Below are 56848 nucleotides of genomic sequence, written 5' to 3'. Positions count from 1 at the left end.
GTCGGCGACGGCTGCGGCGCCGGGCGCGGCGCGCTCCCGCGCGCGCGACGGCGCACGTGGGCGAGCATCCAGACGTACCACCCGATCACGAGCGCGATGAGCACGAGTCCGAGCACCGGCCAGAGCAGCGTGTACTGGACCGGTGCGTAGTAGCCGTTATCGCCGGGCATGTCGGTGGGCCTCGAGGAGGTGGAAGAGGACGGGGACGACGTCGTCGGCCCCGGTCACGCGCTGACCGCTGATGCCGAGTTCCTCGAGCTGGTCGAGGTGTCGGGCGGTCGCGCTGGTGACGGCCTCGGTGAACTCGCGACGGAGCGCGTCGTCCGACCGGATGAAGGCCGGCAGGGACCGCTCGTCGGCGACGTCGACCATCGCCCGACCGGTGTACTCCGCGCGCATGAGGTCGGCGTCCCCGACCGAGATCCAGAGCACCTCGTGCTGGACGTGCAGGCGACGGAGGATCTCCGACCGCTTCGGCGTGATCTCCTCGTCGTCCGAGACGATCACGAGCAGACAGCGCTGCTTGACCGACCGTGCCGCATAGCCGAGCAGCTCGTCGAGATCGCTCTGGGGCGCCGCGAGCGATGCACGCCGGTCGATGTGCTGCAGCAGGCGTTCGAGTGCCGATTCGGTGCCGGCGGGTCGGACGAGTTCCGGTGCGGCGGCGTCGCCGGCGACGAGACCGACGAGGTCGCCGTGCCGGATCGCGAGGTACCCCAGGATGCCGACCGCGAGGATGGCGACCTCGCGTTTGGTGCTCCCACCCTCGGCGAGCGCCGCGAGATCACGACCCGTGTCGACGACGAACAGCACCTGGTGTTTCCGCGTGGCGATGAAGCGCTTCACGAGTGGAGCACCGTGTCTGGCCGTCGCCTTCCAGTCGATGTCCTTGATCTCGTCGCCCGGGGTGTACTCGCGGAGGTCATCGAAGTCGAGGCTCCTCCCCTGGAACACCGAACGGTACTCGCCGTCGAGCATCCCCCGCACGCGGCGGTGGGCGTGGATGAAGAGCTTGGACTTCACCCGGTGGAGCAGCGGGGCTGACACGGGCCTACGGCGCCTGGACCGCTCCGAAGACGGCGTCGATGATCGTCTCGGGCGAGACGTCGTCGGACGCGGCTTCGAAGTTCAGGATGATGCGGTGCCGCAGCACCTGGTGGCGGTAGCCCTTGACGTCCTCGGGGATGACGTGGTCACGCCCGGCGAGGATCGCGAGCGCCCGCGCGACCGTGCTGAACGCGATGCTGGCACGCGGGCTCGCCCCGTACTCGATGTAGCTCGCGAGCTTCGGCGGCAGGTAGTCGCCCGCATGGCGGGTCACGTAGACCGTCTGGACGATGTAGTTGAGGATCGATGCGTCGAGGTAGACCCGCTTGGCGAGGGACTGCAGGAACAGGACGTCCTCGAGGCTCACCCCCGGGCGGTCCTGGTCGGTCTCGTAGAGCCCGGAGTTCACCCGACGGACGATCTCGGCCTCCTCGCCGATCGTCGGGTAGTCGAGCACCTCCTTGAGGAGGAAGCGGTCGAGCTGCGCCTCGGGCAGGTGGTACGTGCCCTCCTGCTCGATGGGGTTCTGCGTGGCGAGCACGAAGAACGGCTTCGGCAACGGATAGTGCGTGCCGCCGATGGAGGTCTGGCGTTCCTGCATCGCCTCGAGCATCGCGCTCTGGGTCTTCGCGCTCGACCGGTTGACCTCGTCGAGGAGCACGAAGTTCGCGTGCACGGGACCGAGCTGGGTCTGGAACGCGCCGGTGCGGGCGTCGTAGATCTGGGTGCCGATGATGTCGCTCGGCAACAGGTCGGGGGTGCACTGGATGCGTTTGAACGAGGCGTTCACCGCTTGGGCGATCGATTCCGCCGCGGTCGTCTTCGCGAGTCCTGGGACGCTCTCGAGCAGGACGTGCCCGCCCGAGACGAGTGCCGCGAGCAGGGTGGTGCGCAGGCCCTGCTGGCCGACCACCTTCGCGTCGTAGGCACCGACGATCTCGGAGAGGATGCTGCGGGCCCGCTGCAGCTCGGCTGGCGCGATGGGGGTGCTCGGCGTCACGGTCACTGGTCTCCCTGGCGAGGCTGGCGGTCCGGACGGATGACCGTCGAACGCGGATCCGCCTGGTGGAACCCGGCGGTCCGAACAGTCTACGTGTGAAGATCCGGAGCTCGGACGCCTCGGCCACCGGATGGCCACCAGGGCGTCGGCCGCCGTTCGCCCACCGTCCCCCTCGCGTCCACCGCCGCTTCCTACCGTGGATCGATGACATCTGCAGCGCACGGGAGGCACCCGGAGACCGACGGCGCGACGGCGATCGTCCCGGTCAGGGGCGGTTCGAAGGGGATCCACCGCAAGAACCTCAGGACGGTCCGCGGGAGCACCCTCATCGCACGATCGGTCGAAGGACTGCTGCGGTCGGGTGGCGTCTCGCGCGTGGTCGTCACGACCGATCACCCGGACCTCGCCGCCGCCGCCGTCGCCGCCGGTGCCGAGGTCATCGACCGGCCGGCCGAACTCGCCGAGGACAGCACCTCCTCCGAGGCCGCGCTCCTCCACGCGCTCGGTGTCCTCGCGGAGCGCGGCGAGCTGACCCGCGTGACGGTGTTCGCGCAGGCGACGTCGCCCTTCCTCGACGTGGAAGCACTCGACGACGCCGTCGCCCTGGTCTCCTCCGGGCGGGCGGACTCCGTCTTCGCCGCGGTGCTCGACCACGGATTCCTCTGGACGGAGAAGACGAAGGGTGCCCGAGGGATCGGTCACGACCACCGCGAGCGTCCCCGACGGCAGGACCGCGCCCCGCAGTACCGCGAGACCGGCTCGTTCTACGTCTTCGACACGGACGGCTTCCTCGAGGCCGGGCACCGCTTCTTCGGCCGGATCGCGCCGGCCGTCACCAGGTCCTTCGCCGCGCTCGACATCGACGAACCGGAGGATCTGCTCGTCGCCGAGGCGATCGCCGGACTCGCCGAACGTCAGCTGGGCATCCCGTCGGGGTCGGAGCGTTCGGAGCACCACCTCGACGTCGACGCCGTCGTCACCGACTTCGACGGGGTCCACACCGACGACCGCGCCAGCATCGACGCCGACGGGGTCGAACGGGTGAGCGTCCATCGCGGTGACGGCCTCGGCGTCCGCCTGCTGCGCGAGGCCGGGCTGCCGTTCCTGATCCTGTCGACCGAGCGGGTACCGATCGTCGCCGCACGCGCGGCCAAACTCGGCGTCGACGTCGTGTACGGCTCCGCCGACAAGGCGACCGCGCTCCGCGACTGGGCCGCGGCGAAGGGCGTCTCACTCGACCGCATCGCGTACCTCGGCAACGACGTCAACGACATCCCGGCACTCGAGATCGTCGGCTGGCCGGTCGTCGTCGCCGACGCCCATCCGGAGGCGCGTGCCGTCTCCCGGCTCGTCCTGGAACGCCGAGGCGGCGACGGTGCCGTCCGCGAACTCGCCGACCTCGTCCTCGCCGCACGCGCGGCCCTCGACCCCCTGAAGCTGTCCACGCTGCAATCGAACGGAGCACGACCATGAGCATCCACCAGGACGCGAACGACACCACCGACCTCGACGGCCGGACGCAGCCGTCTCCCGTACGCATCGACGGCATCCCCGTCGGCGGCGGCGCCCCCGCGTACGTCATCGGGGAGATCGGTCTCAACCACAACGGCGACGTGGAGCTCGCGAAGCGACTCATCGACGTGGCCGCCGACGCCGGCGCACAGGCCGTCAAGTTCCAGAAGCGCACGCCGGAGATCTCGACGCCGGCGCACATGCGCGACGTCCCGCGGCAGACGCCGTGGGGTGAGATGAGCTACCTCGACTACCGCTACCGGGTCGAGTTCGACCGTGAGCAGTACATCGAGATCGGCGACCACGCCACCCTGCGCGGCCTCAGCTGGTTCGCCTCCCCGTGGGACGAACCGTCCGTCGACTTCCTCGAGGACCTGGGCGTCAGCGCGCACAAGGTCGCGTCCGCCTCCGTGACCGACTCGGGCCTCCTGACCCGTCTCGCCGCGACCGGGAAGCCGATCATCCTCTCGACCGGCATGTCGACGCTCGAGCAGATCGACCGCGCCGTCGAGATCCTCCGGGGCTCGCCGCTGGTCATCCTGCACGCGACCTCCACGTACCCCTTGCCCGCCGAAGAGGCGAACCTCCGGATGATCGACAGCCTCGCCGCCCGGTACCCCGGTGTGCCCATCGGGTACTCCGGCCACGAGACCGGTCTGCAGATCTCCCTCGCCGCGGTCGCTCTCGGAGCCACGATGGTGGAACGCCACATCACGCTCGACCGTGCCATGTGGGGCTCGGACCACGCCGCGTCGCTCGAACCGCACGGCTTCTCGAACCTCGTCCGCGATATCCGGGTCATCGAGACCGCCATGGGTGACGGCGTCAAGCGCATCTTCCCCGGCGAACTCGCCCCACTCGCGAAGCTGCGCAGGGTCGATGCCTGATCATGGGCCCCGACGTCGGGTGATCGGGGTGGTGGACTCCGACTCCTTCGTGAAGTGGGGCGCCGCCACCCTCTCCCGCGCGACCGGCTGGGACGTCGACCTCGTCCTCATCGAGAGCGACGTGTCCGCCACGGACCGGCAGGTGGACATCGCCCTGCTCCACACGGCGTTCGAGGGTCGGACCGTCCGTCGCCTGTCGCTCCGACGACTCGTCGACCTCATCCGGACCGAGCAGCCGGACGGCGTGTTCGTCTCCACGCGGGGGCCGGTCGCCGAGGTCGTCATCTCGGAACTCCTCGCGCTCGGGCGCGCCACCCGCCCAGTCCTCCTCACCGGTCTCCCGGGCATCTCCATCCCGGCGAAGTGGAAGGGGATCTTCCTCCGCGCGCAAGCGGACGTCTTCGTCCTGCACAGCCACCGCGAGGTCGCCGCCTACCGTGAACTCGCGCTGACGCACGGGGTCGAGCCGGCGTTCGCGCTCGCGACCCTGCCGTTCCTGACGGACCCGGCGACCGAGCCACCGGCCGAGCCCGCCCCGCGTACCCGGGTCGTCTTCGCCGCCCAGGCCACCGTACCGGCCGACCGCGGCGACCGGCTCCGGATCCTCTCCTGGCTGCGGACCCTCGCGATCCGGCACCGCGACCTCGACGTCGTGATCAAGGTGCGCGGCCTCGCCGGCGACCCGCAGACCCATCACGAGCACTACCCCTTCGACACCCTCCTGACCGGTCCGACACCCGACAACCTGCGGGTCGCCACCGGGTCGATGGCGGTCCACCTCGGCCACGCGGCCGGGCTCGTCACCGTGAGTTCCACCGCCGCGATCGAGGCCATCGCGGCCGGGGTCCCGGTCATCCTGCTCGACGACTTCGGTGTGGACCCGGCACTCATCAACACCGTCTTCGAGGGCAGCGGGCTGTTGGCCTCCAAGGACGACCTCATGGCCGCCCGGTTCCGGCACCCGAACCCGGACTGGCTGCAGCAGAACTACTTCCACCCCGCCCTGGAGGACGACTGGATCCAGCGGTCGGAGGAGGCGTTCGCCGCGCGCGACCTCGGGACCCTGCCGATCCGTCCTCGGGCACGACAGAGTCGCGGCGGCATGCTCCGCACCGGTTGGGAGCGCCGTCGGGCGTTCGGGCGGGCCGACACGAGCGCGCTGGGCACGGTCGCCTTCGTCATCGGGCGGCCACTGCAGATCGCTCGCCGTCTGGTCCGTCGCGCTCGTGGCGTCCAGCCGGCCGAGCGCCAACCGATCCCCTCCCGTCGGCTCGCGCCGATCGAGACGGAGACGCCGGTGCGCGCTCCGCACGGGGCTCGTCACCGCACGGCCCGCTGACGGGAGCGCCGCTCGACCGGAGACCGGTCGGGCGACGCTCCAGGCTCAGTTGGAGCCGACCGTCACCACCGGTGCGCCCGTGGAGGTGTCGTCGGCGGGCATCTCGGCGGCCAGGCGGTTGGCCTCCTGGATGAGCGTCGCGACGATCTCCGATTCCGGCACGGTCTTGATGACCTCGCCCTTGACGAAGATCTGGCCCTTGCCGTTGCCGCTCGCGACGCCGAGGTCGGCTTCGCGTGCCTCTCCGGGGCCGTTCACGACGCAGCCCATGACGGCGACGCGCAGTGGGACGCTCATCCCCTCGAGGCCGTCGGTCACGTCGTTCGCGAGCTTGTAGACGTCGACCTGCGCGCGCCCGCAGCTCGGGCAGGAGACGATCTCGAGCTTGCGCTCGCGGAGGTTCAGCGACTGCAGGATCTGCAGCCCGACCTTGATCTCCTCCGCCGGCGGCGCGGAGAGCGAGACACGGATGGTGTCGCCGATGCCCTCGGAGAGCAGGATGCCGAAGGCGGTCGCGCTCTTGATCGTGCCCTGGAAGGAGGGACCGGCCTCCGTCACGCCGAGGTGCAGCGGCCAGTCACCGCGCTCGGCGAGCAGCCGGTAGGCCTTCACCATGACGACCGGGTCGTTGTGCTTGACGGAGATCTTGAAGTCGTGGAAATCGTGCTCCTCGAAGAGGCTCGCCTCCCAGACGGCGCTTTCGACGAGCGCTTCTGGGGTCGCCTTGCCGTACTTCTGCAGCAGCCGCGGGTCGAGGGAACCGGCGTTGACACCGATGCGGAGGGAGACGCCGGCGGCCTTCGCGCGCCGGGCGATCTCGCCGACCTGGTCGTCGAACTTCCGGATGTTGCCGGGATTGACCCGGACGGCCGCGCACCCCGCGTCGATCGCGGCGTAGACGTAGGCGGGCTGGAAGTGGATGTCGGCGATCACCGGGATCTGACTCTTCTTCGCGATGATCGGCAGCACCTCGGCGTCGTCGCGGGTCGGGACGGCCACGCGGACGATGTCGCAGCCCGAGGCCGTGAGCTCGGCGATCTGCTGGAGGGTCGCGTTGATGTTGGTCGTCTGGGTCGTCGTCATCGACTGGACGCTCACCGGGGCATCGCCGCCGACGAGCACCTTGCCGACCTTGATCTGTCGCGACTTGCGCCGCGGGCTGAGCGTCTCGGGAACCGACGGAAGACCCAGATTGATAGCTACCACGAGCCTCAGCTTACGCGCGCGACGCCCCGCAGGCTCCCCGTGAGCTGAATGCCTGCTGGGACGTCGCGATCCACGGTCAACGGGCGGGCGGTGCCTCGCGATTCGCTCGCAGGACGCCGAGCCGTTCCCGGTACTCGACCTCGTCGATGTCGCCCTGGGCGAAGCGCTCGGCGAGCGTCTGCTCGGCGCTCCGGGACCCGTCCTGACGCCAGGCCCACGGCGGGCCCTGGTGGCCGTCCGGGGTCGCCCCGGACCAGGCTCGGCGACGCCACCGCCGACCGACCAGCGCGACGATGAGGACGATCACGGCGATCCAGAACGCGGGGATGAGCAGCAGCCAGAGGAGGTGGAAGCCCGGCCCGGGACCACCGGGATGCATGGCGGTCGCGGCGAGCACGATCAGGGAGGTGGACATGGAGGACTCCGTTCGTCGGGCGGACGACGACCGTCGTCCGCATCACGACCCCGAGCCTCCTCCGGATGGTGACCGAGGGCATCCGACGACGGGACGGATCACCGCACTCCCCCGGGAGTACGACCACCCGGCGCTCAGACGCCGGGACTGACGAGCCCGGTCTCGTAGGCGATGACGACGAGTCGGACCCGGTCGCGCGCCGCGAGCTTCGACATGATGCGCGACACGTGGGTCTTCGCGGTGAGCGGGCTGAGGAACAGCGCCGCTCCGATCTCCTCGTTGGTGAGTCCGCGTCCGACGAGACCCAGCACCTCGCGTTCGCGCTCGGTGAGCCCGGCGATCACGGCGTCGTCGAGCGGCGCGGCGATCGCTCCGGCGACCTGGGTGAGCAGCCGCCTCGTGACCCCGGGCGACAGCAGGGCGTCACCCGACGCAACCACGCGGACGGCTCGGATGAGCTCGGCCGGCTCGGTGTCCTTGACGAGGAAGCCGCTCGCGCCCGCCCGGATCGCCTGCGCGACGTACTCGTCGAGTTCGAAGGTGGTGACGACGATGATGCGGGTGGCCTCGAGCGTCGGATCCGCGACGATGGCTTCGGTGGCGGCCAGGCCGTCGCCTCCGGGCATCCTGATGTCCATGAGGACCACGTCCGGGCGTTCCCGACGGACGACGACGAGCGCCTCGTCCCCACCGGCCGCCTCACCGACGACCGCGATGTCGGGCTCCGCGTCGAGGAGGGCGCGGAACCCGCCGCGGATGAGTGCCTGGTCGTCGGCGACGACCACGCGGATCATGCGACGCCTCGGACCGGCACCCGGGCCGTGACACGGAAGCCGCCGAGCGGACTCCGCCCGGTCTCGAGGGTGCCGCCGAGGAGCTCGGCGCGCTCGGTCATGCCGAGGAGGCCGTTGCCGTGCTCCGCGGGTCCGGGTGGGGCACCGACTCCGTCGTCCTCCACGAGCAGGCGGTAGGTGCCGTCGACCTCGACGAGCTCGACGGAGACCCGTCCGGCCTGCGCGTGCCGGAGGACGTTCGTGACGCTCTCCTGTGCGATCCGGTACAGCGCTTGCTGCACGGCCGCGCCGGGCGTGGAGGCGAGGCGCTGCTCGAGGACCGCGTCGACACCCTGGTCCCGGAGGGACTGGACGAGGAGCGGCAGTGCTTCGAGATCCGGCCCCGGTCGCCTCGGCGCGCCTGTCGTGGGGTCCTGGGCCGCATCGGCACCACGGAGGACGTCGAGGAGGCCACGGACCTCGTCGAGCGACGCCTTACTCGACCCCTTGATGTTCGTCAGCGCCTCCCTGGCACGTTCGGGCTGGGTGTCCATGAGGTGCAGCCCCATGCCTGCCTGGACGGTGATCTGCGCGAGTGAGTGGGCGACCACGTCGTGCAGCTCACGGGCGATGCGCACGCGCTCCTCCTGGGCGGCGGACGCCCGACGTTCGCCTTGACGCCGGCGATCCGCGTCGAGCTGTTCGCGCCGGGTGCGGAGCCCCTCGGCGAGGAGGACGGCGACGATGACGAGGGCGGTCGTCGCCCCGACGCGGAAGCCCGACACCTTCCAACCGACGGCGAGCGCGACGGTCAGGGCGAGCGCCCACCCGAGTCCCAGCGACGGATAGGTCCAGCCGCGCGCCCCACGGACGATGCCGGAACCCGCGGCGAACGCCAGCGCCACGGCGGGAGGGCCCCAGGTGGGACCCGTCAGCATCGAGGCGCTCGACAGCACGGCGACCGCCGCGACCGTCGGCCCGGGCGACCGCCTGGCAGCGAGCAGGCAGAGCACGCCGGCGAGTGCCAGGAGGACGGCCGAGGAACGGGACCACCCCGAGGCACCGGCACCCGGGCCGAAGGAACCGTGGAGGGCGAGCACCGCTGTCGCGGGCACCTGGACGAGGAAGGACACCACCACCGGTGCCCAGAGGCGCCAGACGGGGCGTCCGGGTCGGCGATCGCCCGGCGTCATCCAGGGTGCCGAACCCGTCTCGACCGATGCCATCCCTGCATGCTACTCGCGGGTCGGAGCCGCCGCGTCGCCCGCACGGAGCCTGCGCCGTACTCCCCGGGGAGTACGGCCGTACCGGGATGGGACGGTCCCGCGGGCTCCGGACGCGTCGTCCTAGCCGAAGAGGTTGACCGGCTTGACGATGTCGGCGTACACGAGGAGCGCGCTCATGCCGCCGAGGACGATCACCACGCCGAACGTGAGCGGGATGAGCTTCGCCGCGTCCACCGGTCCCGGGTCGCGACGTCGGAAGACCTTCGCGAAGCGGCGACGGATCGCCTCCCAGAGCGCTGCTGCGACGTGCCCCCCGTCGAGGGGCAGCAAGGGGATGAGGTTGAAGACGAAGAGCGCGACGTTGAGCGACCCGAGGATGCCGAACACGGTCGCCGCCTTCGACGCGACGGGGATCTCGTCGAGGCTGACCACCTCGCCGACGACCCGTCCGACGCCCACGACGCTCATCGGCCCGTTGGGATCGCGCTCACCGGATCCGAATGCGGCCTGCCCGACGTCGATGAGTCGCTGGGGCAGGTTCAGGATGATGTTGGCGGTCCGGGCGATCGTGTCGCCGACGGTCGGCAGGATCGTGGTGACGGGCTGCGCCACCATCTGCTGCTGCGGCGTGATGCCGACGAAGCCGACCTCGTGGGTCTTCGCCGACCCGTCGGCGTTCGTGACGATCTTGCCGGTCTGGGCGTCGACGACGTCCCGCTCGAGCAGCAACGGCGTCAGGGTGAGATCGAGTCGCTGCTCGCCGCGGGCGACCTCGAGGGCCAACGGCTTGCCCGGCGAATCCTGCACGGCCGCGGAGATCTCGGCGAAGGTGGAGATCGGGGTGCCGTCGATCGAGAGGATCGTGTCGCCCGGCTTCAAGCCTGCGGCGGCGGCCGGACCCTGCGGATCCCCCGCTGCACAGCTCTGGCGGTCGCTCGTGGACGGCAACACGCACTCGTACACCGAGGTCAGCGTGCTGCTCTGCTGGGGGACGCCGAACCCCGACACGGCGATACCGATGAAGAGGACGGCGAGGACGAGGTTCATGAACGGGCCGCCGAGCATGACGACGATCCGCTTCCAGACGGGCAGCCGGTAGAAGGTGCGCTCCTCGTCGCCGGCGCCGATCGTGTCGGCACTCGCCTCACGCGCGTCCTGGACCAGCGTGTCAAAGAAGCCGGTGCTGGCGTTCCTGGCGGCACCGCCGGGCTGCTTGGGCGGGAACATGCCGATCATCGAGATGTAGCCGCCGAGCGGGATCATCTTGACGCCGTACTCGGTCTCGCCCTTACGGCGCGACCAGATGGTACGACCGAAGCCGATCATGTACTGGGTGACCCGCACGCCGAACAGCTTCGCGGGCACGAGGTGACCGACCTCGTGCAGCCCGATGGACACGATGAGGCCCACGAGCACGATCACGATGCCGAGGAGGTAGAGGAGGACGGATTCCACGGCGTAACCCTACTCGCGCGGTCGGGTCACCGGCTGCACGCCGGCTGTACGGCCGCTCGGAAGCCTGCGACGATGAGCGGGCACGTCAGCCGATGCGCTGCTGCGCGCGAGCCCTCGCCCAGCGCTCAGCCTCCGCGAGCGCCTCACGGGTGAGCTCGCCGTCGGGCGCCTCGTGGTCGTCGACGACCGCGCGGACGGTGTCGAGGATGCCGAGGTAGCCCAGTCGACCCGCATGGAAGGCCGCAACGGCCTCCTCGTTCGCGGCGTTGAACACGGCCGGATAGGTGCGGCCCTGTCCGCCCACGAGTTTGGCCAGTCGCACCGCTGGGAAGGCCTCGTGATCGAGGGGCTCGAACGTCCACTGCTGGGGCGAGGTCCAATCGAGCGGGACGCCGACACCTCCGACCCGGTTGGGCCAGTCGAGCCCGAGGGAGATGGGGAGCCGCATGTCGGGCGGCGAGGCCTGGGCGATGGTGGAACCGTCGATGAACTCGACCATCGAGTGGACGATCGACTGCGGGTGGACCGTCACCTCGATGCGGTCGTAGGGGACGTCGAACAGCAGGTGCGCCTCGATCACCTCGAGCCCCTTGTTGACGAGGGTCGCCGAGTTCGTCGTGACGACGAGACCCATGTCCCAGGTGGGGTGGGCGAGCGCCTCGGCCGGCGTGACGCCCACGAGCGATGCGCGGTCCCGTCCGCGGAACGGTCCTCCCGAGGCGGTCAGGACGAGCCGTCGCACCTCCGTGGCGGTGCCGGAACGGAGCGCCTGGGCGATCGCGGAATGCTCGGAGTCCACGGGCACGATCTGGCCGGGTGTCGCGATCCGTCGCACGAGGTCGCCACCGACGATGAGTGACTCCTTGTTCGCGAGCGCGAGCGTCCGACCCGTCTCGAGCGCCGCGAGGGTCGGGCCGAGCCCGATGGAACCCGTGATGCCGTTCAGCACCACGTCGGCGTCGACACTGCGGATGAGCTGCTCGGCGTCGGCCGCGCCCAGGGCCGTGTCGTCGACGTGGAAGGCGGCGGCCTGCTCGGCGAGGAGCTCGGCGTTCGAGCCGGCCGTCAGGCCGACGACCTCGAAGCGGTCGCGGTCACCCCGGATGACGTCGAGTGCCTGCGTGCCGATCGAGCCGGTTGATCCGAGGATGATGACGCGTCTCACGGCGGTCAGTCTACGTCGGCGGCGGTGCGGGCCGCTCAGCCCGCGGCGGGAGCCGTGGTGCTGCTCGCGTCGAGGATGTCGATGACGAACACGATGGTGTCGTCGGCCTCGATGCCCGCCTGGCTGTTGCCGCCGCTCGGCCCGTACCCGAGGTCGGGTGGGATGACGGCGATGACCTGGGATCCGATGTGCTGGCCGGCGATGGCGCTCGAGAAGCCCTTCACCACGGCGGACAGCTGGAAGTTGGTCGGCCCGTTGCCCCAGCTCTCGTCGAAGACCTCGCCGGTCCGCCAGTTCACACCCTGATAGTTGATGATGACCTCGGCGTCGGGCTGCACCACCGCTCCGTCGCCCTGCTTGAGGACCGCGACCTGGAGATCGGCCGGAGCGGGCTCCTCGGGGATGGTCACCGTGGGTCGTCCGGCGGTGTCGAGCTCGACCGCGGGCATCCCGGCGACGGGCTCCTGCGGGACGCCGTCCGCCTTGGCATCGCTGTGCACCGTGCTGAGGACGTCGGCCACGACGACCAGCGGCTGGTCGGCCTGGACCGTGCCGTCGCTCGACCCTGCGGAACCGAAACCGTCGCCCGCCGTGACGAACGCCGCGACGCGGGATCCGACGTTCGTGCACTCGACGGCGCGGACGAGGCCCTTCAGGTACTTCTGGTCGTTGACCACGATCGCCGTCGCCGGGCTCGCACCGTAGGCGGTCTGCGCGACGATCGACCCGGTCACGGCGTTGTAGATCGACATCTCGACGAACGTCGTGTCGCCGGGATCGACCCGCTCTCCGTCGCCCTTGGCCACGATCGTGCGTTCGGTCGTGTCTGCGGCGAGGGTGCCCTTGGCGAAGGTGACCTCGGGGATCGAGCCGAAGTCGCCACTGACACTGATCGCCTTGGACGCCTTGCCTGCGCTCGTGTCGGCGCACTCCCCCGGACTGGGAAGCGCTTGCGACTGCGACGTCGCCGAACTGCACGCGGTCAGCGACACGAGGGACGCGATGACGGCCAGAAGGCAGAGGCTCTTGCGCACAGGGGAACTTTCGGTCGTTGCTGAGGGGTCGGTCCAGTCTCACCCACCAGGCTCCATGCTGGCTGACAGCGCGCCGAACATCCGCGGTGCGCGGTCGCACGTGAGTATGCCGAGTCGCGCATGCGTCGGCGGGTACAGTCGTGCGCATGGCCGATGAGGAACAGACGCAGCGACGCGCCCAGGAACCTTCCGACCAGGCCACGGTCGAGCCGTCGACGGACGACACGGTGGCCACGCCCTCGAAACCCGGTGTCGTCTACTACTTCGGACGAGCCGTCCTGAACACGACGGCCAAGCTGCTCTACCGTCCCAAGATCATCGGCCGGAAGAACGTCCCGAAGCGTGGGCCGGTCATCCTGGCGAGCAACCACCTCTCGTTCATCGACAGCATCGCGATCCCGATCAGCGCGCCACGACGGGTGCAGTTCCTGGCGAAGTCCGACTACTTCACCGGACGGGGCCTGAAGGGCTGGGTCTCGCGCACGTTCTTCACCTCGATCGGCGCGGTCGGGGTCGAACGTGGTGTCGGGCAGGCAGCGCAGGAAGCCCTCGACCAGGGGCGCCGGATCCTCGAGAGCGGCGAGGCCTTCGCCATCTACCCCGAGGGCACCCGGTCGCTCGACGGACGGTTGTACCGCGGCAGGACCGGCGTCGCCTGGCTGGCACTCACCACGGGCGCGACGGTCGTCCCGGTCGGCCTCATCGGCACCGACGACCTCATGCCGGTGGGCACGACGATCCCGAAGTTCAAACCGGTCACGGTGATCTTCGGAGAACCCATCGACGTGAGCCACCATGGACCGGCGACCTCAGGACGCGCCAGACGCAAGGCGACGGACGAGATCATGGCGGCGATCCACGCCCTCACGGGTCAGGAGCTCGCGAACGCCTACAACGAGTCGCCGCCCGCCGACACCGTCGAGCGCATCAAGCGCGCCTTCCGCCCCGAGCGGCTCTGAGCCGCGGCGTCGGTCCACTCCTCAGGTGGTCGTCGCGACCACGATCGTCGGCTCATGACGGACCGGGAAGTTCACCGAGTTGGCGATGAAGCACAGCTCGTTCGCGCGGGCGTGCCCTGCTCGCGCCGCCTCGACCATCGATGCATCGGCGACCGTGACCTGCGGACGCAGGACCACCTCCGTGAACGCACCGCTCCCCGCGCCGTCCTCGACCATGGTCCCGACGGCGTCGTCCGTGTAGGCGGTCACCACGACACCAAGGGTCACGGCGACGTGCAGGTAGGACAGGAGATGGCACTGCGCGAGGGCCGCCAGGAGCAGCTCCTCAGGGTTCCATCGACCCGGGTCGCCGCGGAACGGCTTGTCGGCCGAGCCCTCGAGGTCGTGCTTCCCGGCGGCCGTCACCGTGAGCTCCCGGGAGTAATCCCGGTACCCGCTCGTGCCCGTCCCGAGGTCTCCGTCCCAGCGGACGCCGATGGTGTAGTCGTGGTGGCCCGTGATCATGCCACCAGTATCCCACTGGCCTCTCCACCGCGGCCCGCGTTCGCGGCCCCGCTGTCGGGAGGTCGCGCTACGCTGGAGGACTATGACTGACACGCTCGACACCACGGACCAGACGACCGCCTCCGCCCCCAGCGTGACGCAGGAGCGTCGCATCGTGACGGCCGTCCCGGGCCCGCGCTCACAGGCGCTGCACGCCCGCCGGACCGCCGTCGTGTCCGATGGCGTGTCGAGTGTCCTCCCGGTGTACATCGAGCGCGCGCACGGCGCGATCGTGGTCGACGTCGACGGCAACCAGTTCATCGACCTCGGTGCCGGTATCGGCGTCACCACCATCGGCCACACGGAGTCCTCCGTGGTCGGCGCCGTCCAGGACCAGGCGGCCGACGTCCTGCACACCCTGTTCACGATCACCCCCTACGAGGAGTACGTGCGCGTCGCGGAGCTGCTCGCCGAGCACACCCCGGGCGACTTCGCGAAGAAGTCGGTGCTCGTGAACTCGGGCGCCGAGGCGGTCGAGAACGGCGTGAAGATCGCTCGCAAGTACACCGGTCGGCGGGCTGTCGCGGTGCTCGACCACGGCTACCACGGTCGCACCAACCTCACGATGGCGATGAACTACAAGGCCGCCCCCTACGCGACCGGCTACGGTCCGTTCGCCGGCGACGTCTACCACGCCCCCAACTCCTACCCCTACCACGACGGCCTGTCCGGAGCTGCGGCTGCGGCCCGCACCATCGCCTACCTCGAGAAGCGCATCGGCGCCACCGACCTCGCGTGCCTCGTCGTCGAGCCGATCCAGGGCGAGGGCGGCTTCGTCGTCCCCGCGGAGGGCTACCTCCCCGCGCTCCAGGAGTGGTGCACGGCCAACGGCGTCGTGTTCATCGCCGACGAGATCCAGAGCGGCATGGCGCGCACGGGCGAGTACTTCGCGAGCTCGCACTTCGGCCTCGTCCCCGACCTCGTGCTGAGCGCGAAGGGCATCGCCGGCGGTCTTCCGCTCGCCGCGGTCACGGGACGCGCCGAGATCATGGACGCGAGCCAGCCCGGCGGCCTCGGCGGCACCTTCGGCGGCAACCCCGTCGCGTGTGCCGCGTCGGTCGCGGTCTTCGAGTCGATCGAGTCCCGTGGTCTCCTGGCCGAAGCGGATCGCATCGGTGCCACCCTGACGGCAGCGCTGCTCGAGCTCCAGGGCAAGTACGACATCATCGGCGACGTCCGCGGCATCGGCGCGATGATCGCGATGGAACTCGTTCAGCCGGGTACCGCCTCGACGACGAAGGAGCCCAACCCGGCCGCCGTCAGCGCCATCGCCGCAGCCGCCGCGCAGCAGGGCGTGCTCGTCCTCACCGCCGGCACCTACGGCAACGTCCTCCGTTTCCTCCCGAGCCTCGCCGTCTCCGACGAGCTCATCGCGGACGCGATGACGGTCATCGATCAGGCGCTCGCAGCACTGTGAACACGGCGGTCCCCCAGACCTTCGGCGTCGCGGACGCGGTGGAGTTGGCCGTCGTCGAGCGCAGCGGCTTCATCGAGTCACGTCACGCCGGATCGGCGATCGTCCTCGGGCCGGAGGGTGAAGTCCTCGCGAGCCTCGGAGCACCGGACGCACCGGTCTTCCCCCGCTCATGCCTCAAGCCCTTCCAGGCGATCACGATCATGAACGCCGGGGTGTCCCTCGAGGGCGCTCAGGCCGTGCTCGCGACCGCGAGCCATGCGGGGACCCGGAAGCACGTCCAGGTCGTGCGCAGCATGCTCGGCCGAGCTCGGATCGAGGACTCGGCGTTGCAGTGCCCGGCCGATTGGCCCGGCGATCGAGCATCCCGCGACGAGCTGGTTCGGGACGGCCTCGGCACGAGCCCCCTGTACATGAACTGTTCCGGCAAGCACGCGGCCATGCTGCTCGCCTGCGCGCAGAACGGGTGGGACCAGGCGACGTATCTCGAGCCCGACCATCCGTTGCAGCTCGCCGTCCGCGACACCGTCGAGCGCTTCACCGGCGAGAAGCCCGCCGCCAGCGGGGTCGACGGCTGCGGGGCGCCGGTGTACGCCGTCTCCTTGACCGGACTCGCACGTGGCATCGGACGCGTCGTCAACTCCTCCCCCACCTCGCCGTTCGCCCTGTACCGGAACGCCGGGCTGCTCACGGCTGCGGTGCTCGCCAACGGCTGGGCGCTCGACGGACCAGGCCGGGCGAACACGCTCGTCATCGAACGCCTCGGCCTGTTCGCGAAGCTCGGGGCGGAAGGCGTGATGGTCATGTCAGCACCCGGCGGCGCGACCGTCGCGCTCAAGGTCCTCGACGGCTCGCTCCGGGCCTCGACGATCGTCGCGCTCCGGCTGCTCGTCTCGGTCGGAGCGCTCGATGCGGCCGCCGTCGACGCCCTCGAACCGGAACTCGACCTGGCCATCCACGGTGGAGCAACCGTCGTCGGGCGGATCGCCGTCACCGCGGTCTGACCGCCCGGCCGACGGCCTCGGCGCCTTCGGGTCAGGAGCCGAGCAGGTCCACACGCATCGCCTCCTGTCCGGCCCGCCACCACCAGGCACGGCCGCTCGCATAGCCGAGGAGCGGCGGGAGTTCACGGCTCCTGGTCACCTGCCGGAAGTCGGCGGCGGAGCAGCCGTGGACCACCAGGTCGGCACCGGCGGTGCTCGGCGGAAGGTCTCGCCCGACGACCAACCGGCCCGACAGCCACGTCTCGGGGTCGACGAGGACGACGATCGCGGCGTCGTCCTCCGGGACGTCGCTCTCGATGCCCGCGACGCCCGCGAGCGGTGCGGACGGGAACAGGTGCGCTGCCGGTTCGATGAGCCGCACGCGTAGCTCCGTCCCGGTCGAGCGCTGCAGCATCGCCCGGACCGCTCCGGTCGCGCGCGTGACGATGACGGTCGCGCGTGCCGGGCTCGGCCGCCAGCGGTGGACCCCGGGCGCAGAGGACGGTGACGTCGGCGACGGTGGAGCGAGCGCGATCTGCACCTCCGAGTCCTGCCAGTGCGCGCGGCCGGCGGGTCGGCGTGGATCGAAGCAGGAGGCGGGTGCGCCGGCGACGAGATGATCCTGCCGATCGGCGAGGCGGAGGACCAGGGTGCTGCCCAGCTGAGCCGAGAACCGGTGGACCACACCGCCGAGCCGGGAGGCGACGAGGACGACGCTGATGCCGCGGCGTCCCCCGTCTCGAAGCAGGCCGAGCAGTGCATCGCGGAGTGCGGCGCCGTGCTCGTCCCCGGCGGTGGCGAGGAGCGACTCCACGTCGTCGACGAGGAGGAGGGTCCGCTCGGTCGGGCGGAGCGGATCCGACAGCGCCATGACGGTGTCCCAGGCCTGCTCGGCATCCTGGCCGACGCGCTCCACGCGGAAGCGATCGCGCGCGCCGACCTCGAGCGTGTCCAGCAGGGTCGTTCGACCGGAACGTCCGGTGCCGAGCACCAGCAGCGAGCCGTCGTGCTCCGGACACCACACCGCGGGGCGTTGTGCCTGCTCCTCGGGGAGGTCCGCGAGGCCGAACACGATGCCCTCCCCGGGAGGACAGTCGACACCGGTGCGCTCCGAGCCTCCGGCACGTCCCGCCTCGATCGCCGAGACGGCGCTCAAGGCCAGGCGTGCCGGCAGGGGGTCGAGCCATGGTCGCCGAGGTGCAGGCGCGTCGCGCCAGCGCTCACGGACCGCGAGGATGTCGTCGGAGGTGGTGACCGCGGACTGGAACACGAGTCGTCGGTCGCCGTTCCAGACGATGCAGCGGCCCGGTGTTCCGGCCGGGATCGCGGCCGCATCGGGCACACCGAGGATCGCGGCGCTGTCGGGGCGCGAGGTGACCCGGAGCGAGAGGCGGAGCGTGCAGTTCGCGAGGATGGCGTCGGCGGCGACCGCCGCAGGACGCTGACTGCAGAGGATCAGATGCAGGCCGAGTGATCGCCCGCGGGCCGCGAGGTCGGCGAACACCTGATGGAGGTGCGGGCTCGCGTCGAGCAGTGCCTGGAACTCGTCGACGACGACGACGAGCCGTGCCGGGCGATGCTCCGGCAGGAGCACGGGGTCGAGCAGGTGCCGCGCCCCGTGTCCGGCGAGCACGCGCTCACGGTGGCGGAGCTCGGCTCGCAGACTCGACACGACGCGGTCCGCCGCCCCCGGTTCGAGGTCGGTCACCATCCCGACCACGTGCGGCAGGGTCTCCACCGCTTGGAAGGAGGCGCCGCCCTTGCAGTCGACGAGGAGCAGGGAGAGCTCCTGCGGCGAGCACTGCGCGGCGAGAGCCGTGATCCAGGTGATGAGCAGCTCGCTCTTGCCGCTCCCGGTCGTGCCGCCGACCAGTGCATGGGGTCCGTCCGCTCCGAGGTCCAGCAGCTGCACGCCCTCGACGCCGGTGCCGACGGCGACCCGGAGCGCATCGGGCCGCCAGTCGGATCCCACCGACGGGCGACGGCCCCGCACCGGATGCACCTGCGCGAAGGCGACGTCGGTCGGCAGACTCGAGAGGGTCGGGGACTCCCCCGTCGTGAGTGCGGCGGCGGTGAGCGCCTCGACGACGTGTTCCGCTTCGGCCTCCGCGAGCAGGGTTGGCGACACCGGCACGGACGTGGAGGCGCCGGTACCGTCGGCGAGGACGGTCTGGCCGTCGGTATCGAGGACGAGCAGGTGTCGGCAGCGGGTGGGGATGAGCTCGACGGTGTCGGACAGGGCGACGAGTACACCGCCGGTCGGCGGGCGTCCTCCCGATCGCCCCGCGGCGGACCCGACCGCTTCCCAGCGTTCGACGACCGAGACGAGGGTCGGCTCCGCCGGTCGCCCACCGGGCATCGGGTCGGCGGGGTCCGAGACCGCACGGTGCGGGAGGTCCTCGAGGAACGCCCAGGTGCGGTCGTCGGGAGCCGCGGGCTCCCCGGAGAACTGCGCTGCCTGCGGCGGGAGCTGTCGGGCGAGCTGCAGGAGGATGCTGCGGGCCACCGCGCGCGCGAACACCTTCCCACCGACGATGCCGATCCCCTCGACCGCCTCGACCACGACCGGCGCCTCGGACAGCCGTGCCGCCCACTCCCATCGGTCGTCGTCCGCCCCCGCGTCCACTCGGACGGCACTCCTCGTCTCCCCTCGCCCGACGCAGACGAGCGTGCGGCGGGCCTCCGGTACCCGCCACCTGGCACGATCGGGTCCGTCGATGACCCCGAGGAGCCGACCGGCAGGGTGGAGTGCTCGCAGTTCCTCGCGTTCCTCGACGTGTGCTCGCGCGATGTCCTGCTCCAGCTCCTGCGCCGCAGCGTCATACGCCGCGCGCGCCCGCCGTCCGCGCCGACGTCTGGTCCAGCGTGCGTCGATGTAGCCGGCGACGGCGATCAGGGGCCCGAGCGCGGCGAAGACGAGGGTCACGGGTGAGCCGGTGATCGCGAACAGGGCGACCGACCCGACGACCGGGGCGAGACTTGCGAGGATCGGGAGCGACCCGGTGGGCGGCTCTGCCGGCGGGCTGGGGGCACGGAGGCGGGCCGGCGTCGTCGCGGGCCGGTGCGAGGTGGTCGCGGAGGGCGTCACGTCCGAAGGGCTCATGGCTCCAGTGGAGCACCCTGCGGCCCTGACCGGCTGACGGGACGGTCCGACCGGGCGCGAAGCCCGCGCGAGCAGCGGCTGTGGAGCGGGCTCAGGAGGCGGGCTGCTCCACGCTCTCGTCGACCGCCGCGATGTCGAGCACGATGACCGAGACGTTGTCGCGTCCGCCGTTGTCGAGGGCGGCACGCAGGAGGAGTTCGGCCGCGTCGACCGGCGTGGCCCCCTCGGTCAGGAAGTACCAGATCCCGTGGTCGGTGAGTTCCTTCGTGAGCCCGTCCGAGCAGACGAGCCATCGGGCACCGGTCTCGATCGGGAAGAGCTCGACGTCAGGTACGGGGTCGTCCGACGGTCCGACGGCCCGGGTGATCATGTTGCTGTTCGGGTGGAACTCCGCCTCCTCAGGGCTGATCGCTCCCGCGCGGATCAGCTCCTGGACGATCGAGTGGTCTTCGGTGACCTGGACCAGCTCGCCGTCCTGCAGCCGGTACACCCTGGAGTCGCCGATGTTGAAGACCGCGACGCGCCCCTCGCCCTCGTCGGCCGTCAGCACGACACCGGTGACGGTGGTGCCCATGCCGAGTTCGCCCTCCTCCGCGGTGTCGATCATGTCCGCGACGGCCATGCGCAGCGCGTCGACGAGGCCGTCGACGGTGAGGATCTCGGCTCCCTCGGTGGCCTTGGTCAGGCGGTGCGCGACCGCGGCACTCGCGACCTCGCCGGCGGAGTGCCCACCCATGCCGTCGGCCACGGCGAACACGGGAGGGAGCGCCACGAAGGCGTCCTCGTTCAACTCGCGTCGCTTGCCGACATCGGTCATGCCGGCCCACGCGAGTGAGACTCGACGCCCGCCGGGCAGCGTGACGATCCGTTGCCCGTGCTCGGTCACGTCTGCTCCTCTAATACGGCTGGCGGTGGCTGATGCACCCTCGACGATAGTACGGTACCGGCCGACCGCAGGACCGCCCCACCCGGCTCGGCGGATTCCGTCCGGGGATCGGCGACGACGGATCCGGACGCCGGGGTCGGTCGGTCCTGCGGATCCGCTTGCCGCGACCCGTCCACGCTGTCATGATCGACGCATGACACGAGCGAGCTCCGATGCACCGGCGAAGGCGGCGCCGCCCGACGACACCTCGAAGGCGATCATCGAGCAGCTCCAGACCGACGGACGCCGCTCCTACGCCGAGATCGGGAAGGCCGTCGGACTCAGCGAGGCCGCGGTGCGGCAACGGGTGCAGAAGCTCACGGAGTCCGGCGTCATCCAGATCGTCGCGGTGACCGACCCGATGCAGCTCGGTTTCACCCGACAGGCCATGATCGGCGTCCGGGTGACCGGTGACACCCGCGTGGTCGCGGACCGCCTGTCCGCGTTGTCGGCCGTCGACTACGTCGTCCTGACCGCCGGCTCCTTCGACCTGCTGGTCGAAGTGGTCTGCGAGGACGACGAGGAACTGATCGCGCTGCTGAACGACGAGATCCGCACCGTCGACGGTGTCTCCGGAACGGAGACCTTCGTCTACCTGCGCCTGCACAAGCAGCTCTACGACTGGGGCACCCGCTAGAGGGGATCCCCGCACCGGCGCAAGCCGTCCCCAGTATCACGTTCCGCCACCCCCGACAGAGGTACGCTCAACCCATGCCCGCGAAGCCGATCGGAGAACGGACTCCCCCGTCCGGCCCGTCGGCGTCGGGTGACACCGCCTCGGCACCCGGTCTCGCGGACACCGGGCCCACGAGAACGGGCCCGCACGCGGTCGAGGTCCCACGACGCGTCGGCCGGATGACCGGCTACAGCGCCTTCCCACAGCTGCTCTTCGGCCTGGCGGTGGTCGCCATCCTCTTCGCCACGCTCCTGTTCCAGGGCGTCGACGACAACTCCGTCCTCTTCTACATCGGGGTGATCCTGGCGTTCATCGCGACGGCGCTCGCGCCGATCGTGCCGTGGCACCAGGTGCCGCGGCTCCTCATCGCGCTCCCGATCCTCGACATCATCGCCATCGCGCTCATCCGGCAAGGCGAACCCCTGATCGGCGCGGGACTCCTCTGGGTCTTCCCGACCATCTGGATGGCGACGGCCTTCGGCCTCGCAGGTGCCGTGACCGCCATCGTGCTCGTCTGCACGTCGAGCTGGTCATCCCTCGCGATGACCCCGGGGGACATCACCATCGCCAACCTGCCGGCGCTCGTCATCCTGCCCACGGTCCTCGCGTTCGTCGCCGTCTCCACCGCGATGACCGCGAAGCGGACGGAGGCGCAGCGCGTGCTGCTGAACAAGCAGGCCGGACAGCTCGAGACCGCCCTGGGGCGTGCACAGGACCAGGAGAGCCGCCTCGCGGAGATCCTGAACGCCGTGAACTTCGGCGTCGTCCGCTTCGACCGCATCGGAGCCCGGGCGATGGTCAACCGGTTCCAGACGCGGCTGCAGGACGAGGTCGGCGAGCTGTCCGACGTCAATCCCGCACTCCCGGTGTGGGCCGAGGACGGACTGACCCTCCTCCAGCCGCAGGACAAGCCGTACATCCGTGCACGCCGTGGTGAGGAGTTCGAGAACCTCACGGTGTGGCTCGGCGCCCCCGGTACCGAGCGGATCGCCCTCGCCCTCACCTCCCGCCGCCTCTACGACCACGAGGGCGGCTACGACGGCACGGTCCTCGTCTCACGCAACGTCACGAGCGAGATCAACGCGATCCGCGCCAGGGACGACCTCGTGGCCTCCGTGTCGCACGAGCTCCGGACGCCGCTGACGTCGATCCTCGGGTACCTCGACCTCGCGCTCGACGACCCGGGGCTCCCACCGCGGGTCGCGAAGCAGCTCACGATCGCCCAGACGAACGGCGATCGACTCCTCGAACTCATCGCGGACATCCTCGCAGCCTCCCGCGACGTGAACCGGACCATGGTGCTCGAACGCTCCGAGTGCGAGCTCCGGGAGATCGTCGACCGCTCGGTCGAGTCGTTGGCGCACGTGGCCGCCGAACGGAGCATCACCATCGTGCGCCACGACGAGGAGGCCGTGCCGTTGTTCGCCGACCCGTTCCGCCTCCGGCAGGTCGTCGACAACCTGCTCTCGAACGGCATCAAGTACAACCGGGACGGCGGCGAGCTGAGCGTCGGTGTCACCGCGGAGGGCGACACCGCCTGGGTCATCGTGCGGGACACCGGCATCGGCATCTCCGAGGAGGACCAACCGAAGCTCTTCGAGCGGTTCTTCCGCTCCGACCTCGTCCGCAACTCCACGGTGCACGGCAGCGGTCTCGGCCTCGCGATCAGTCGGGACATCGTCCGTCTGCACGGCGGCGACCTCACCGTCCACAGCGTGCTCGGTGAGGGCACGACCGCGGTCGTCCGTATTCCGAGAGGCGGCACCGAATGACCTTCGACAGCCAGACCGTCGCGGTGATCAACGCGCTCGTCATCTTCGTCTGCGGCGCGACGTTCATCGTCAACACCTTCATGCGGAAGGACGACGCGAGCGGGAGGGTGTGGTCCGTGTCCTACATGGCCGGGATGTTCACCAGCTTCTCCTACGTCGTCAGCGCCCTGAGCCAGGAGGCCTGGTGGGCGATCGCCGCCGGGAACGGTGGATACGTGCTGAGCATCGCCGCCCTGTGGTCCGGCGCGCGGCTCTTCAACGGCAAATCGAGTCTGCTCTGGGTCTCACTCATCGGGACGGCGGTCACGATCGTCGCCGCGCTCGCCGCCGGCCCCTCGGGAGGCCCCTGGGCGGGCGCGCCTGCGACGTTCCTCTGCATCGCCCTCTTCGCGGGCCTCGGCGCGGCTGAGACGCTCGTCGGCGCGATGCGGGACAACCCGACCACCCGTGGTTTCACCATCGTGCTCGGCATCGCGTCGGCGTTCTTCGCGGCTCGGCTGGTCGCACTCCTCGTGGAGGGGCCGGACGGTTCGTTGTTCACGACGCTCTTCGGGACCGTGGCCGCCTCGCTGCTGCTCATCGCGCTCCTCATCGTCGCGACCGTGGTGCTCTCGGTCCTGCGGGCCGAGCGCGCCGCACCCGCCAGCCGACGGCACGGGAGCATCGTCGCGTACACGGGCGACGATGTCCTCCTCCAGGAGTCCTTCGTCCGGATCGTCGACGACTGGCTGGAACGGGCGAACTTCCATGACGAGCAGCTCGCGATCCTCCACGTCCGGCTCGACGACCTCGATGAGATGAAGACGGCGTTCGGAGCAGCGTTCAGCAGTGAGGTCGCCGAGGGGTTCATCTCCTCGGTCCGTCGGTACGGCCCGACGCTCTCCGACATCGGCGAGGACGGCGCGGGGTGTCTCCTGATCGCGACCCCCGCAACGGACGCCGACGTCGCGCTCCAGGCGGCCAAGGGCATCCAGGACGGCCTGCTCGACCACCCCGTCGAGACCACGCCGCGCCTGCGCCCGACGGCCAGCATCGGGATCGCTCTGACCGACTACCTCGGGTACGACGTCGCCGTCCTCACGCGTGCCGCCAGCGACGCCAGCCTGCGTGCCGCAGCGTCCGGCGGGAACCGCACGGTCCTCGCCTCGTCCTCGCCGACGGGCCGCTGACGGATCGGATCGAGCTCGGTCAGGCGGGCGGGGCGATCGCGATGGTCAGGGTGTCCACCGCAGTCTGCTTCGCATATTCGGCGGACGTCGGCGTCGCCTGCACCAGCAGCTCGTAGGTGATCGTCAAGGTGACGCCGGTCGCGGAGCTGTCCACCTCGGGGAGGACGAACGTCTGGCTGTAGCTGTACGGTGCCTTGATGAGGTACCCCGGTGCCACCGTCGACTGGTCGGTGAACGGGGCAGGCGACTCCAGCTGCCCCTTCGGTCCGTGGACGGTCGTGGTGAGCGTCACCCGCGAGAGATAGAGCGCCTGGAGGTCGTCGGGGTTGAGCACGCCGCTGAGCGAGAAGCTCACCGGTTTGTTGACGTCCGCGCTCCACGCGTCCATCGACAGTGTGGACCAGTAGTCGACCGTGAGGGTGGCGGAGCCCGCCGTGAGCGTGTGCTTGGCACTCCCGCTCGCGAGTTCGTTGGTGATCGCACTCACCGTCGGCCTCGGTGTCTTCGACACGCGCGGCGAGCTGGTCGGCTGCGCGCCCGGCTCCTCCCACGGAGGCGTCCCGCAGGCGCTCAGCCCGAGGACGAGCGCGGCGGCGGTCGCGGCCTGGAGGGCGTGCCTGACGTGCCGGTTCCGGACCGGGCTTGGGTGGTTCGACATGAGGCTCCTGGCGGGTGTCGGAGGGATGATCGAGTGACCCTCGAGGGTCCGTATGACCCACGAACTGGGGCCAGCGCGAATCTTGAGGAAATCCTGAGCCGACGCTATCGCATTCACGCGCGAAAGCCGCGCCCAACGCGGCAGAGTTGCAACTGCAGCGCGAACCGTTGCACTCGACCCACTCGGAACAGGACCCCTGATGTCAGAACTCGAAGCGCGACCGGACAGCTCTCGGCCCAACGCCCAGCAGCCTGACCCTCGGTACATTCAGACGCAGCCGCTTCTCGCGCCCGAACTTGAAGCGTATGCCAACGAATTCATCGACTCGGTCAACTCGCTCCCCGAGTACCGCGCGACCATCGGGTGCATCATCCCCGCCTACAACGAGGAGGAGTCGCTGCCGGCGGTGCTCGCGTCCCTCCTCGAGCAGACGCGGATGCCCGATGTGATCCATGTGGTCATCAACAACACCACGGACCGGTCGGTCGACGTCGCCGCGCCCTACGCGGGCCCGCACTCCCGGGTCGACGAGGACGGCTACGAGCAGTTCACCGAGGTGTTCATCCACGACATCGGGAAGAACCCCGACAAGAAGGTGGGCGCGCTCAACTACGGCTTCACGCTCGTCGAAGGCTACGACTACCTGCTCGGTGTCGACGGTGACACGGTCGCCGACCCGACCGCGATCGAGTCGCTCGAAGCCGAGATCGTCTCGGACAGTCGCATCGGCGGCATCTCCGCGATCTTCTCGATCGACGACGAGCCGTTCAAGAAGCAGCTCGTCCCGGCGTTCCTCATCGCCGGCCAGCGCACGCAGTTCGCCGCGTTCAACATGCAGAACATGCTCCGAGGCCGCAACATGGCCGTGCTCGGCGGGCAGTACTCGATCTTCTCCGTCCAGGCCCTGCGCGACGCCATGGAGCAGAACCACCAGTCCACCCCGTGGGTGAAGGACTCCGAGGTGGAGGACTCGCTCCTGTCGCTGCAGATCAAGAGCGCCGGCTACCTCACGAAGATCAGCGCCCGTGCCCGTGCCGACGTCGGCGGGATGACCACGGTCCGCTCCCTCGACGCCCAGCAGGTCAAGTGGAACTACGGCGCGATCGAGCTCATGTGGCCCGGCCAGCGCGGCGACACCAAGGGGCAGCCGTTCCACCCGAACCTCCGACTGCGGTGGCTCGAGAACGCGGAGATGCTCCTCAACATCGTCACGCGCATCCTCTTCGTCGTGCTGCTCGCCGGGTCGCTGTCGATCCACGCCTTCGTGTTCAGCCCCGTGTGGCTCATCCCGCCGCTGGTCGCGATCTTCCTCAACCTGCGCATCGCGCTGTCGATGAAGAAGCGGAACGCCCGCGACATCCTCTTCGCGGTCCTCATCTTCCCAGCCGAGTTCTACATGTGGATCCGCATGGGCCACTTCATCCGTGCCTGGTCGAAGTTCGCGTCGAACAAGAAGGTCGACAACTGGGCCGAGCAGGCGAAGGCAGAACGCGGCTCGGGCAACGCGCACCTCGCGCCGCTCCTGTTCGTCCTCGCCGCCATCATCGCGATCGTCGCCGCCTGGACCCAGCTCTCCCCCGTCGTCCAGTCCACGATCCTCTGGGCGGGCTGGCCGGTCCTCGGCGTCATCACCGTGCTGCAGACGCTCAGCATGTTCGGCAAGCTCATCCGTCGTCAGCGCGGCTACCGCGTGTGACGTCCCCCGACCCGGGCACGGTCGACGCCGACGAACTGCGCAGGTTGCTCCGAGAACTCTCGGGCGACCTGCGCAGTCGTCGTCGGTTCGTCCAGACCTACGTCGAGATGTGGCCCACCCGTCTGGCACGTCTGGGAGCGGCGCTCGACGCGCATGACACCGACGAGTCCAAGGTCGTCCTCCTCAGCATCCGCTCCTCCAGCGTCATGCTGGGCGTGATCGGGGTGGCCGGACTCGCGAGTGCCGGTCTCCAGGCGATCGAGCTCGGGCGACTCGAACGCGCACGCGAGATCCACACCGCCCTCCAGGAGGTCGGCCGCCGCAGCTGCGAACGACTGCTCGAACTCGACGCGGCGGACGCGGCGGAATCCTGAGCTCCGTCCACCAGGCGTCGTTGGTCGCCGGCGAGGCTCCGTCGCGGTCGGGACCGCGGCGGTCTCAGTCGTCGGAGGTCATGCGGTAGCCGACGCCGCGCACCGTCTCGATGAACCGCGGGGCCACTGTGCTGTCCGCGAGCTTCCGTCGCAGGTTGGCGAGATGCACCTCGATCGCACGCTTGTCGGCTTCACTGACGTAGTAAGCCGTGATGTAGCTCTCGCCACGGAGCATGAGCGCGAGGTCCGCCTTGCTGCGCACCCGACGGCGGGACTCCATCAGTGCCTGCAACAGGTCGAACTCGCTCCGCGTGAGGTCGACCTCGGTGCCGTCGACCTCGACGATGCGGGTGGCGGAGCTGAGCTTCAGACCGCGGTGGACGAGCCACCCCTCGCCGTCATCGGGCGCTGCGGCGGTCGGTTGCATGATGATCGGGACGACCGACTGACCGACGGGAGCGGCATGACGCGCGACGGTCTCGTGGACGATCGTGGGGTCGGGCGACGACACCTGCTGCTGCAGCGGCGGAGTCGCGACCTGAGCGACGGGAGCCGGCGCGACCGCGGTCGGAGCCGGTTGCGCCGGTGCCGCCGCGGCGACGGCCGGAGCATCACCGTTCGCGCGAGGCCGACGCAGCATCGCCTCGATGCGGGCACGGAGCTCGCGCGGACGGAAGGGCTTGGTCATGTAGTCGTCGGCGCCGGAGTCGAGGCCCTGCAGGGTGTCGATCTCGTCGCCTCGGGCGGTCAGCATGACGATGTAGGTGGAGCTGATGGCGCGGATGCGCTTGGCAGCCTCGAAGCCGTCGATACCCGGCATGCTGACGTCGAGGGTCGTGACGAGGGGGTTGTGCCTCCGCACCGCCTCGACGCCGTCCAGACCGTTCGCAGCGGACACGGTCTCGAATCCGGCCTGCTCGAGAACGGTCTCGAGCAGTTGGCGGATGTCCGCGTCGTCTTCGATGACGACCGCGGTCCGACGTTCGCTCAGCTCTTCGGTCACGATGCCCCTACCCGTTCCACCCGTCAGCGACGTGCCGGATGTAGCCGTTGCCGACTCACCACGCGCTGAATCCCTTGGCCAGTTGCACGGCCTGCTCCGGCCACCATACCCCAGCAAGGGGGCCACCGTTGCACGCTCCGTCGCTCTCGCCGGGGGCTTTCACCCAGAGGTTCGCGTCGAGGTGTTCGGCCTGCGCGGTGAGGGGCTGCTGCCCCACCGTCCGGCCGGACGGGTTGCACCATTCGCCGTTCGAGCCACTGCCGTTCCGAGAGGTGTCGATCACGTAATGGGCGCCGTCGAGGAGGCCGCTCAGTTCCTCCGCATAGGCGATCTCGTCCTCGGTCGTGTTGTAGTTGGAGACGTTGGTGGCGAAGCCCGTTGCGTCGGCGACACCGGCCTCCCGGAGGAGCTCGGCCATCTCGGCGGGCGGTCGCCAGTCGGAGTGGCCGCCGTCGAGGTACACGGGGACCGATGCGTCCGCGAACTGCTCGGTCGCGGCTGCAAGTTGCCGCATCCGCGCGGTGCGGTCACCGCAGTCCGGCGCGAGCGCGACGGCATCCGGTTCGAGGATCACGGCGACGCGGTGATCCGCGACGGCGGCGACGATCTCGGCGACCCAGTCCTGGTACTCGTCGCTCGACAACCCACCGGCGGACTGGTTGCCGCAGTCCCGCTCCGGCACGCCGTAGACCGTGAAGACCGGCATGGACCCGGAGCGCTCGGCGGACCGGACGACCTCGGAGACGGTGTCCCGGACGGTTCCGATCGGGTAGCGCTCCGGCACGAGCCAGATCGCGGTCGGCTCCGCCGCGAGCCGCTCCGCCGCTGCGAGCTGTTGGGCGACGTCGCTCGGGTCGCCGTTCGAACCGCCGCTCGTCCCGGCCGTGGCGGAACTCGTCGGTTCCTCGGTCGCGGCCGCCGGATCGGCTGCGGCGGCTCGGGCGGCAAGCGAGGACGGATCGACGTACAACTGCGCTCCGTCGAACGGGCCGGCAGCGGCGTTCGGGACGCGGCTCACGAGCGACACCGCGAGCGCACCGCCGGCGAGGAGGACGGCGACGACGCCGAGGGCGACGGCCGTCCGGGTACGTCGTCGGTCGCGGGGCGTTCTCGGCACGGATCCTCCTGCATGGTCATCCGCAATTGTGCCCGACAAAGCCTCGCCACGGTGCCGATTCGCTCGAATCCGTGCCCCGAGTGGGGGTGGGCGCGATGTCCGAGAGGCACCGACGCGTCCGGGACCGCCCAGCCGGTCGACGAGCGCGCACGCCGGACTGCACACCAGGGCCCGCTGCGCAACGTTGTCCGGATCGCCGCGGCTCCCTACCCTTGATGATCGTGGCGACGCAGGGTCGCCCGCACGGCCCGAGGAGCGCACACGTGAGCACGAAGACCATCCCCACCTCCGACGCGGCGGCTGGTGGCGCCCCCGCGAAGGTCATCCCCTGGGTGCTCGGGCCGGCCCTCGTGGTCATCCTCGGTGTCGCGCTGTTCTCGATCCTGCTCCCGAAACAGGCCGAGTCCGTCTTCAACGCCATCCAGTCCGGGATCATCGGAGGCCTCGGGTGGTACTACGTCCTGCTCGTCGCCGGGTTCGTCATCGTGGCGATCGTCTTCGCCGTCTCGAAGTTCGGCGACATCAAGCTCGGCAAGGACGACGACGAACCGGAGTTCTCGCTCCTGTCCTGGTTCTCCATGCTGTTCGCCGCCGGAATGGGGATCGGCCTGGTCTTCTACGGTGTCGGTGAGCCGCTCACACACTTCCTCGAGCCGCGCCCCGGGGTCACGGGCTCCCAGCAGTCCCTGGCCCAGCAGGCCATGAGTCAGACCTATCTCCACTGGGGACTCCACGCCTGGTCGATCTACGCGGTCGTGGGTGTGGCGCTGGCGTACGCTGTGCATCGCAAGGGGCGCCCGATGTCGATCCGGTGGTCGATCGAGCCGTTGCTCGGCAAGCGCGTGCAGGGCGGCTGGGGCAATGCGATCGACGCGATCGCCGTCATCGGTACCGTGTTCGGCGTCGCGACCTCGCTCGGCCTCGGTGTGCTGCAGATCTCCGCGGGGCTCGGGTACACGGGCCTCGCCGAACCGAACATCGTCACGCAGGTCATCCTCATCCTCGTGATCACCGGCGTCACGATCTTCTCCCTCGTCTCCGGCGTGCACAAGGGCATGAAGTGGATCTCGAACACCAACCTCGTCCTCGCGGCGCTGCTGCTGTTCTTCGTCCTGTTCGCCGGCCCGACGCTGTTCCTCCTCCGCGAATGGGTGCAGGCCATGGGCGCCTACCTCCAGAACGTGGTCGGACTCACCTTCAACGTCTCCGCGTACCAGGGTGCTGCCGGCGAGGCCTGGCAGTCCTCGTGGACGACCTTCTACTGGGGCTGGTGGATGTCGTGGGCACCCTTCGTCGGCGTCTTCATCGCCCGCATCTCGAAGGGGCGCACCGTGCGGCAGTTCGTGCTCGGCGTCCTCCTCGTCCCGACCCTCGTGACCTTCCTCTGGTTCGCCGTGCTCGGCGGCACCGCCATCATGCAGTCGCTGGAGGGCCGTGACTTCAGCGGTGCGGATGGTCCCGTCGACCTCAACACCGCCCTGTTCAACATGCTCGCCGGCCTCCCCGGTGGATCGATCGCGACCGTCGGCGCCCTGCTGCTCATCCTCCTGTTCTTCGTGACCTCGGCCGACTCGGGATCACTCGTGATGGGCATGCTCACGACCGGCGGGACGGAGCCGCGGAACCGGGTCCGGATCGCATGGGCACTCGTGACGAGCCTCCTGGCCATCTCGCTGCTCATCGCGGGCGGTCTCGCGTCGATGCAGACGGCGGCCATCATCACCGCGCTGCCCTTCAGCGTCGTGATCATCCTCATGTGCATCTCGTCGTTCAAGGCATTCGGGATCGAGGTGCGACGGGAGCAGCGGGCGAAGCGCCGCCTGTTCGCCGCAGAGCTCACCGAGAGCGTCTCAGCCGACGTGAGCGAACAGCTGTCGGATCAGGTCTCGGAGCAGGTCACGGAGCACTTCGGCACGATGACCGCCCAGCTCGACCTCCGGCAGCTCGCGTCCCCGGACGCACCGGGGTCATCGGCCGCATCCACGGAACCGCAGACGCAGGACCCGGAGCAGCGCCGCTCGAAGGACTGACCGGACGGCTCAACCGACGGGGAAGCGGTCCGAGATCCAGGCCGCTTCCTCGGCGGTCGGCGACCACGCCGAACCGGCCGCGGCGTTCGCGCGGATCTGTTGCGGAGTGGTCGCACCGGCGATGACACTCGTGAGCCCGTCCTGAGCGAGCAACCAGCCGAAGGTCGCCTCGAGCATGGAGATGCCGCGCTCGTCGCAGAAGGCCTGGTAGGCCTCGATCGCATCCCAGGGCGCCGTGTCGAGGAGGTGCTTGCGCTGGCGCATGATGCGGCTGTCGGCCGGCCCGCCGTCGCGGGAGAACTTCCCCGTGAACAGGCCGTTGTAGAGCGGGAAGTACGGGAGGAAGCCGACACCGGCGGCGCGCATGGCCGGGAACAGCTCGCGCTCCGCGCCCCGGACGAGCAGGCTGTACTCGTTCTGGGCCGAGATGAAGGCGGGGTGGCCGGCGGTACGAGCCGCCCAGTCCGCCTCGGTCAGCTGCCAACCGGCGAAGTTCGAGTGGCCGGCGTAGCGGATCTTCCCCTCCTGGACGAGCTCGTCCAGGGCCGCGATCGTCTCCTCGATCGGCGTGAACGGGTCGGGGGTGTGCAGCTGGTACAGGTCGATCCAGTCGGTGCCCAGACGGCGGAGCGAGCCCTCGACCGCGAGCCGGATGTAGCGACGGGAGCCCTTGGCCCCCCAGTTCGGAATCGGGCTCTCGTAGTCCACATGGCCGAACTTGGTAGCGAGCACGATCTCATCCCGCCGCCCGGCGATCGCCTGCCCGAGGAGTTCTTCGCTCAGCCCGTACTCCCGGCCGTAGATGTCCGCGGTGTCGAAGAGGGTGACCCCGGCGTCGATCGCCGTGTCGACGACGGCTCGCGTGCCGTCCAGGCTCTCGGTGACCGTGCCCTCGCGTCCGAAGTTGTTGCAGCCGATACCGACCGCTGAGACGAGGAGGCCGCTGCGACCGAGTGGGCGATAGTTGAGATCAGACATGCATCCAGGCTAGCCCGAGCGTCCTCCACAGGCACCCGTCGGCCCCCGACGCCGCGGCCAGGCCCACGCGACGCATCGCGCCGATCACGGGCTTCCTACGCTCGGTGCATGACCACACACCTCACCATCACCGATCCCGTACTCCCCTGCTCCGTCATCGCCGACCCGACCGCCGAGGGCTTCCTCAGGATGCCGACACCGGTGGGGCGGATCGAGCTCCGCTCCGTCGACGACGCGGTCTCAGCCGTGCGCTTCGAGCACCACGGGCGACTCCCACTCGACGGGGTGGACGAACGCCCCACCGCGGTCCTCCTCGACGCCGCGGAGCAGATCGACGAGTACTTCCGCGGACGACGCACCGTGTTCGACCTCCCGCTCGTCACGACCGGCACGCCGTTCCAGCAGGCGGTCTGGTCGGCACTCGGCGAAGTGCCGTTCGGCGACACCATCGGGTACGGCGCCCTTGCGGCCGCGGCCGGTGCCCCGCAGGGCGGCCGGGCGGCCGGCCAGGCGGTTCGGGCGAACACCATCGCGCTCCTCATCCCCTGTCATCGCGTCCTCGGAACCGGGCGGATCGTGACGGGCTATTCTGGCGGAGACGGACCGGCCACCAAACGCTGGCTCCTCGACCACGAAGGGATCCCGTACCGCCGATGAGTCCAGCCTCCCCGACCATCGTCGGCACCGACGGCCTGACCCGCTGCGCCTGGGCCGGGACGGACGCGGAGTACCAGCGCTATCACGACGAGGAGTGGGGCGTGCCGCTCCACGGACAGCGGCAGGTCTTCGAGAAGATCAGTCTCGAAGGGTTCCAGGCCGGGCTCTCCTGGATCACGATCCTTCGGAAGCGACCGGCGTTCCGGGAACGGTTCCACGGCTTCGACCTCGACGCCGTCGCAGCCATGACGGAGGCGGATGTCGAGAGCCTGCTCGATGACGCCCGGATCATCCGCCACCGCGGGAAGATCAACGCGGTCATCGGCAATGCCCGCACAGCCCTCGAGCTGGGCGACGACCTGGACGAGCTCCTCTGGAGCTTCGCTCCCCCGCCACGGCCCGCGCGGTTCGCCCAGTGGACCGAGGTCCCCGCGGTGACCCCCGAGTCCACCGCACTCAGTGCCCACCTGCGGAAGCGCGGCTACCGCTTCGTGGGCCCGACGACGATGTACGCCCTCATGCAGTCCGGAGGCCTCGTCGACGACCACCTCGTCGGCTGCTGGCGCTCCGACAGCGCTCCCTGATCCGAAGGGGTCAGACGACGAGTGCGAGCTCGGTCGCCCGACCGTCGTCGGCACGGGCGTGGACGTCGAGCACCCATCCGGTCGATCGCGCCCAGTCGAGCAACGAGTCGACATCAGGGTGGTCGACACCGGCCTCCAACAGCGCGCGGGTGAACCGGCCCTTGCCCTGCTTGTTGAAGTGGTTGAGCGCGCGGCGGCGGCCATCGTCGCCGACCGTGAGCACACGCAGGTAGACGGCCCCGACGCGGTCCGGCAACGGCCCGAGCGCCGCGTAGCCTTCCGAGCGCAGGTCCAACAGGACACCCGGGACGACGTTCAACTCGCGGGCGACGGGCCCCGCCCAGTGCCGTTTGAGCACGAACCCCGGGAGCCTGGAGTCGTGGGAGAGCCGATAGGCCGGAATGGGATCGAGCGCGCCGACCGGGCCGAGCAACGCCGAGTGCACGACCAGGTGCTCAGCGGCGAAGCGTCGCGCGTCCGCTGAGAGCGTGTCTGCTTCGAGCGCGTCGTACAGCACCCCCGTGTACCGGTCGATCGCCGGCATCGTCGCGGACGTCGCCGCCACGCGGTTGCGCTGGACCTCACCGAGCTGCTTGGGACCGAGCTTCAGGGCCTTGACCGTCGCGGTCTCATCGGCAGCGAGCGACACCAGGGTGTCAACGACATCGTTCCGGGACGAGGAGAGCCCTGGAAACCGCAGCAGGGCGGTGTCCAGGGCTCGTCCGTCGCCGCCGTCCCGCTTCGTCTCCGAAGGGGGAAGGAGGATCAGCACCGAATCAGGAGCTGGTCACGAGCGTGGCGTTGCCGGCCACGACGGTGACGGTGTTGTTCTCGACCGACAGGAAGCCGTCTTCAGCGTTCGCGACGATCTTCGAGCCGTCTTCGAGCGTGACACGGACCTCACCGGCGGCGAGGATGGCCAGCATCGGCTCGTGGCCGGGCAGGATACCGATCTCGCCGTCGACGGTCTTCGCGATCAACTGGCGTGCCGGGCCCGACCACACTTCGTGGTCGGCCGCGACGACGCTCACGGTCAGAGGAGCGGAGGCCATGACTAGCCGTTCTCCTTCTGGATCTGAGCCCACTTCTCTTCGACGTCGGAGATGGCACCGACGTTGAAGAAGGCCTGCTCGGCCACGTGGTCGAACTCACCCTTAGCGATGGCGTCGAACGACTCGATCGTCTCCTTGAGCGGAACGGTCGAACCCTCGACACCGGTGAACTTCTTCGCCATGTAGGTGTTCTGCGAGAGGAACTGCTGGATCCGGCGCGCACGCGACACCGTGATCTTGTCTTCCTCGGAGAGCTCATCGACACCGAGGATGGCGATGATCTCCTGCAGTTCCTTGTTCTTCTGGAGGATCTGCTTGACCGTGGTGGCGACGCGGTAGTGGTCGGCACCCAGGTAGCGGGGGTCGAGGATACGGCTCGTCGAGGTCAGCGGGTCGACGGCCGGGTACAGACCCTTCGACGCGATCTCACGGGAGAGCTCGGTCGTCGCGTCGAGGTGCGCGAAGGTGGTCGCCGGTGCCGGGTCGGTGTAGTCGTCGGCGGGGACGTAGATCGCCTGCAGCGAGGTGATCGAGTGACCACGCGTCGAGGTGATGCGCTCCTGGAGGAGACCCATCTCGTCTGCGAGGTTCGGCTGGTACCCCACGGCGGACGGCATACGACCGAGCAGGGTCGACACCTCGGAACCGGCCTGGGTGAAGCGGAAGATGTTGTCGATGAAGAGCAGCACGTCCTGCTTCTGGACGTCGCGGAAGTACTCCGCCATCGTCAGCGCGGAGAGGGCGACGCGGAGACGCGTTCCCGGCGGCTCGTCCATCTGGCCGAACACGAGGGCCGTCTTCTCGAAGACACCCGCCTCTTCCATCTCGTGGATGAGGTCGTTGCCCTCACGGGTGCGCTCACCGACGCCGGCGAACACCGACACACCACCGTGGTCCTGCGCGACGCGCTGGATCATCTCCTGGATGAGGACGGTCTTGCCGACACCGGCACCACCGAACAGACCGATCTTGCCACCGAGGACGTACGGCGTCAGGAGGTCGATGACCTTGATGCCGGTCTCGAACAGCTGCGTCTTCGATTCGAGCTGGTCGAACGACGGCGGCTGGCGGTGGATCGGCCAGCGCTCGGTGATCTCGATCTGCTCGCCGGGCTCGGCGTTGAGCACCTCGCCGATGACGTTGAAGACCTTGCCCTTGGTGACGTCGCCGACGGGCACCGAGATGGGCGAACCCGTGTCGGTGACCTCCTGGCCGCGGACGAGGCCGTCCGTCGGGTTCAGGGCGATGGCGCGCACGAGGTCGTCGCCGAGGTGCTGTGCGACCTCGAGCGTGAGGACCATCGTCTGCTCGCCGATCACGACGCTGGTCTTCAGGGCGTTGTAGATGCCCGGGATCGCGTCGTGCGGGAACTCGATGTCGACGACCGGGCCGGTGACGCGGGAGATGCGGCCGACGGCGCCGGCCTTCACCTCTGCAGCGCCCTGCTCGGCAGTTGCGGTGGGAGTCATGTTCTTCTCTTCTCTGTCTCTACAGATACGTGTGCGTGTTGCGATGACTAGGACGAGAGCGCGTCTGCGCCGCCAACGATTTCGGAAATCTGCTGGGTGATCTCGGCCTGCCTCGCGTTGTTGCGGAGGCGGGTGTAGTCGGTGATGAGCTTGTCGGCGTTGTCGCTGGCCGACTTCATCGCCTTCTGCGTCGCGGCGTGCTTCGCGGCGGAGGACTGCAACAGCGCGTTGAAGATCCGGCTCTCGATGTAGTTCGGGAGCAGTGCATCGAGCACGCTCTCGGCATCCGGCTCGAACTCGTACAGCGGCAGCACAGCGGTGTCGGTGGGCTCCTCGACGCCTTCGACGACCTCGAGCGGCAGGAGACGGACGACCTCGGGGGTCTGCGTCATCATGCTCACGAGGCGGTTGTAGACGATGTGGATCTCGTCGACGCCACCCTCGGAGGCGTCCGTGAGGAACGCCTTGAGGATGGACTCGCTGATCTCCTGCGCCGTGGCGAAGTCGGGGTTCTCCGTGTTGCCGACCCACTCCCCTGCAGCCTGCATCCGTCGGAACGTGAAGTAGGCGACGGCCTTCCGGCCCACGAGGTAGTGCGTGACGTCCTTACCCTGGCTACGCAGGAGCTCGGTCAGCTCGGCGGCCTCACGGAGGACCTGCGAGTTGAAGGCGCCGGCGAGGCCTCGGTCGGATGCGAACACGACGACCGCAGCCCGCTCAACCTTCTCCGGCTCGGTCGTGAGCACGTGGTCGACGTTGGAGTACGTCGCGACGGCGGACACGGCACGAGTGATCGCACGAGAATAGGGTCCGGATGCCGCCACCCGCGCCTGCGCCTTCTGGATGCGCGACGCGGCGATGAGCTCCATCGCCTTCGTGATCTTCTTGGTCGTCTGCGCAGACTTGATCTTCTGCGTGTAGACCCGGAGTTGAGCGCCCATGGACTAGCGGCGACCCTTCACGATCTTCTCCTGGTTGACGTCTTCAACCGGGAGCTCCTCGACCTGCTCCGAACCGAGGGCAGCGCCCTCGCCCGTCTGGAACTCGAGCTTGAACTGGTCGACAGCGGCATCGAGCTTCGAGACGGTGTCGTCGTCGAGCACGTTCGTGTCGCGCAGCGTGGTGAGGACCTCGGTGTTCCGACCCAGGTAGTCGAGCAGTTCGCGCTCGAAGCGGAGGACGTCCTCGACCGGGACGTCGTCCAGCTTGCCCTTGGTTCCGGCCCAGATCGAGACGACCTGCTCCTCGACGGGGTACGGCGAGTACTGCGGCTGCTTGAGCAGCTCGGTGAGGCGGGCGCCTCGGGCGAGCTGACGGCGGCTGGCCGCGTCGAGGTCCGAGGCGAACATCGCGAACGCCTCGAGCGAGCGGTACTGCGCGAGCTCGAGCTTCAGCGTTCCGGAGACCTTCTTGATGCTCTTCACCTGAGCGTCACCACCGACGCGCGAGACGGAGATACCGACGTCGACCGCGGGGCGCTGGTTGGAGTTGAAGAGGTCGGACTGCAGGAAGATCTGACCGTCGGTGATCGAGATCACGTTGGTCGGGATGTACGCCGAGACGTCGTTCGCCTTGGTCTCGATGATCGGCAGACCCGTCATCGAACCGGCGCCGAGTTCGTCGGACAGCTTCGCGCAACGCTCCAGCAGACGGGAGTGCAGGTAGAAGACGTCACCCGGGTAGGCCTCGCGTCCCGGCGGACGACGGAGGAGGAGGGAGACGGCACGGTAGGCCTCGGCCTGCTTCGACAGGTCGTCGAAGATGATCAGGACGTGCTTGCCCTCGTACATCCAGTGCTGGCCGATGGCCGAGCCGGTGTACGGAGCGAGGTACTTGAAGCCGGCCGGGTCGGACGCAGGCGAGGCGACGATCGTCGTGTACTCGAGCGCGCCGGCCTCTTCCAGCGCACCCTTGACGGAGGCGATGGTCGAGCCCTTCTGGCCGATGGCGACGTAGATGCAGCGGACCTGCTTGTTGACGTCGCCCGACTCCCAGTTGGCCTTCTGGTTGATGATGGTGTCGATCGCGATCGCGGTCTTGCCGGTCTGGCGGTCGCCGATGATGAGCTGGCGCTGGCCACGGCCGACGGGGATCATGGCGTCGATCGCCTTGATGCCGGTCTGGAGCGGCTCGTGAACCGACTTGCGCTGCATGACGCCGGGAGCCTGGAGCTCCAGTGCGCGGCGGCCGGTGCTGGCGATCTCGCCGAGGCCGTCGATCGGGTTGCCGAGCGTGTCGACGACACGGCCGAGGTAGCCGTCGCCGACGGGGACCGAGAGGACCTCGCCCGTGCGGGTGACGTCCATGCCTTCGACGATCTCGTCGAACTCACCGAGGACGACGACGCCGATCTCGTGCTCGTCGAGGTTCAGCGCGAGGCCGAGGGTGCCGTTCGCGAAGCGGAGGAGCTCGTTCGCCATGGCGCCCGGGAGGCCCTCGACGTGGGCGATGCCGTCAGCGGCATCGATCACGCGTCCGACCTCGGTGGCCGCGGCGGTGCCGGGCTCGTAGGCCTTGACGAAGTCCTTGAGAGCATCCCGGATCTCGTCTGGGCTGATCGTGAGTTCTGCCATCATGTTCCTTTTGGTTGTGGAACCCGGGGGTTCCGAGAGGTGCGATCCGTCAGGATCAACGTCTTGAGTTGTGGAGACCGTCGGGCCGGTCCCCGCGCTGCACGGGCCGTTATCCGGCCAGTTGCAGACGGAGGTCGTTCAGTCGGGCAGCGAGGCTGCCGTCGATGACGTCGTCCCCGAGCTGCACGCGCAGTCCACCGACGACGGCGGGGTCGATCACCTGGTTGATCTTCACCTGACGGCCGTAGGCCGTGGCGAGGTGGCGCTCGAGGCGCTGGAGCTGCGACGCCTCGATCGGTGCGGCTGCCGTGACCGTGGCGACCGCGAGGCCCTGCTGGTCGGCGACGATGCCTGATGCGTGCCGGAGCAGTTCTCCGATCCGACGGTCTCGCGGCTGCTGCACGAGCTGACCGACGATGCTGACGGTCTGCGGGCTCGCCTTGCCCGCGAGGAGGGACGCCGCCAGGGCGCCCTTCGCAGCGGACGAACCGAGCTTGCTGCTGAGCGCGAGTTCGAGCTCGTGGTTGCTCGACACGAGCTTCCCGAACTCGAACAACTCGGCCTCGATGTCGCCCTGCGCACCGGCGGAGATCGAGGCGGCCCGGAGGCCGAGCTCCTCGATGCCTGCGAGCAGGTCGGCCTCGCTGGACCAGCGGCCGGAGACGACGGTCTGCAGCAGGCCGAGCGCCTGCGCGCTCAGCTGGGTGCCGAAGATCCGCTCGACGACGGTGCGCTTGGCACCGGCGTCGGCTGCGGGGTCGCTGAGCGCCGCGCTCAGGTGGCTCGAGCCGCCGATGGCCCGGCCCGCTGCGAACAGTCCGTCCGCGGTGGCCAGATCGGCCCCGGCGCCGAGGGCGGCGAGGGCCTCCTTCGACGAGGCGAGTGCTTCTCTGGTCGCGCTTCCCATTACTTGGCTGCCTTCTCCGACGCTTCGAGGTCCGCGAGGAACCGGTCGACGACCGCCGTGGCCTTCGCGTCGTCGTTCAGCGTCTCGCCGATGACGCCACTGGCGAGGTCGAGCGCGAGCGTGCCGACCTCGGCACGCAGCGACACGACGGCCGCCTGACGCTCGGCTTCGATCTGTGCCTGAGCGCTCGCGGTGACGCGAGCGGCTTCGACCGTGGCCTGCTCCTTGAGCTCGGCGAGGATCGTCTGACCCTCGACACGAGCCTGCTCGCGGATGCGGCCGGCTTCCTGACGGGCCTCGGCGAGCTGAGCGTTGTACTGCTCGAGCGCCGCTTCGGCCTGCTTCTGCGCTTCATCGGCCTTGGCGATGTTGCCCTCGATGGCCGCTGCGCGGTCGTCGAGGAGCTTCTGCACCTTGGGCAGGACCAGCTTCCAGAAGAAGCCGAGGATGATGATGAAGACGACGGCAGACCAGACGATGTCGTAGACCGCTGGGATGAGAGGGTTCGTCGGAGCGCCCTCTTCAGCAGCGATGATCACTGCATCAAACATCTTGCCTCCTTCGGAGATGTGAAAGGGGGCTTAGACGAAGATGAAGTAGGTCGCGATGCCGATGAAGGCGAGCGCCTCGGTGAAGGCGATACCGATCCACATGAGGACCTGGAGACGACCACCCAGCTCGGGCTGACGCGCGGTGCCTTCGATCGTCTTGCCGACGACGATACCCACACCGATGGCGGGGCCGATGGCTGCGAGACCGTAACCGACCGTCGCGATGTTTCCTTCAAGGGCGGCGAGAACGGTAGTTGCGTCCACGTTTGTTTCCTTCCGTTGGGTGAGACCTGGCGGGTGCCGGGCTCGATTAGTGCTCTTCTGCGACCGCGAGCTGGATGTAGACCGCGGTGAGGAGGGTGAAGACGTAGGCCTGGAGAACTGCGACCAGGAGTTCGAAGAGGGTGAAGACGAGGCCGAAGGCCAGCGTCCCGACACCCATCAGGGCGAACCATCCGCCGAGGTTCACGATGAAGAACTGCGTCGCCGCGAAGAACAGCACGAGGAGCAGGTGCCCGACGATCATGTTCATGAGGAGTCGGAGCGTCAGCGTGAGCGGGCGGATGACGAAGGTCGAGATGAGCTCGATCGGCGTGACGATGATGTACACCGGCCACGGCACCCCGGAGGGGAAGAGGGAGTTCTTGAAGAACTTGCCCGGGCTCTTCTTGATACCGGCGTAGATGAAGGTGACGTAGGACACCAGTGCGAGCACCAACGGGACACCGATGACCGAGGTACCGGCCAGGTTCAGCCCGGGGATGATGCCCGTCAGGTTCATCGCGAGGACCATGAAGAAGATGGTCGTCAGGATCGGCAGGAACCGGAGGCCGTCCTTCTTGCCGAGCAGGTCTTCCGCGATGTTGACGCGGACGAAGCCGAGCCCCATCTCGGCGAGGCTCTGCGCGCGGCCGGGGACGAGGCGCATCTTGCGCGTCGACAGCCAGAAGAACAGGAGGAGGGCGATCACCGCGATGAACCGGATCAGGATGACCCGGTTGATCGCGAAGGGCGTGCCCTCGAAGAGGATGATGTCGGGGAAGAACTCGTCGATCGACGGACCGTGGAACTCGCCATCTTCGGCGGCCATCGGTGCGATCAGGTGCACGGCGTTAGCGAACAGCACGTATCTCCAGTTTCGGGGGCGTGGAGCAGAGCTCTCGCGGCGACGAACAGGGGGGATGTCTCCTCGCCGCACGCCGAAGCGGTGCTAGTGGGAGGATTCGTTGACGAGTCTAGCAAGGAAACCCGGCCCCGACGAACCCAGGGGTGGTATTCCACGGCTATATTCCGAGCTGGGACCTCGGCTGTGCCTCGGATACCGGTTCCGGCATGCTCCCGCGCGACCTGGATGCGTCCGCAGCGTCAGCCCTGGTCGGAGTCCTGCGGCGACGCCTTCGGGAGGATGTCGTCCGAGACGTAGGGCACCCGCACCTTCGCCGCCACGACGGCGTCGATCACGAGCGATCCGACGACACCGACGATGACGCTCCCGAACAGGATCGGTGCGTTGACCCACGGCTGGTCCTTCAGGATGAAGCCGAGCACGAGGAAGATGACGAACTTCACGAGCCAGCTGCCCATCACCACCCCGAACAGGATGCCGACGAAGAACTCCTGGCCGGACCAGCGGTTGGCGAAGAGGATGCTCACCGAGGTGATGCCGAGGAACACGAGCGCCATCGCGGTGCCGATGAGCGCACTCGTGAGGCCGCGGGAACCGTCGACGCTCCAGCCGACCACTCCCCCGACGACGGCGATCACGAGCGCGAGGAGCGCGCTGTACCGGAGTGCCGTGCGGAAGACCCGGTTGGCGCTCGCGTGCGAGCCGGCCTGGGCGGGAGGAGTCATGGGTGCTGGTCCTTCTTGGCGAGAGAGTCGAGGGTGTCGAGGGTGTCGCCGCTCACGGGCGCCTCGGGGTCGCGCTGCCCGGAGGCCTCGTCGAGCCGATCGTACAGCGCCGACCCGGGAGCGCCCTCCGTGCCGGCGGCCACGCGCTGCGCGAGCCGGTCGGCCCGCCTGCGGCGACCGATCGGCAGGAGCGTGAACGCCGTGCAGGTGACGACGCCCACGGTGACGAAGAGCACGGCCAGCCAGGTCGGGGCCGCGAAGAACGCCAGGCATCCGACGGAGATGACGACCGTCCAGCCGTAGAAGATGAGGACGGCGTGCACCTGGCTGTGACCGAGGTCGAGCAGCCGGTGGTGGAGGTGCATCCGGTCGGCGCTGAACGGCGACTTGCCGGCGCGGAGACGACGGAGGACGGCCAGCACGAAGTCGGCGAGCGGCACGACCAGGATGGCGAACGGCAGCAGGATCGGGATGAACGCGGGCAAGAGTTGCGTGCGGCCCAGGGCAGCCGGGTCGACCTGGCCGGTCACGGCGGCTGCGGAGGTCGCCATGAGCAGCCCCACGAGCAGCGCACCGGCATCGCCCATGAACAGTCGGGCGGGGTGCCAGTTGAGCGGGAGGAAGCCGAGGCACGCACCGACGAGGATCGCGGCGATCAGCGAAGCGAGGTTGAAGTAGTCGCTCGCCCCGGTGGAGGTCACGAGCAGCTGGGTGTAGACGAAGAACACGGTGTTCGCGATGACGGCGACACCGGCGACGAGCCCGTCGAGTCCGTCGACGAAGTTGATCGCGTTCATCACGAGCACGATGGCGAAGACCGTCATCGAGAAGGACACCCACGACGAACCGACCGTCAGTCCACCGATGGGTAGGGAGTAGATCTGCACACCGAGCCAGGCGACGAGCCCTGCCGCCATGAACTGCGCGGCGAGCTTGATCATCCAGTCGAGGTCCCACAGGTCGTCGGCGACACCGATGCCGACGATGAACAGGGCGGCACCGAGGATCGCCAGCACCGGCTCCGGATCGGCGAACACGAGGTCGAAGAAGGGCAGCTGCCAGGCCACGCCGAACGCGACGAGGATGCCGATGAACATCGCGACCCCACCGAGGCGCGGCGTCGGCGTCTGGTGGACGTCCCGTTCGCGGATCGGCGGGTGGAGACCGTACTTCACACCGACCCGCCGCGCGAGGTGTGCGAAGCCGAAGGTGATGCCCGCGCTCACGACGAGCACGATGAGGTACCCGGAGAACTGGTTCATGGTTCGCGCGGCTCGGGGAGCAGATCGCCCACCACGCCGCGGATCGCCTCGCGGGAGACGGCTCCATCGCGCAGGACGACGATCCGTTCGTCGGCCGTGCCGAGTCGGGTCGCGTCGATGATCGTCGACGACTGCTCGCCGCTCTCGCCGCCGTCGAGGTAGACCGAGACCGAGTCGCCGAGCATCTCGAGCGCGGCAGCGGCGGAGGTGGCGGCCGGTCGGCCGGTGAGGTTCGCCGAGGAGACCGCGAGCGGGCCCGTGTCCTGCAGGAGTTCGAGGGTCACCGGGTTCGACGGCATCCGGAGCGCGACCGTACCGGCGGTCTCGCCGAGGTCCCAGGCGAGCGACGGCTGGGCCTCGAGCACGATGGTCAGGCCGCCGGGCCAGAACGCCTCGACCAGCCGGTGCACGGCATCGGGCACGGACGCCGCCAAGGCCTCGAGCGTGTTCACACCCGAGACGAGGACGGGCGGCGGTGACTGCCGGGTCCGACCCTTCGCGTCGAGCAGGCGCTGTACCGCGGCCGGCGAGAACGCGTCGGCGGCCACCCCGTAGACCGTGTCGGTCGGGAGCACGACCAGCTCACCCCTCGCCAGGGCCGTCCGCGCCAGGCGCATCCCGGCGAGCAGCTGCGCGTGATCCTGGCAATCGAAGGTCTGCGGCATGTGGTGGGTCCTGGCTGAACGGGGCCGCCGATCGGTGATCAGTCGGCCGGATGATCGGGGTGACGACGCTCAATCATAGCCTCGGGCGTCTTCCGAGCAGTCTGGGCAGGCACAGGTAGACGGCGAGGACGAGCAGGATGCCGAGGACGGCGAGGACCTGGAAGGGCCAGGCGCCGGTCGCGACGACCACCCCGAGGAGTCCGGTGGCGAGGGTCGCGACGCTGACGACGGCGGTGGACCCGAGGTGACCGAGTCCGCCGGCGGCGAGACGCTGGTACACGTGGCTGCGATGTGCCTCGTGCAGCGGCTCCCCCCGCCGCCAGCGCGCGATGATCGTCGTCCCGGTGTCCGCGACGTACACGAGGACCGGGCCGATCAGCGCGACGAAGGAGATACCGCTGAAGGCCGCGTAGATGGCGACCGCGACGAGGGAGCCGCCGAGGAGGTAGCTGCCGACGTCGCCCAGGAACATCCGGCGCCGAGCGAGGTTCCACGGCAGGAACCCGAGGAACGCGGCCGCCACGACGAGGCCGGCTGCCGTGACGCCCGGGAGACCGGCCACGGCGCCGAGACCGGCGTAGAACCCGCCGACGACCGTGCCGTGCATCGAGGAGATGCCGTTGACGCCGTCCATGAAGTTCGCGATGTTCGTGTAAGCGACGAGTGCCAGGATCCCGAGCGGGATCCACCAGAAACTCGCGGCCATCGACACGACGAGCACCCAGGTCGCCACGAGTCCGAGCACGACCTGCAACCCGAAGCGCACCCGGACGGGGAGTCCGCGGACGTCCTCCACGGCTCCGATGGCAGCGTTCACGACCGACACGGCGGCGACGATCCAGAGCGGCAGGCTGTGGAGCAGGACCGCCGCCGTGCCGAGACCGACGGCGACCGCGACGGCGACGCCGATCCCTCCCCCGCGGATCGTCGGGGTGACGTGCATGGATCGGTGGTTCGGGGTGTCGACGACCGACCGACGGATGAGGATCGGGCGGATGGCGAGCTGGGACAGCAGGCTCACGACGAGCGCGAGCACCCCCGCCAGGATGGCAACCGTCATTGCACCAGGTGGTGGGTGCCGGCGCCCTCGTCGGCGATCGTCTCCCGCCAGACGGCGATGTCGAGCAGTGCCGGGTCGAGCGGCTGGATCCGCGTGTGCGAGACCTTCGGGTGCTTCGAGCGGTCGGCGATCTCGTCGGTGTCGATGAGGACCTCGTGCAGCTTCTCGCCGTGCCGGAGACCGGTGTACACGATCTCGACGTCCTTGCCGGACGCGGCGATCATGCGCTTGGCGACGTCGAGGATGCGGACCGGACGGCCCATGTCGAGGATGAGGACCTCGCCCGGGTCGCCGATCGCGCCGGCCTGGATGACGAGCTTCGACGCTTCGGGGATCGTCATGAAGAAGCGGGTGACGTCGGGATGCGTGACCGTGACCGGACCGCCGGCCTCGATCTGGGCGGTGAACGCCGGGATGGCGGAGCCTCTGCTGCCGATGACGTTGCCGAACCGGACCGAGAGGTACCGTGCGTCGGTCTCCTGGGCACTCATCCAGGCGGTGAGCTTCTCGGCGATGCGCTTGCTGTAGCCGAGGACGGTCGTCGGGTTCGCGGCCTTGTCGGTCGAGATGTTGACGAAGGTGCCGACGCCGACGGCCCGCGCCGCGTTCAGCACGTTCAGGGTGCCGAGGACGTTGTTCTTCCAGGCCTCGTCGGGGTACTGCTCGAGCATCGGAGCGTGCTTCAGTGCTGCCGCGTGGAAGACGACGTCGGGACGGCGGTCCTCGAAGATCTCCATGAGCGACGGGAGGTCGCGGATGTCGGCGAGCACGACCTCCTTGGTGTCGAGCAGACCGTGCCCGGAGATCGAGAGCTGCGTGGTGTGGAGCCCCGTCTCGTCGCGGTCAAGCAGGACGAGCTCCGCCGGACCGAACTGGTTGACCTGCCGGGCGATCTCGGAGCCGATGGATCCGCCGGCACCGGTGACGAGCACGCGCTTGCCGGTGAGGTACCCCGCGATGCTCTCGACCTGCAGGTCGACGGTGTTGCGGCCGATGAAGTCCTCGACGTTGAGGTCGCGCAGGCTCGGCGCGCTCTCGCCCGTCCCGGGAGCCAGCATCGTGTCGATGGGCGGCACGACGAGCACCCGGAGCTTCGCCTCGTCGGCTCGCTCACTGACCTGGCGGATGAAGTCGTTGTCGACGTCCGCGATGCTGATGATGAGCGCCTGCGCCCCGGTGCGCTTGACGGCCGCCACCAGGTCGGCTCCCGTGCCGACCACGGCGACGGAGGCGATGCGGAAGTTGCGCTTCGAGGGGTCGTCGTCGATGACACCCACCGGGAGGTAGGGCGACTGCGGGTCGCGCATGAGCCGAGGGATGATCGACATCCCGAGCGCACCGGCTCCGTAGACGAGGACGCGCTGCGCCTCGATCGGCCGGCTGCGGCTGTCGACGAAGAGTCGCTTGACGTAGCGCGTGATGCCCATGAAGACGATCGCGAACGGGAACGCGATCACCGTGGTGGACCGTGGAACCCCCCACGCGACGCCGAACACCGCGTTGACCGCGATGAGGATCGCGGTGACGATCAGCGCGACGACGATGAGCTGTTTCGCCTCGTAGAAGCTGCCGAAGCTGTGCAGGCCGTGGTAGTAGCTCCACAGGTAGGCCACGACGAGCTGGGCGACCACGGCGATGACGCACAGGAGGACCGTCCCGACGAGGGCCACGCGCTCGTACTCGAGCTCGAACCGGACGAGCTGGGCGACCACGATGGCGAGCACCCAGCACAGTGCGTCGAGGGCGGTCTTCGCGGCGAAACGAGGACCGGGCGCCTGCGTCCATCTACGGGGGGCGTCGGGGAGCGTGGAGGTCATAACGTGTCGATCCTACCGATCGCCGGCTTCGCGTTGGCTGCGCACGGACTGCGCGTCGGGGCCGGGCGCACCGCGCTCCGCGGCGAGCGCTGCGATCGAGGACCGGAGACCGTCGTCCGTCGCCGTCGGCATGCGCTCGTGCCCGAGTGCACCGAGCAGTCGGGCTCCGGAGACGCGGTAGTCCTCGGTGAGCTTCGCGAGACGCCCGGAGTTGAGCGGCACGGCGGGGACGCGATCGCCGACGGCGGCCGCCAACCGCACGAGGGCCGGTGGGAGCGCCAGGCGACGGACCCGGCGACCGGTGACCTCGCCGATGAGGGTGACGAGGTGCCCCGTCGACACGGGCTCGTCGTCGGCGACGAGGTAGACACCCGTCGTGACGGCGGGCGTGTCGATGATGCTCGTGATCGCCCACGTGAGGTTCTGGATCGACACGAAGCTGCGCTCGTTGCGGAAGGCGTCGAGCGGGTACGGGATACCGCGGGACAGCAGACCGAACAGGAGGCGCAGGTTGCCCTTGTCCCCCGGCCCGTGCACCATCGTCGGACGGAGGACGATCGTCCGGCGACCGGCGGGCGGTTCGACGGCGAGCAGGAGCCGCTCGGCTGCGAGCTTCGACTTCCCGTACGCGGTCACCGGGTGGGGCTCGGCGGACTCGTCGAGCACGCCGTCGACCGTCGCCTCGTTCACCGCGGCGACGCTGCTCAGCTGGATGAAGGTGGCGGCGTCCGACGCCAGGAAGGCGACGTACGCGCGTTCGGCGAGGTCGGTGTTGATCCGGCGGTACACCTCGGGAGAGGCGGTGCCGTCGAGGTCGTGCGCCTTCCCGGCGAGGTTCACCACGACATCGACATCCGCGGGGAAGGGCTCCCCCGTCCACCCGCGCAACGAGAACGGCACGACCTCGTGTCCGGCCGCCTCGAGGACGGGGACGAGGTTCGTCCCGATGAAGCCGGTCGCACCGGTCACGAGCACCCGGCTCATCGTCCGAACCATCCCCACGTGCGGAAGTAGACGAAGGCCCCCTGGATCGAGTACCACATCAGCTTCCGGTTGTGATGCGAGCCCTTCGCGAAGTGGTGGTGGATCGTCGCGCCGGGGTAGTACGCGGTCCGGGACACCTGGAGGAAGCGTCGGGTGAGGTCGGCGTCCTCGATGTACATGAAGATCCGCTCGTCGAAGAAGCCGACGCGGTGCAGGGTCGAGGTCCGGAGGAACATGAAGCACCCCGAGAGGTAGGGCACGTCGAACATCGTCTTGCTGTAGTCGTGCGCCGGGTTCTCGTCGATGTCGCGGTACTCGTAGCGGGCCATGCGCTTCGCGACGAGCGGCTTCAGCGGACCGGGCAGGAATCGGCGGGCGAACAGGTCGAAGACGGAGGGGTTCCGCTTCACCAGGTACTGGAGGGATCCGTCGGGGTACAGCACCTTCGGCATGACGTGCCCGACCTCGGGGTGCTCGAGCATGAACTCGTGGAGCTGCTCGATCGCCTCCGGCTCGAAGTACACGTCCGGGTTGACCACCATGTGGAACTTCGAGCGCCCGAGGACCTTCGCGATCGCGAGGTTGTGGGCGGCGCCGAAGCCGGGGTTCGAGGGGTTGTGCAGGTACTCGACCCGCGGGTCGACCACGAGGTCGCGGAGCTCGTCCGTCGGCGAGTTGTCGACGAGGTAGAGCGTCTCGACGAGCGGGCTCCCGAGGGTCGAGTCGATGGCCGCACGCAGCTTGTCGCGATCGTTCCGGTACATGACGATGCAGGCGGTCACAGGACGGTCCACGGTTCACCCTCTCCGGCGGCGGGGACGGCACCGCCGAGGCACGACGGACGTGGGCCCGACGCGCCTGGTCAGTCTACGTGCTGCCCGCGTCCGGTCCTGGGAGCCCGGGGCCGCATACTGGAGTGGTGCCAGAGCGTGTGTTCTTCTTCGACTGCGACAAGACCCTGTACGACTACGACTTCCGGAAACGCCTCCCGGCGCTCTCCCGGTTGACGGGTGTGAGCCAGTACCGGCTCGCGAAGCAGTGGTGGGTCGGCGGCCACGAGGCCGCGGCCAACATCGGCGAGTACCCGACGAGTGACGACTATCTGGCGGTGTTCGCCGAGGTCACCGGGTACCCACTGTCACTCGAGGAGTGGCGCGAGGCCCGTGCGGCGGCGATGACCCCGGTTCCCGGCGTCCTGGCCACCCTCGCCCGTGCCGCGACCCTCGGCACGGTCTCCCTGCTGTCGAACAATCCGATCCCGTTCCGGGACTCCTTCGCGCAGCTGGCTCCCGAGGCCGCAGCCCTCCTCGGCGAGAACGACCTCGTGTCCGCCGTCCTCGGAGCGGAGAAGCCCGAGCCCCGTGTCTACACCCGCGCGCTCAGCCGGTACGGCGTCGCACCCGGCCGCACCATGCTCATCGACGACTCCGCAGCGAACTGCGTGGGCGCCGAGGCCGTGGGGATGCACGCGTTCCAACTGACGAAGGACGCCTCAGGTGCCTTCGACGTCGCGGGACTCGACGCCGCGGTCGACGCCTTCGTGGCGGCCACACCCTGACTCGGCCCACCGGGCGGTGCGTCCCACCGGCCACCGAACCGAACCACCGGTCCCTGAGCCGACCCATCGGTCCCTGAGCCGACCCATCGGTCCCTGAGCTTGTCGAAGGGCGGCGGATCCACGGCTCGGACTCGCCCTTCGACAGGCTCAGGGACCGGAAGAGGGGCCTACGGAGCTGAGAAGCGCGGGCTCGCGACGCGTCAGCGGATCGCGATGGTGGTGCGGTCGCGGGTGGTGAGGTCGCGGTGCGTCGCCGCAGCGTGCCAGCCGTCGGCCGTGAGCAGCTCGCGGATGGCCTGCCCCTGGAGTTCACCGTGCTCGATGATGAGCGTGCCGCCCCGGTGGAGCAGTCGCTGCGCGGTGGCGGACACCTGGCGCACCACGTCGAGACCGTCCGGCCCGCCGTACAGCGCGGCCGAGGGGTCGTGGAGACGCACTTCGGGATCGCGCGGGATCGCGTCGTCCGGGACGTACGGAGGGTTCGAGATCACGACGTCCACCGAGCCGTCGAGCTCGTGAAAGGCGTCGGCGAGGTGCTCGAAGACCACGGTGGCGTTGGCTGCACCGGATTCGGCGAAGTTCCGTCTCGCCCAGATGAACGCCTCGACCGAGTTCTCGGTCGCGTAGATCGCCGCGTTCGGGACTTCGGTCGCCATCGCCAGCGCGATCGCTCCACTGCCGGTGCCGAGGTCGACGCCGATGGGCCGAGGGATCGGCACGGCTCGGAGCGCGTCGATCGCGAACTGCACGACCGACTCGGTCTCGGGGCGCGGGACGAAGACGCCCGGTCCGACCGCGAGTTCCATCGAACGGAACGCGGCGCGACCGGTGATGTGCTGCAGCGGTTCGCGCGCGGCCCGACGCTCGACCAGCTCGGCGAACACGGTGCGCTCTTCGGCGTCGAGCACGCGACCGGTGATCGCCGCGGCCTGCACGGCACCACGACCGAGGCCGAGCACGTGTCCGAGGAGGAGCTCCGCGTCGACGTCGGGTGACGGCACGGCTGCGCGGGTGAGGATCTCGACGGCGTGTTGGCGCGCGAGTTCGACGGTCGCAGGGTGGCCGGCGGACGGGGTGTCTGCGGCGGCGGCGGAAGGGGTGCTGGGCATGAGCGAGGTCATCATCTGGGGCGGCCTGGTCGGGTGGGCCGCACCGAGCCTACCCCACCGCCTCGGCGCGGCGGCGGGCCGGTAACCCTCGTCGTCACACGGGACCCCGCCGATCGACCAGGTCGTAGGCTGAACCGAGCCCGTTCGAGGAAGAGGAACACCGTGACCGGCACCGTCTACACCGACATCACCCAGGCCTACGGGCGCACCCCGCTCGTCCGCCTGAACCGCATCGCCGAGGGCGTCGGCGCGACCGTCCTGGCGAAGCTGGAGTTCTACAATCCCGGATCGAGCGTCAAGGACCGCCTGGGCATCGCGCTCGTCGACGCGGCGGAGGCCTCGGGCCAGCTGCAGCCGGGAGGGACCATCGTCGAGTCGACGAGCGGGAACACCGGCATCGCGCTCGCCCTCGTGGGAGCCGCCCGGGGCTACCGGGTCATCCTCACGATGCCGGCCTCGATGAGCAAGGAACGCCGGACCCTCCTCCGCGCCTACGGTGCCGAGCTCGTCCTCACCGATCCGACGAAGGGGATGGCGAACGCCGTGCAGGAGGCGCAGCGCATCGTCGCCGAGAACCCCGGCGCCGTCTGGGTCAGGCAGTTCGAGAACGAGGCGAACCCCGCCATCCACCGGCGGACGACCGCACCCGAGATCTGGGAGGACACCGCCGGCACGGTCGACGCGTTCGTCGCGGGCATCGGGACGGGCGGGACGATCACGGGCGTCGGCGGCTGGCTCCGCGAGCACAACCCCGATGTGCAGATCATCGCCGTGGAGCCCGCGGACTCCCCGCTGCTCAGCGAGGGTCGCGCCGGTGGACACAAGATCCAGGGCATCGGCCCGAACTTCGTGCCCGACATCCTCGACACCTCCTTGTTCAGCGAGATCATCCCGGTCGAGACCGACACGGCCTACGCGACCGCACGACGCCTCGCGACCGACGACGGCATCATCGGCGGCATGTCCTCCGGCGCCGCGGTGTGGGCGGCCCTCGAAGTCGGCCGTCGGCCGGAGATGGCCGGCAAGACGATCGTCGTCATCATCCCCGACGCGGGCGAGCGCTACCTGTCGACGACGATGTACGACGACCTGCGCGACTAGGCTCGACGCATGGGAATGCTGTCGCGGGTCCGCGAGGACATCGGTGCCGCACGCGCACACGATCCGGCGGCCCGCGGCACCATCGAGATCGCACTCAGCTACTCCGGCCTGCACGCCGTCTGGGCATATCGGCTGCACCATCGCCTGTGGCGGCGCGGCTTCCGCACCCTCGCCCGGTTCGGCTCCCAGTTCACCCGGTTCCTCACCGGGATCGAGATCCACCCGGGCGCCCGGATCGGCAGGCGGTTCTTCATCGACCACGGCATGGGCGTCGTCATCGGCGAGACGGCCGAGGTGGGCGAGGACGTCATGATCTTCCACGGCGTGACCCTCGGCGGGAAGAGCCGCGGCGTCGGCAAGCGCCACCCGACGATCGGTGACGGCGTCGCCGTCGGAGCCGGGGCGAAGATCCTCGGGCCCATCCTGATCGGTGCGGGGACCATCGTCGGCGCGAACGCCGTCGTCACCAAGGCGTGCCCACCCCGCAGCCTGCTGCTCGGTGTCCCGGCGGTCGAGCGCCCGCGCGGGAGCGGCACGCACGGTCTCGCGTTGCTCGATCCCGAGTACCACATCTGATCCGCGCGAGGTGAGGTGATCCGTCGCCCACGCCTCCCCCGGACGACGATCTCCCGCATCCCACCCGCATCCCCGCTCCTCGAGAGGTCCCCATGAGTCTCATCCGCCTGCACGACGTCACCGTCCGGTTCGAGGAGCGCCCGGTGCTCCGCGACGTCTTCTTCCGGCTCGAGCCAGGCGACCGGGTCGGGCTCATCGGCCGGAACGGCTCCGGCAAGTCCACCCTCCTGAAGCTCGCGCTCGACCAGCTCCAACCGGACTCCGGCACCGTGACCATCGAGGACGGGACGCGGATCGGGTACTTCTCGCAGTTCTCGGAGCTCGACGGCAGCGCCACCATCACCGAGGTCCTCGAAGGACTCTTCGGTCACATCCACGCCATCGAGGCGGAACTCGCATCCATCGACGCCGCGATCGCCGCCGACCCGAACGACCTCGACGGGATGACGAAGCTCATCGAACGGCAGGCCGAGCTCTTCGAGGAGATGGAGCGCCAGGACGGTTGGGACTACCAGCGCCACATCGACACCGCCCTCACCACACTCGGCTTCGACGCCGCGCGCCGCGTGCTCCCCATCGACTCCCTCTCCGGCGGCTGGCGCAACCGCGCGGCGCTCGCGAAGATCCTCCTCGAGCGCCCGGACGTCCTGCTCCTCGACGAGCCGACGAACTTCCTCGACGTCGCGGGGGTCGAGTGGCTCGAATCCTGGTTCGGCTCGTTCCGCGGCGCGGCCATCGTCGTCTCGCACGACCGGACCTTCCTCGACGCCGTGGTCACCCGCATCGTCGAGGTCGAGAACTTCCACCTCCACGAGTATCCCGGCAGCTTCGACGAGTACGTCGTCCAGAAGCAGTTCCGACTCAAGAGCCTCGAGGCGCAGTTCGTCCACGAGTCCGAGCTGCTCGCCTTCGAGGCCGAGGGCATCTCGGACCGTCGCGAGGCGGCCAAGGCCGCCGGGAAGAAGGACCTCTCCTCGCAGCTGGCGAAGATCAAGAAGGCCAGGCCGCCGCGTCCGGTCGACGACATCATCACCGACATCTACGGCGGCCTGCACATCAAGGACACGCTCTGCCGGATCCAGGGGCTCACGAAGGCCTACGGCGAGCACACGCTGTTCGACGGGCTCGACCTCGAGATCGGCCGCCGCGAACGCATCGTCGTCCACGGACCGAACGGCGCGGGCAAGTCCACCTTCCTCCGGATCCTCGAGGGCGACGAACGCCCCGACTCCGGTCACGTCACCTGGACCGGCGGGGTCCGATACGCGTCCTACAACCAGATGGTCGACGAGCTGGACCTCACCGACACGGTCGCGCACGCCGTCGGCGCCATGCCCGACAGCCTCGCCTTCGCGGCGACGAAGAAGTCGGTGAACCGCTTCCTCGGCATGTTCCAGTTCTCCGACGCCGACCTCAAGCAGAAGATCGGCATGCTCTCGGGTGGGCAGCGCGCCCGCGTCGCCATGGCCCAGTGCCTGCTCTCCGGAGCTTCGGTGCTCCTCCTCGACGAGCCGACGAACCACCTGGACCTCGCGAGCACGCAGGTGATGGAACGCGCACTCGTGCACTTCCCCGGCGCCATCGTCGTGGTCAGCCACGACCGGTTCTTCGCCGACAAGGTCGCGACGAAGCGACTGCGCATCGGCTGAACGACGAAAGCTCAGTCGTGGTCGTCATCCGAGCGGGATGACGACCACGACTGCGCTTTCGAGTCCTAGTCCTGGTCGCCGATGTCGGCCAGGCGTGCCTCCTCGTCGGCGGTGATCGCCGATTCGATGATCGGCCCGAGCGCGCCGTTCATGACGCCGTCGAGGTTGTAGGCCTTGTACCCGGTCCGGTGGTCGGCGATCCGGTTCTCCGGGAAGTTGTAGGTGCGGATGCGCTCGGAGCGGTCCATCGTGCGGATCTGCGTCTTGCGGGCCGCGCTGTCGAGTGCCGCCTGCTCCTCCTGCTGACGCGCGAGGATGCGGGCGCGGAGCACGCGCATACCTGCCTCACGGTTCTGCAGCTGGCTCTTCTCGTTCTGCATCGACACCACGATGCCGGTCGGCAGGTGGGTGATACGCACCGCGGAGTCCGTGGTGTTGACCGACTGACCGCCGGGGCCGCTCGACCGGTAGACGTCGATCTTCAGGTCGTTCTGGCTGATCTCGACCTCCTCCGGCTCATCGACCTCGGGGAAGACGAGGACACCCGTCGTGGAGGTGTGGATGCGGCCCTGGGACTCGGTGGCCGGCACACGCTGCACGCGGTGCACGCCGCCCTCGTACTTGAGGTGCGCCCAGACCCCCTGCGACGGATCGGTCGCGTTCGACTTGATCGCCACCTGGACGTCCTTGTAGCCGCCGAGGTCGCTCTCGGTGCGTTCGAGGAGCTCGGTCTTCCACCCCTTGGACTCCGCGTAGTGCAGGTACATCCGGAGCAGGTCGGCGGCGAAGAGCGCGCTCTCGGCGCCGCCCTCGCCACCCTTGATCTCCATGATGACGTCGCGGCCGTCGTCGGGGTCGCGCGGGATGAGTAGACGGCGGAGCTTCTCCTGGTTGGTCACCAGCAGCTCTTCGAGCACCGGCACCTCCTCGGCGAACGCCTCGTCCTCCTTGGCGAGTTCCCGAGCGGCGTCGAGGTCCTCCTGCGTCGCCTGCCAGGTGTGGTAGGCCGCGATGATCTTCGACAGCTCGGCGTAGCGGCGGTTGATCTTCTTCGACCGTGCGGGGTCGGCGTGGACCGCCGGGTCGGCGAGCTGATCCTGGAGATCCTTGTGCTCGGCGACGAGCGTCTCAACTGATTCGAACATCGTTCTCTTCCTTCATCACCATCATGCGGCACCGGGGGCGAAACGGGACCGACCCCACCCGTTCCCGATGCCGGTGCGGCGCGGGTACGGATGGGGTCGGTCGGGACCGCTAGCGGTGGTTGTTCTCGTGTCCGTGGCTGTGCGAGGTCGGTGCGGGCATCGACTTCTGCATCTGGACGAGGAACTCCACGTTGGACGTGGTCTCCTTCAGCTTGCCGAGGACGACCTCGAGGGCCTGCTGCTGGTCGAGGCCGGCGAGGGCACGACGCAGCTTCCAGGTGACCTTGACCTCGTCGGGGGCGAGCAGCATCTCCTCGCGGCGGGTCGAGGACGCGTTGACGTCCACGGCCGGGAAGATCCGCTTGTCGGCGAGCTGGCGCGAGAGCCGGAGCTCCGAGTTGCCGGTGCCCTTGAACTCCTCGAAGATGACCTCGTCCATCTTGGAACCGGTCTCGACGAGCGCGGTCGCGAGGATCGTGAGGGATCCGCCGTTCTCGATGTTGCGAGCGGCTCCGAAGAAACGCTTCGGCGGGTACAGCGCCGCGGCGTCGACACCGCCGGAGAGGATCCGACCCGAGGCGGGTGCGGCCAGGTTGTAGGCACGACCGAGACGCGTGATCGAGTCGAGCAGCACGACGACGTCGTGGCCGAGCTCGACGAGACGCTTGGCGCGCTCGATCGCGAGTTCAGCGACCGTCGTGTGGTCCTCGGCCGGACGGTCGAAGGTGGAGGCGATGACCTCACCCTTCACCGTGCGCTGCATGTCGGTGACCTCTTCGGGACGCTCGTCGACGAGCACGACCATGAGGTGGACCTCAGGGTTGTTGATCGAGATCGCGTTGGCGATCTGCTGCAGGACGATGGTCTTCCCGGCCTTCGGCGGGGCGACGATCAGGCCGCGCTGGCCCTTGCCGATCGGTGCGACGAGGTCGATGATGCGCTGCGTGAGCTTCGTCTGCTCCGTCTCGAGACGGAGGCGCTCCTGCGGGTACAGCGGGGTCAGCTTGCCGAACTCGACGCGGGCGCCGGCCTCGTCGACGGACAGGCCGTTGACGGAGTCGACCTTGACGATCGCGTTGTACTTCTGGCGGCTGCTGCTGTCGTTGTCGCGCGGCTGACGGATGGCCCCGACGACGGCGTCGCCCTTGCGCAGGTGGTACTTCTTCACCTGGCCGAGCGAGACGTAGACGTCGTTGGTGCCCGGGAGGTAGCCGGAGGTGCGCACGAAGGCGTAGTTGTCGAGGACGTCGAGGATGCCGGCGACCGGGATGAGGACGTCGTCCTCGGCGATCTCAGGCTCGACGTCGTCGTTCTGCACGGATCCGCGACGCTTGCGGTCGCGGTAGCGGCTGCGGCCGCCACGACCCTCGGAGTCGTCGCCCGGTGCACCCTGGTTGCCCTGACCGCCCTGGTTGCCGCGGTTCTGCCCCTGCTGCTCCTGCTTGGCGTCGGCCTTCTGGCCGGCGTCGGCGTTCTGGCCACCGGTGTTCTGGTTGCCGTTGTTCTGGCCGCCGTTGTTCTGGTTGCGGCCTCGGCCACGACCGCGGCGCCCACCGGACGACTGGCCGTCCTGCTGCTCGCCGTCCTGGGTGTCGTCGGCGTCCGTGTTCGCGGCGTCGTCGTTCGAGTCCTGCTCGGAGGCGTTCTGTGCGGCGCGGTTCTGCTCGCCGCCGGCCTGCTCGCCGGTGCCCTGCTCAGCCGTGTTCTGCTCGGCGTCGTCGGCGTTGCGGTCGCGATCGCGTCCGCGACCACGGCGGTTGCCGCGCGAACGCCTCGGCGTCTGCTCGGGGGTCGTCTCGTCGGCGCTCGGCGACTCAGC

53 protein-coding genes are annotated in these 56848 nt (G+C 69.3%); 18 read left to right on the top strand and 35 right to left on the bottom strand.

The window, feature by feature from the left end; genetic code table 11:
- Positions 1-156 precede the first annotated feature (156 nt).
- Both IFT89_RS09400 and IFT89_RS09395 read right to left on the bottom strand, forming a co-directional pair.
- On the bottom strand, positions 157-1047 hold the full coding sequence (locus IFT89_RS09400; protein WP_229939091.1) for a DUF58 domain-containing protein: 891 nt from the start codon (positions 1045-1047) through the stop codon (positions 157-159).
- Positions 1048-1051: 4 nt separating this feature from the next.
- A complete protein-coding gene (locus tag IFT89_RS09395; RefSeq protein WP_202938807.1) occupies positions 1052-2053 on the bottom strand; it encodes an AAA family ATPase in 1002 nt (333 codons plus the stop codon).
- A gap of 198 nt (positions 2054-2251) precedes the next feature.
- Between IFT89_RS09395 and IFT89_RS09390 the strand changes: the two genes are divergently transcribed.
- From IFT89_RS09390 to IFT89_RS09380, 3 genes are read left to right on the top strand one after another with little or no spacing between them, the layout of a single operon-like run.
- Positions 2252-3520, top strand: a complete 1269-nt coding sequence (locus IFT89_RS09390; RefSeq protein ID WP_202938806.1) for an acylneuraminate cytidylyltransferase — start codon at positions 2252-2254, stop codon at positions 3518-3520.
- The gene (locus tag IFT89_RS09385) at positions 3517-4446 is read left to right on the top strand and encodes an N-acetylneuraminate synthase family protein (protein ID WP_124769572.1); all 930 of its coding nucleotides are present in this window, start codon (positions 3517-3519) and stop codon (positions 4444-4446) included. The genes IFT89_RS09390 and IFT89_RS09385 overlap by 4 nt, the downstream gene beginning before the upstream one ends.
- A gap of 31 nt (positions 4447-4477) precedes the next feature.
- On the top strand, positions 4478-5785 hold the full coding sequence (locus tag IFT89_RS09380; RefSeq protein WP_213014230.1) for a DUF6716 putative glycosyltransferase: 1308 nt from the start codon (positions 4478-4480) through the stop codon (positions 5783-5785).
- A 45-nt stretch (positions 5786-5830) separates the two neighbouring features.
- On the opposite strand, the gene ispG is transcribed toward IFT89_RS09380, so the two are convergent.
- The 7 genes from ispG to IFT89_RS20775 form a co-directional block, all read right to left on the bottom strand.
- Positions 5831-6991, bottom strand: a complete 1161-nt coding sequence (ispG, locus tag IFT89_RS09375) for a flavodoxin-dependent (E)-4-hydroxy-3-methylbut-2-enyl-diphosphate synthase (protein WP_064295337.1) — start codon at positions 6989-6991, stop codon at positions 5831-5833.
- A 76-nt stretch (positions 6992-7067) separates the two neighbouring features.
- Entirely contained in the window at positions 7068-7406 is a 339-nt protein-coding gene (locus IFT89_RS09370) for an SHOCT domain-containing protein (RefSeq protein ID WP_085513187.1), read from the bottom strand.
- Between the two features lie 134 nt (positions 7407-7540).
- Positions 7541-8200 carry a response regulator gene (locus tag IFT89_RS09365; protein ID WP_194645572.1) on the bottom strand — a complete coding sequence of 220 codons (660 nt, stop codon included), beginning with the start codon at positions 8198-8200 and terminating at the stop codon, positions 7541-7543.
- Positions 8197-9405 carry a sensor histidine kinase gene (locus IFT89_RS09360; RefSeq protein WP_202938804.1) on the bottom strand — a complete coding sequence of 403 codons (1209 nt, stop codon included), beginning with the start codon at positions 9403-9405 and terminating at the stop codon, positions 8197-8199. Before IFT89_RS09360 ends, IFT89_RS09365 begins: the two co-directional genes overlap by 4 nt.
- A 120-nt stretch (positions 9406-9525) precedes the next feature.
- Positions 9526-10860 (bottom strand): M50 family metallopeptidase, encoded by a 1335-nt coding sequence (locus IFT89_RS09355; RefSeq protein ID WP_191941394.1) that lies wholly within the window; start codon positions 10858-10860, stop codon positions 9526-9528.
- Between the two features lie 85 nt (positions 10861-10945).
- Positions 10946-12025 (bottom strand): 1-deoxy-D-xylulose-5-phosphate reductoisomerase, encoded by a 1080-nt coding sequence (locus IFT89_RS09350; RefSeq protein WP_202938803.1) that lies wholly within the window; start codon positions 12023-12025, stop codon positions 10946-10948.
- A gap of 35 nt (positions 12026-12060) precedes the next feature.
- A complete protein-coding gene (locus tag IFT89_RS20775; RefSeq protein ID WP_079707174.1) occupies positions 12061-13059 on the bottom strand; it encodes an FKBP-type peptidyl-prolyl cis-trans isomerase in 999 nt (332 codons plus the stop codon).
- A gap of 146 nt (positions 13060-13205) precedes the next feature.
- Between IFT89_RS20775 and IFT89_RS09340 the strand changes: the two genes are divergently transcribed.
- On the top strand, positions 13206-14018 hold the full coding sequence (locus IFT89_RS09340) for a lysophospholipid acyltransferase family protein (RefSeq protein WP_191941397.1): 813 nt from the start codon (positions 13206-13208) through the stop codon (positions 14016-14018).
- Positions 14019-14039: 21 nt separating this feature from the next.
- On the opposite strand, the gene IFT89_RS09335 is transcribed toward IFT89_RS09340, so the two are convergent.
- Complete coding sequence (locus IFT89_RS09335) at positions 14040-14522, bottom strand: OsmC family protein (protein ID WP_086473942.1); 483 nt, start codon at positions 14520-14522, stop codon at positions 14040-14042.
- Positions 14523-14604: 82 nt separating this feature from the next.
- Here IFT89_RS09335 and gabT point away from each other — a divergent pair, with 82 nt between their 5' ends.
- Both gabT and IFT89_RS09325 read left to right on the top strand, forming a co-directional pair.
- A complete protein-coding gene (gabT, locus tag IFT89_RS09330; protein ID WP_121291798.1) occupies positions 14605-15978 on the top strand; it encodes a 4-aminobutyrate--2-oxoglutarate transaminase in 1374 nt (457 codons plus the stop codon).
- On the top strand, positions 15975-16979 hold the full coding sequence (locus tag IFT89_RS09325) for an asparaginase (RefSeq protein WP_202938802.1): 1005 nt from the start codon (positions 15975-15977) through the stop codon (positions 16977-16979). The genes gabT and IFT89_RS09325 overlap by 4 nt, the downstream gene beginning before the upstream one ends.
- Positions 16980-17010: 31 nt before the next feature.
- Here the strand turns inward: IFT89_RS09325 and IFT89_RS09320 are convergent, their stop codons facing one another.
- Together IFT89_RS09320 and IFT89_RS09315 are read right to left on the bottom strand one after the other, a co-directional pair.
- Positions 17011-20061 (bottom strand): FtsK/SpoIIIE domain-containing protein, encoded by a 3051-nt coding sequence (locus IFT89_RS09320; protein ID WP_202938801.1) that lies wholly within the window; start codon positions 20059-20061, stop codon positions 17011-17013.
- Between the two features lie 91 nt (positions 20062-20152).
- Positions 20153-20947 (bottom strand): PP2C family protein-serine/threonine phosphatase, encoded by a 795-nt coding sequence (locus IFT89_RS09315; protein ID WP_229939081.1) that lies wholly within the window; start codon positions 20945-20947, stop codon positions 20153-20155.
- 193 nt (positions 20948-21140) lie between these two features.
- Here IFT89_RS09315 and IFT89_RS09310 point away from each other — a divergent pair, with 193 nt between their 5' ends.
- The 3 genes from IFT89_RS09310 to IFT89_RS09300 all read left to right on the top strand — a co-directional run bounded on the left by IFT89_RS09310 (position 21141) and on the right by IFT89_RS09300 (position 24603).
- On the top strand, positions 21141-21623 hold the full coding sequence (locus tag IFT89_RS09310) for an Lrp/AsnC family transcriptional regulator (RefSeq protein WP_064295326.1): 483 nt from the start codon (positions 21141-21143) through the stop codon (positions 21621-21623).
- 74 nt (positions 21624-21697) lie between these two features.
- Entirely contained in the window at positions 21698-23434 is a 1737-nt protein-coding gene (locus IFT89_RS09305; RefSeq protein ID WP_159879183.1) for a sensor histidine kinase, read from the top strand.
- On the top strand, positions 23431-24603 hold the full coding sequence (locus tag IFT89_RS09300; RefSeq protein ID WP_079707181.1) for a diguanylate cyclase domain-containing protein: 1173 nt from the start codon (positions 23431-23433) through the stop codon (positions 24601-24603). Before IFT89_RS09305 ends, IFT89_RS09300 begins: the two co-directional genes overlap by 4 nt.
- Positions 24604-24622: 19 nt before the next feature.
- On the opposite strand, the gene IFT89_RS09295 is transcribed toward IFT89_RS09300, so the two are convergent.
- Positions 24623-25261: a hypothetical protein gene (locus IFT89_RS09295; protein WP_244650673.1), complete on the bottom strand. Its 639-nt coding sequence runs from the start codon at positions 25259-25261 to the stop codon at positions 24623-24625.
- 199 nt (positions 25262-25460) lie between these two features.
- Between IFT89_RS09295 and IFT89_RS09290 the strand changes: the two genes are divergently transcribed.
- Together IFT89_RS09290 and IFT89_RS09285 are read left to right on the top strand one after the other, a co-directional pair.
- Positions 25461-26957 carry a glycosyltransferase gene (locus IFT89_RS09290; RefSeq protein ID WP_079707182.1) on the top strand — a complete coding sequence of 499 codons (1497 nt, stop codon included), beginning with the start codon at positions 25461-25463 and terminating at the stop codon, positions 26955-26957.
- Positions 26954-27331 carry a hypothetical protein gene (locus IFT89_RS09285; protein ID WP_137243289.1) on the top strand — a complete coding sequence of 126 codons (378 nt, stop codon included), beginning with the start codon at positions 26954-26956 and terminating at the stop codon, positions 27329-27331. Before IFT89_RS09290 ends, IFT89_RS09285 begins: the two co-directional genes overlap by 4 nt.
- Positions 27332-27395: 64 nt before the next feature.
- Here IFT89_RS09285 and IFT89_RS09280 read toward each other — a convergent pair whose 3' ends face one another.
- Positions 27396-28334, bottom strand: a complete 939-nt coding sequence (locus IFT89_RS09280; RefSeq protein WP_374190797.1) for a response regulator transcription factor — start codon at positions 28332-28334, stop codon at positions 27396-27398.
- A gap of 55 nt (positions 28335-28389) precedes the next feature.
- Positions 28390-29451 (bottom strand): glycoside hydrolase family 6 protein, encoded by a 1062-nt coding sequence (locus IFT89_RS09275; RefSeq protein ID WP_161578601.1) that lies wholly within the window; start codon positions 29449-29451, stop codon positions 28390-28392.
- Positions 29452-29714: 263 nt separating this feature from the next.
- Between IFT89_RS09275 and IFT89_RS09270 the strand changes: the two genes are divergently transcribed.
- Positions 29715-31481, top strand: a complete 1767-nt coding sequence (locus tag IFT89_RS09270; protein WP_374190796.1) for a BCCT family transporter — start codon at positions 29715-29717, stop codon at positions 31479-31481.
- Positions 31482-31490: 9 nt separating this feature from the next.
- Here the strand turns inward: IFT89_RS09270 and IFT89_RS09265 are convergent, their stop codons facing one another.
- Positions 31491-32459, bottom strand: a complete 969-nt coding sequence (locus IFT89_RS09265) for an aldo/keto reductase (RefSeq protein ID WP_191941402.1) — start codon at positions 32457-32459, stop codon at positions 31491-31493.
- 108 nt (positions 32460-32567) lie between these two features.
- Here IFT89_RS09265 and IFT89_RS09260 point away from each other — a divergent pair, with 108 nt between their 5' ends.
- Together IFT89_RS09260 and IFT89_RS09255 are read left to right on the top strand one after the other, a co-directional pair.
- Positions 32568-33116: a methylated-DNA--[protein]-cysteine S-methyltransferase gene (locus IFT89_RS09260; protein WP_228501987.1), complete on the top strand. Its 549-nt coding sequence runs from the start codon at positions 32568-32570 to the stop codon at positions 33114-33116.
- A complete protein-coding gene (locus IFT89_RS09255) occupies positions 33113-33700 on the top strand; it encodes a DNA-3-methyladenine glycosylase I (RefSeq protein ID WP_194645563.1) in 588 nt (195 codons plus the stop codon). The genes IFT89_RS09260 and IFT89_RS09255 overlap by 4 nt, the downstream gene beginning before the upstream one ends.
- Before the next feature lie 10 nt (positions 33701-33710).
- On the opposite strand, the gene IFT89_RS09250 is transcribed toward IFT89_RS09255, so the two are convergent.
- The 16 genes from IFT89_RS09250 to IFT89_RS09175 all read right to left on the bottom strand — a co-directional run bounded on the left by IFT89_RS09250 (position 33711) and on the right by IFT89_RS09175 (position 48685).
- Complete coding sequence (locus tag IFT89_RS09250) at positions 33711-34472, bottom strand: YaaA family protein (protein WP_202938799.1); 762 nt, start codon at positions 34470-34472, stop codon at positions 33711-33713.
- A 4-nt stretch (positions 34473-34476) separates the two neighbouring features.
- A complete protein-coding gene (locus tag IFT89_RS09245) occupies positions 34477-34752 on the bottom strand; it encodes a F0F1 ATP synthase subunit epsilon (protein WP_064295316.1) in 276 nt (91 codons plus the stop codon).
- 2 nt (positions 34753-34754) lie between these two features.
- The gene (gene atpD / locus IFT89_RS09240; protein ID WP_064295315.1) at positions 34755-36221 is read right to left on the bottom strand and encodes a F0F1 ATP synthase subunit beta; all 1467 of its coding nucleotides are present in this window, start codon (positions 36219-36221) and stop codon (positions 34755-34757) included.
- A gap of 47 nt (positions 36222-36268) precedes the next feature.
- Positions 36269-37162: a F0F1 ATP synthase subunit gamma gene (locus IFT89_RS09235; RefSeq protein ID WP_064295314.1), complete on the bottom strand. Its 894-nt coding sequence runs from the start codon at positions 37160-37162 to the stop codon at positions 36269-36271.
- A gap of 3 nt (positions 37163-37165) precedes the next feature.
- Positions 37166-38794 carry a F0F1 ATP synthase subunit alpha gene (atpA, locus tag IFT89_RS09230; protein WP_071262368.1) on the bottom strand — a complete coding sequence of 543 codons (1629 nt, stop codon included), beginning with the start codon at positions 38792-38794 and terminating at the stop codon, positions 37166-37168.
- 109 nt (positions 38795-38903) lie between these two features.
- The gene (locus IFT89_RS09225; protein ID WP_192018554.1) at positions 38904-39701 is read right to left on the bottom strand and encodes a F0F1 ATP synthase subunit delta; all 798 of its coding nucleotides are present in this window, start codon (positions 39699-39701) and stop codon (positions 38904-38906) included.
- Positions 39701-40252 carry a F0F1 ATP synthase subunit B gene (locus IFT89_RS09220; protein ID WP_064295311.1) on the bottom strand — a complete coding sequence of 184 codons (552 nt, stop codon included), beginning with the start codon at positions 40250-40252 and terminating at the stop codon, positions 39701-39703. Before IFT89_RS09220 ends, IFT89_RS09225 begins: the two co-directional genes overlap by 1 nt.
- A gap of 30 nt (positions 40253-40282) precedes the next feature.
- Entirely contained in the window at positions 40283-40516 is a 234-nt protein-coding gene (gene atpE / locus IFT89_RS09215; RefSeq protein ID WP_064295310.1) for an ATP synthase F0 subunit C, read from the bottom strand.
- Positions 40517-40562: 46 nt separating this feature from the next.
- Entirely contained in the window at positions 40563-41342 is a 780-nt protein-coding gene (gene atpB / locus IFT89_RS09210) for a F0F1 ATP synthase subunit A (protein ID WP_175117868.1), read from the bottom strand.
- Positions 41343-41617: 275 nt separating this feature from the next.
- The gene (locus IFT89_RS09205) at positions 41618-42103 is read right to left on the bottom strand and encodes a hypothetical protein (RefSeq protein WP_085513235.1); all 486 of its coding nucleotides are present in this window, start codon (positions 42101-42103) and stop codon (positions 41618-41620) included.
- Positions 42100-43365 carry an MraY family glycosyltransferase gene (locus IFT89_RS09200; RefSeq protein WP_191941406.1) on the bottom strand — a complete coding sequence of 422 codons (1266 nt, stop codon included), beginning with the start codon at positions 43363-43365 and terminating at the stop codon, positions 42100-42102. The genes IFT89_RS09205 and IFT89_RS09200 overlap by 4 nt, the downstream gene beginning before the upstream one ends.
- Entirely contained in the window at positions 43362-44030 is a 669-nt protein-coding gene (locus tag IFT89_RS09195) for an L-threonylcarbamoyladenylate synthase (protein ID WP_079707193.1), read from the bottom strand. The genes IFT89_RS09200 and IFT89_RS09195 overlap by 4 nt, the downstream gene beginning before the upstream one ends.
- A gap of 73 nt (positions 44031-44103) precedes the next feature.
- Complete coding sequence (locus IFT89_RS09190; protein WP_137243295.1) at positions 44104-45090, bottom strand: MraY family glycosyltransferase; 987 nt, start codon at positions 45088-45090, stop codon at positions 44104-44106.
- Positions 45087-46907 carry a polysaccharide biosynthesis protein gene (locus tag IFT89_RS09185; protein WP_079002758.1) on the bottom strand — a complete coding sequence of 607 codons (1821 nt, stop codon included), beginning with the start codon at positions 46905-46907 and terminating at the stop codon, positions 45087-45089. Before IFT89_RS09185 ends, IFT89_RS09190 begins: the two co-directional genes overlap by 4 nt.
- Before the next feature lie 12 nt (positions 46908-46919).
- On the bottom strand, positions 46920-47891 hold the full coding sequence (locus tag IFT89_RS09180; protein WP_191941409.1) for an NAD-dependent epimerase/dehydratase family protein: 972 nt from the start codon (positions 47889-47891) through the stop codon (positions 46920-46922).
- A complete protein-coding gene (locus tag IFT89_RS09175) occupies positions 47888-48685 on the bottom strand; it encodes a glycosyltransferase family 2 protein (protein WP_139382577.1) in 798 nt (265 codons plus the stop codon). The genes IFT89_RS09180 and IFT89_RS09175 overlap by 4 nt, the downstream gene beginning before the upstream one ends.
- Before the next feature lie 125 nt (positions 48686-48810).
- Here IFT89_RS09175 and IFT89_RS09170 point away from each other — a divergent pair, with 125 nt between their 5' ends.
- The gene (locus IFT89_RS09170) at positions 48811-49449 is read left to right on the top strand and encodes an HAD-IA family hydrolase (protein WP_307783483.1); all 639 of its coding nucleotides are present in this window, start codon (positions 48811-48813) and stop codon (positions 49447-49449) included.
- A gap of 200 nt (positions 49450-49649) precedes the next feature.
- Here IFT89_RS09170 and prmC read toward each other — a convergent pair whose 3' ends face one another.
- Positions 49650-50558, bottom strand: coding sequence for a peptide chain release factor N(5)-glutamine methyltransferase (gene prmC / locus IFT89_RS09165; protein WP_244650672.1), 909 nt, complete (start codon positions 50556-50558; stop codon positions 49650-49652).
- A gap of 162 nt (positions 50559-50720) precedes the next feature.
- On the opposite strand from prmC, the gene cysK reads away from it, so the two are divergent.
- The 3 genes from cysK (at position 50721) to IFT89_RS09150 (ending at position 53884) form a co-directional block, all read left to right on the top strand.
- Positions 50721-51659, top strand: coding sequence for a cysteine synthase A (cysK, locus tag IFT89_RS09160; protein ID WP_064295302.1), 939 nt, complete (start codon positions 50721-50723; stop codon positions 51657-51659).
- Between the two features lie 9 nt (positions 51660-51668).
- The gene (epsC, locus tag IFT89_RS09155) at positions 51669-52235 is read left to right on the top strand and encodes a serine O-acetyltransferase EpsC (protein WP_192018552.1); all 567 of its coding nucleotides are present in this window, start codon (positions 51669-51671) and stop codon (positions 52233-52235) included.
- Between the two features lie 92 nt (positions 52236-52327).
- Positions 52328-53884 (top strand): ABC-F family ATP-binding cassette domain-containing protein, encoded by a 1557-nt coding sequence (locus IFT89_RS09150; RefSeq protein WP_202938797.1) that lies wholly within the window; start codon positions 52328-52330, stop codon positions 53882-53884.
- Positions 53885-53949: 65 nt separating this feature from the next.
- Here IFT89_RS09150 and prfA read toward each other — a convergent pair whose 3' ends face one another.
- Positions 53950-55029, bottom strand: a complete 1080-nt coding sequence (gene prfA, locus IFT89_RS09145; RefSeq protein ID WP_071262434.1) for a peptide chain release factor 1 — start codon at positions 55027-55029, stop codon at positions 53950-53952.
- 109 nt (positions 55030-55138) lie between these two features.
- On the bottom strand, positions 55139-56848 hold a 1710-nt coding region (rho, locus tag IFT89_RS09140), incomplete at its 5' end, for a transcription termination factor Rho (protein ID WP_202938796.1).

The sequence above is a fragment of the Plantibacter sp. CFBP 13570 genome (assembly GCF_014841395.1).
Taxonomy (GTDB): Bacteria; Actinomycetota; Actinomycetes; order Actinomycetales; family Microbacteriaceae; genus Plantibacter; species Plantibacter auratus.
The sequence above is the reverse complement of the archived record's forward strand: the minus strand, read 5'-3'. Positions and strand labels throughout refer to the sequence as shown.

Coding starts and splice junctions, on each gene's coding strand:
- IFT89_RS09390 (WP_202938806.1), top strand. CDS start 2,252: ATGACATCTGCAGCGCACGGGAGGCACCCGGAGACCGACGGCGCGACG.
- IFT89_RS09385 (WP_124769572.1), top strand. CDS start 3,517: ATGAGCATCCACCAGGACGCGAACGACACCACCGACCTCGACGGCCGG.
- IFT89_RS09370 (WP_085513187.1), bottom strand. CDS start 7,406: ATGTCCACCTCCCTGATCGTGCTCGCCGCGACCGCCATGCATCCCGGT.
- IFT89_RS09365 (WP_194645572.1), bottom strand. CDS start 8,200: ATGATCCGCGTGGTCGTCGCCGACGACCAGGCACTCATCCGCGGCGGG.
- IFT89_RS09360 (WP_202938804.1), bottom strand. CDS start 9,405: ATGGCATCGGTCGAGACGGGTTCGGCACCCTGGATGACGCCGGGCGAT.
- IFT89_RS09340 (WP_191941397.1), top strand. CDS start 13,206: ATGGCCGATGAGGAACAGACGCAGCGACGCGCCCAGGAACCTTCCGAC.
- IFT89_RS09335 (WP_086473942.1), bottom strand. CDS start 14,522: ATGATCACGGGCCACCACGACTACACCATCGGCGTCCGCTGGGACGGA.
- gabT (WP_121291798.1), top strand. CDS start 14,605: ATGACTGACACGCTCGACACCACGGACCAGACGACCGCCTCCGCCCCC.
- IFT89_RS09320 (WP_202938801.1), bottom strand. CDS start 20,061: ATGAGCCCTTCGGACGTGACGCCCTCCGCGACCACCTCGCACCGGCCC.
- IFT89_RS09310 (WP_064295326.1), top strand. CDS start 21,141: ATGACACGAGCGAGCTCCGATGCACCGGCGAAGGCGGCGCCGCCCGAC.
- IFT89_RS09305 (WP_159879183.1), top strand. CDS start 21,698: ATGCCCGCGAAGCCGATCGGAGAACGGACTCCCCCGTCCGGCCCGTCG.
- IFT89_RS09300 (WP_079707181.1), top strand. CDS start 23,431: ATGACCTTCGACAGCCAGACCGTCGCGGTGATCAACGCGCTCGTCATC.
- IFT89_RS09295 (WP_244650673.1), bottom strand. CDS start 25,261: ATGTCGAACCACCCAAGCCCGGTCCGGAACCGGCACGTCAGGCACGCC.
- IFT89_RS09290 (WP_079707182.1), top strand. CDS start 25,461: ATGTCAGAACTCGAAGCGCGACCGGACAGCTCTCGGCCCAACGCCCAG.
- IFT89_RS09265 (WP_191941402.1), bottom strand. CDS start 32,459: ATGTCTGATCTCAACTATCGCCCACTCGGTCGCAGCGGCCTCCTCGTC.
- IFT89_RS09260 (WP_228501987.1), top strand. CDS start 32,568: ATGACCACACACCTCACCATCACCGATCCCGTACTCCCCTGCTCCGTC.
- IFT89_RS09255 (WP_194645563.1), top strand. CDS start 33,113: ATGAGTCCAGCCTCCCCGACCATCGTCGGCACCGACGGCCTGACCCGC.
- IFT89_RS09245 (WP_064295316.1), bottom strand. CDS start 34,752: ATGGCCTCCGCTCCTCTGACCGTGAGCGTCGTCGCGGCCGACCACGAA.
- atpD (WP_064295315.1), bottom strand. CDS start 36,221: ATGACTCCCACCGCAACTGCCGAGCAGGGCGCTGCAGAGGTGAAGGCC.
- IFT89_RS09235 (WP_064295314.1), bottom strand. CDS start 37,162: ATGGGCGCTCAACTCCGGGTCTACACGCAGAAGATCAAGTCTGCGCAG.
- atpA (WP_071262368.1), bottom strand. CDS start 38,794: ATGGCAGAACTCACGATCAGCCCAGACGAGATCCGGGATGCTCTCAAG.
- IFT89_RS09225 (WP_192018554.1), bottom strand. CDS start 39,701: ATGGGAAGCGCGACCAGAGAAGCACTCGCCTCGTCGAAGGAGGCCCTC.
- IFT89_RS09220 (WP_064295311.1), bottom strand. CDS start 40,252: ATGTTTGATGCAGTGATCATCGCTGCTGAAGAGGGCGCTCCGACGAAC.
- atpB (WP_175117868.1), bottom strand. CDS start 41,342: ATGGCCGCCGAAGATGGCGAGTTCCACGGTCCGTCGATCGACGAGTTC.
- IFT89_RS09205 (WP_085513235.1), bottom strand. CDS start 42,103: ATGACTCCTCCCGCCCAGGCCGGCTCGCACGCGAGCGCCAACCGGGTC.
- IFT89_RS09200 (WP_191941406.1), bottom strand. CDS start 43,365: ATGAACCAGTTCTCCGGGTACCTCATCGTGCTCGTCGTGAGCGCGGGC.
- IFT89_RS09195 (WP_079707193.1), bottom strand. CDS start 44,030: ATGCCGCAGACCTTCGATTGCCAGGATCACGCGCAGCTGCTCGCCGGG.
- IFT89_RS09190 (WP_137243295.1), bottom strand. CDS start 45,090: ATGACGGTTGCCATCCTGGCGGGGGTGCTCGCGCTCGTCGTGAGCCTG.
- IFT89_RS09185 (WP_079002758.1), bottom strand. CDS start 46,907: ATGACCTCCACGCTCCCCGACGCCCCCCGTAGATGGACGCAGGCGCCC.
- IFT89_RS09180 (WP_191941409.1), bottom strand. CDS start 47,891: ATGAGCCGGGTGCTCGTGACCGGTGCGACCGGCTTCATCGGGACGAAC.
- prmC (WP_244650672.1), bottom strand. CDS start 50,558: ATGCCCAGCACCCCTTCCGCCGCCGCCGCAGACACCCCGTCCGCCGGC.
- epsC (WP_192018552.1), top strand. CDS start 51,669: ATGGGAATGCTGTCGCGGGTCCGCGAGGACATCGGTGCCGCACGCGCA.
- IFT89_RS09150 (WP_202938797.1), top strand. CDS start 52,328: ATGAGTCTCATCCGCCTGCACGACGTCACCGTCCGGTTCGAGGAGCGC.
- prfA (WP_071262434.1), bottom strand. CDS start 55,029: ATGTTCGAATCAGTTGAGACGCTCGTCGCCGAGCACAAGGATCTCCAG.